We start from the raw sequence: 56139 nt of genomic DNA, 5'->3' as shown, positions 1-56139 counted from the left end.
CCGGGGCGCGCGCAGCGGCGCTCGCGTCACGGCGACAGCGAGCGCACCGAGTCCGCTGACCGCACGACGGGCGGGCGCCACGGCAGCCCTGGTGCGGCCGCCGAGACTCCCGGCGACGGCGGCTCGCGGGCTACCCGCGCCGGGCGACGGCGCGCGGAGGAGCCGAGCGCCGAGCCGTGGTCGTCGCGGGCGGAGGTGCGCGGCGAGGCCGAGCCGGCCCTCGAGCCCCCGGCCTCCTCCGACGACTCCGACGACTCCGACGGCTGGCTGCAGTCCGCACTCGCCGAACTCGACCGGGCCCTCAGCGGGATCGGGGTCGGGAAGCCCGTGTCGCTCGAGTCGATCGCGGAGCCGCCGTCCGACGACGGGTGCGCCGTGGTCGTCGACATCGCTCGGGACGGGCGGCGCTTCGCCGGGCCGAGGGCGGCGGCGGTGGTGCGGGCCGTCGCCGAGATGCTCGCCGACCGGCTGCCGCCCGGTGGGAGCACCCGGTTCGGCGACTCCGATGCGCTCGTCGTCACAGGTGCGGGCTGGAGCCGTTCCGATGCCACCGACTGGATGCATCGCACGCTGCCCGGCCTGCTGGACGGCTTCGTCACCGAGGAGGAGCTCCCCGGTGCGCAGCTGCGTGTGGCGGTGCACGACGCCGACGGCCCGGTGGGAGCGCAGATCCTCCAGCCGCTGATCCCCAGCGGGCGCGTGCGCGACCCGGCCGGGCGGCGCCGCCGCGGCGAGCCCGCCGACCCGTGGAGCGAGCTCACCGCCGACCCCTCGGAGGCCAGGGGGCAGAAGTACCGGGCCGCGGCGCGCCGCCGGCAGGAACGCGGGGCCCACGGCCGCACGGAGAACGACACGGGGCACGGGACGGAGGCCGTCGAGCCCGCCGCCGTCGGATCCCCGCGGTGGCCCTTCTCCGGCGACACCGCGCCGCCCGAACCCGAGCCGTCGGACGCCAAGGCGAGCCCGGGACGCCACGGCGCCGACCGCTCCGGTCCGGTGCGCGACGAGGGGGTCGAGCGGGGCCGCCGGCACCGGGTGGATGCCCAGGACCGACCGTCCGGCGAGCGGAGCCCTGCGAACACCGGCGGATCCGGCCGCGCAGCCCGTCGCCGCAGCGGCGACGGACGGGCGAGCACGGGGTCGAACGGCACCGGTTCCAACGGCACCGGTTCCAACGGCAACGGCTCCAACGGCAACGGCTCCAACGGCAACGGGATCGCGAACGGTGCACGCCCCGCGGCCGGTGGATCGGGGCGGCGCGCGAAGCGCGAGGCCGGTGTCGCCACGGCCACCGAGCCGGGCGCCGATCCCGCCACGGCGTCCGGCGGCGATCGGGCAGTGGCGGCGGGCGAGCCCGCCCGGGCGGAGGCGACCGAGAACCTCGGGATCGCCGACCTGCTCGCCGGCGCGCTGGCGGCGTACCGGGGGATCTAGCCCCGCCGGGCCGCAACCGCCCGTGTGCAGGGCCGTTCCGCGCCGGGTTGCGACCCGGGGCGGCGCGATCGACGACCGCGAATCGGTCGCGCGGAGCAGGGCTAGGGTGGCTGGCGAGCCCGCTGCCCCGCGGGCACCCCACGGCGGCGGAGTGAGTACGCCGTCGGCGAGACCCGGAGCTGCATTGTGACGAGCCGGACCCGGGAGCGGGCGCAGTCGCCCGCGACCGATCCCGAGCCGACCGACCCTGCCCTTGCCGACCTGGGGGCGCTGTACGCCCGGCACGCGCCCGACCTGCAGCGCGGGGATCACCTTCCGCTGTTGCTGGGCGCGGCCCGCGGCCACCTGCAGCTCGCCCAGGTGCGGGCCGCCGGTGAGCCGTTGATCCGCGTGCGGGACCCGCAGGAGGGACCGGAGGCGGGTTCGGTCGTCGAGGTCGTCACGGACGACATGCCGTTCCTCGTCGAGTCGCTGCTCGCGGCCGTGGCCCGGGCGGGCGCCGAGACGCAGCGCGTGATCCACCCGATCGTCGTGGTGCGCCGGGGTCCCACGGGCGAGCTCGAGGAGGTGCTCACCGACGCGGATCCGGCGGCCCCGCCCGTCGGTGCGATCGCCGAGTCGTGGATCCACCTCGACCTGCTGCCCACCGATGTCGACCGGGCCGACCTCGAGCAGGCGCTGGCACGCGTGCTGAGCGACGTCCGGGAGATCGTCGAGGACGCCGAGCCGATGGTGCGGCGGGCACAGCAGGTGGCGGACGAGCTGCCGCGCCGTTCCACCGCGGCCGACGGCACCCACCCGGCGGACGTCGCGGAGCTGCTGCGGTGGCTCGCCGACGACCACTTCACCTTCCTCGGCTACGAGCACTACACGGCGAGCGGCGACGACCTGCACGCCGAAGCGGATTCGGGGCTCGGTGTGCTCCGGAAGGGCTCGACGATCGCGGAGAAGTTCGCGCCCAAGGTCGAGAAGGCGCAGGACCAGGACGAGCTGCTGCTGATGACGCGGGCCAGCGCGCCCAGCCCGCTGCGTCCGGTCCACCCGTACTACCTCGCGATCCGGACGTTCGACGCCGGCGGCGGGCTCGTTGGCGAGCACCGGTTCCTCGGGCTGCTCACCGTGCCCGCGCTGTACGAGAGCGTGCTGGACATCCCGGTCGTCGAGCGGCGCGTGCGCGACGCGATCCACCGGGCAGGCTTCCCGCTGGACTCGTACTCGGGGCAGCGGATGCTGGAGGTGATCTCCGGCCTGCCCCGCGAGGAACTGTTCGCGGTGGGCGAGCAGCGGCTGCACGACACCGCGGTCGGCGTGCTCGCGGTGGCCGGTCGCCGCGCGGTGCGGCTGTTCCTGCGGCCCGACCCGTACCGCCGGTTCATCTCGTGCCTCGTCTACGTGCCGCGGGATCGCTACACCACCGACGCCCGCATCCGGATGGCCGACGTGCTGCAGCGCCGGCTGGGCGGCCGGCACGTCGAGTTCACGGTGCGGTTGTCGGAGTCGAGCCTCGCGATGGTGCACTTCACGGTGCTGGCCGAGCCCGACGCCGTCGGGTTCGGCGGGGTCGACACGGAGGAGCTGCAGGACGAGCTCACCGAGGCCGTCCGCACATGGGACGACCGGCTGCTCTCGCAGCCCGACACCGCGAACATGGCCGCGCTGCTGCCCGGGGTGCCCGAGCCGTACAAGGCCGCCGTCGCCCCGCAGCACGCCGTCGAGGACCTCCGTCGGATCGCGGCCCTGTCCGAGGCGGGCGCGTTCGACACCCGCATGTACGTGGCCGACGTCGAGGACGGGGAGCCGCGGTTCACGCTGTACCTCGCCGGTGCGCCGGTCTCGCTGACCGCCGTGATGCCGCTGCTGCAGCAGCTCGGCGTGGAGGTGCTCGACGAGCGCCCGTCGGAGTTCGTGCGCCCGGACGGGCTGCGCTGCTGGCTCTACGACTTCGGCCTGAAGGTCGACGACACCACCCGCGCGGCGTTGGAGGACCCGGAGGCGGTGCAGGCGTTCTGCACGGCGTTCCGCGCGGCGTGGCGCGGCGACGCCGAGTCCGACCGGTTCTCCGAGCTGGTGCTGCGGGCCGGACTGGCGTGGCGGGAGGCCGCCGTGCTGCGGGCGTACGCGCGTTACGCGCGTCAGCTGGGCAGCCCCTACGGCCCGCAGTACATGGCGAACACGCTGCTCGCCTACCCGGAGGCCGCCAGGGCGCTGATGGCGCTGTTCCACGCTCGGTTCGCGCCCGAGCTCGGCGAGCGGGAGCGGGAGGTGCTCGCGGCGCTCTCCGAGGTGCGCGGGCTGATCGACGCCGTCACCGGTCTGGACGCCGACCGGATCCTCCGCAGCTACCTCGCCATGATCACGGCGACGCTGCGCACCAACTACTTCCGGGACCGCGCGTTCCTCTCGTTCAAGCTGAACCCGGCCGAGGTGCCCGGCATGCCGGCGCCGCGGCCGAAGTTCGAGATCTTCGTGTACTCGCCGCGGGTGGAGGGCGTGCACCTGCGGTTCGGGCCGGTGGCGCGCGGCGGGCTGCGGTACTCCGACCGTCCGCAGGACTACCGCACGGAGATCCTCGGCCTGGTCAAGGCGCAGGCGGTGAAGAACGCGGTGATCGTGCCGGTGGGCGCGAAGGGCGGGTTCATCGTCCGGCGCCCCGATGCGGGGCCCGAGGAGGTCGAGTACTGCTACCGGACGTTCGTCTCCGGGCTGCTGGACATCACCGACAACCTCGTGGGCGCGGAGAACGTGCCGCCGCCGAACGTGGTGCGCCACGACGCCGACGACTCCTACCTCGTCGTCGCCGCGGACAAGGGCACCGCGAAGTTCTCCGACGTCGCCAACGACGTCGCCGCGCGGTACGGCTTCTGGCTCGGTGACGCGTTCGCCTCCGGCGGCTCGGTCGGCTACGACCACAAGGCCATGGGCATCACCGCCAAGGGTGCGTGGGAGAGCGTGAAGCGGCACTTCCGCGAGCTGGGGATCGACACCCAGACGCAGGAGTTCACGGTGGTCGGCGTCGGTGACATGTCCGGCGACGTGTTCGGCAACGGGATGCTGCTCTCACCGCACATCCGGCTGCTCGCCGCGTTCGACCACCGGCACGTCTTCGTCGACCCGGACCCCGACGCCGCCGCGAGCTTCGCCGAGCGGGAGCGGCTGTTCGCGCTGCCGCGCTCGTCGTGGGACGACTACGACCGGTCGGTGATCAGCACGGGCGGTGGGGTGTGGCCGCGCACGGCGAAGTCGGTGCCGATCGGACCGGAGATCCGCGCCGCGCTCGGCATCGCCGAGAGCGTCGACCGGTTGAGCCCGCCGGAGCTGATCGCGGCGATCCTGCGCGCACCGGCCGACCTGCTCTGGAACGGCGGCATCGGCACGTACGTCAAGGCGTCGGACGAGACGCACGCCGACGCGGGCGACAAGGCCAACGACCCCGTGCGGGCCGATGCGTCCGAGCTGCGGGTGAAGGTCGTCGGCGAGGGCGGCAACCTCGGTCTGACGCAGCGCGGCCGCATCGAGTTCGCGCGGCGTGGCGGCAAGATCAACACGGACGCGATCGACAACTCCGCGGGCGTGGACTGCTCCGACCACGAGGTCAACATCAAGATCCTGCTGGACCGCCTCGTGGCGGCGGGCGAGCTGGAACGGGATGCGCGCAACGAGGTCCTCCTGGAGATGACCGACGAGGTGGGGCGGCTCGTCCTCGCCGACAACCGCGACCAGAACGAGGTGCTGGGCATCGCGCGGGCCCATGCCCCCGCGATGGTCAGCGTGCACGCGCGGCTCACCGCCGACCTCGAGGCCCGCCACGGGCTCGACCGCGAGATCGAGGTGCTGCCCGACGACGCCGGCTACGAGGCGCTGGAGGCGGCCGGTGCCGGGCTGAGCAGCCCGGAGCTCGCCACGCTGCTCGCCCACACCAAGCTCGACCTCACCGCGCAGGTGCTCAGCACCGACCTGCCCGACGTCGCCGCGTTCGCGGCGAGGTTGCCGGAGTACTTCCCGCACGCGGTACGCGAGCGGTTCGCCGCGGCCGTCCGGGAGCACCCGCTGCGGCGCGAGATCGTCACCACGATGCTGGTCAACGAGATGGTCGACGGTGCCGGGATGACGTACGCGTTCCGGCTGGGCGAGGAGCTCTCGGCAGGCCCCACCGACGCGGTGCGCGCCTACGCCGTCACCACGGCCGTGTACGAGCTCCCGGCGCTGTGGGAGGAGCTGCGGTCGCCGCAGATCCCCACGGCCGTGTCCGACGCGCTCGTCCTGGAGACGCGGCGGCTGCTCGACCGGGCCTCGCGCTGGTTCCTCACCAACCGCCCGCAGCCGCTCGCGGTCGGGGCGGAGGTGAGCAGGTTCGCGACCATGGTGCGCGAGCTGCGAGCGGCCCTGCCGCAGTTCCTGCGCGGGCGCGAGCTGGCGACCGTCGAGATGAAGGCCGCCGAGCTGCGGTCGGCCGGCATGGCGCCGGAGGCGGCGATGCGCAACGCCGTGCTGATCTACGGCTACGGGCTGCTCGACGTCGTCGAGCTCACCGAGCTGTCGGAGCGCGACCGGGAGGCGCGGGAGCCGCAGGAGGTGGCGGCGCTCTACTACGGGCTGTCCGAGCACCTGGGCGTCGACTCGGCGCTCACGTCGGTCACCGCGCTGGAGCGGGGCGACCGGTGGCACGCGCTCGCCCGGCTCGCCCTGCGCGACGACCTGTACGCGTCGCTGCGGGCCATCACCCTCGACGCGCTGCGCGAGGCGGGCCCGGGCACGTCCGTGGACAAGGCCATCGCGCTGTGGGAGAAGGCGAACGCGTCGCGCCTCCTGCGCGCGAGGGCGGCCCTGCAGGAGGTCGACAAGGCGGGGCAGCTGGACCTGGCCACGCTGTCGGTGGTCTCGCGCCAGCTGCGCGGCCTGGCCCGCTGACGCGGCGCCGGGCGCCGGTTGAGAAGGTGGACGGGTGGCTCCCTTCATCGCTCAGGTCTCCGTGCGCTGGACCGACCAGGACGTCTTCCAGCACGTCAACCACGCTGTCACGGTGACGTTGCTCGAGGAGGCCCGCATCCAGCTCGTCTTCGACGCGGCCGGGGCGGAGGGCGTGGCCGGGTTCGCCGCGGGCCTGCTCGTCACGGGCCTGTCGGTGGACTACAAGCGCCAGATCTCCTACCGGTCCCGGCGGCTGCGGGTGGCGATGATGGTGGACGAGATGCGGGCGGCGGCGTTCCGCATCCGCTACGCCATGCACGACGGGCCGGACGAGGCCGACGCCGTGGCGGTCACGGCGGAGACGCGGCTCGCCACGTTCGACCTGGCGGCCCAGCGGCCCCGGCGGCTGACCGCGCAGGAGCGGGAGTTCCTGGGGAGGTGGGCGGCGTGACCCGGCTGACGGTGCCGGATCCGGACGAGCGCGGCGACCTCGGCGCGTTCGTCGCGCGGGTGGTGCGGCTCGACCAGGCCGCGCTCGTGCGGTTGCAGAGCGGCGCAGGCACCGTCACGGCGTGGGCGGCCACGCCGTTCGACGCGCTCGCCACCCGCACCGTGCACGGCGAGGTCGAGCCCGGCGACGTCACGATGCCCGCCGCGGGCCTGCTCACGGCGCTCACGGTGGAGCGGGCCGCCACCGTGGACCCCGGCACCGGCGGGCTCTGGCACGGCGAGCTGCCGCCGTCCGAGGGCTGGCAGCAGGTCGACGACGTGCCGGCCGCGGAGCTGGAGCGGCTCACCGAGCGCGGGCTCGCCCTCGCCAGGGAGAACGCGGGCCCGATGGGACCGCCCGCGTCGCTGCTGGACCAGACCGTGCTCACGGTCTCGGCGGGCGCCCGGCCGGCCGTCAAGGTGCCCCAGGTGAAGGTGCCACTGCGCTGCCTGTTCGCGCTCTCGGGGATGGGTTTCCTCGGCGACACGGGCCCGGACGCGGGCGTCGTGCGCGTCTCGGCCACCGGCAGCTGGATGCGGCTCGACGCCCGCTACGGCGCGATCGTGCGCCGGCGCGTCACGGCGCTCCCACTGCTCGTCGGCTGAGGGGTCACGGTCGTCCGGGCTCAGGCGAGCCAGACCGCGGTGTCCGGGGGGAGCATGCCGTCGGCGAGGGGGCCGCTGGCCAGGATGGCCTCGCCCGGAGGGAGCGGGACCAGCTCGGTGGAGGTGTTCAGCGCGCAGACCAGGGTGGTGCCGGCCCGGCGGAACGCGAAGCAACCGTCCGGCGCGCCGAACCACTCCAGCTCCCGGCCGCCGGCGAAGCCGGGGTGCGTCTTGCGCAGCTCGATGGCCCGCCGCACCAGCGACAGCATGGAGCCGGTGTCCTCGAGCTGCTCCGCTGCGACGAGCTTCCCGTAGTCGGGGGGCATCGGGAGCCAGGGGTCGCCCGAGGTGAACCCGTAGCCCGGCGCGCTGCCCTCCCACGGGATCGGCACCCGGCAGCGGTCTCGGCCCCTGCGGGTCCGGCCGGAGAGCTCCCAGATCGGATCCTGCAGTACCTCGTCGGGCAGCTCGACGTCGGGGAGGCCGAGCTCCTCGCCGTTGTAGAGGTAGACGACCCCGGGCAGCGCCAGCTCGACGAGCGCCATCGCCCTGGCCCGCGCGAGGCCCTCGGCGCCACCGCCGTAGCGGGTGACCGGCCGGGAGACGTCGTGGTTGGACAGCGTCCACGCCGCTGGGGTGCCGACGTCGGCGATGGCGGCGAGCGACTGCTCGATCGCGGTGCGGATGGCGGCGGCCTCGAACGGCGCGCGCACGAGCCGGAAGTTGAAGCCGAGGTGCAGCTCGTCGGGGCGCAGGTAGCGCGAGAACCGGGCGCTGTCGCCCACCCACACCTCTCCCACGACGAGCCGGCCGGGGTAGTGGTCGAGCACGGCGCGGATCATGCGGTGCACGTTGTGCACGTCGTCGTGGTCGAACCGCGGGTCCGGTTCGACCACGGAGGCGGACCACCGCTCGCCGTCGCCGTGGGGTGCCCGGTGCTCCCGGGCATCCGGGAGGTCGGGTGGCTTGCTCATGCCGTGGGCGACGTCGATGCGGAAGCCGTCGACGCCGCGGTCGAGCCAGAACCGCAGGGTCTTCTCCAGGTCGGCCCAGACCTCGGCGTTCGTCCAGTTCAGGTCCGGCTGCTCGGGCGAGAACAGGTGCAGGTACCACTCGCCGCGGCTGCCGTCCGGGTCGTGGGCCCTGGTCCAGGCCGGCCCCCCGAAGACGCTCTGCCAGTTGTTCGGGGGTTCGTCGCCGTTCGGGCCGCGCCCCCGGCGGAAGTGGTAGCGGGCCCGCTCGGGGCTGCCGGGCGTCGCGTCGAGGGCCGCGCGGAACCACTCGTGCTCGCTGGAGGTGTGGTTCGGCACGAGGTCGATCGTGACGCGCAGGCCGTGCTCGTGGGCGTCGGCGACGAGGCGGTCGAACGCGGCGAGGTCGCCGAACACCGGGTCGACGTCGCGCGGGTCCGCCACGTCGTAGCCGTGGTCGGCCATCGGTGACGCGTAGAACGGGGTGAGCCACAGCGCGTCGACGCCGAGCAGCTCGAGGTACCCCAGCCGGGCCCGGATGCCCTCGAGGTCGCCGATGCCGTCGCCGTCCGCGTCGGAGAACGATCGGACGTAGATCTGGTACACCACGGCGTCGCGCCACCACACGGGCCAAATACTGCCAAGCGGATGGGGACGGAGCGAGGGCTGTTCGTCACACCGGGTAGTACTTCGAGCCGTCGGGTGAACCTCAGAAGGGGCTGTTGACCATGCTTGCGGCCGCGTACGTGAGGTATTGCCACAGCTGGTCACGATGGGCGGGGTCCAGCCCGGCGTCGTCGACCGCCACCCGCATGCAGCGCAGCCACGCGTCCCGCTCGATGGGACCGACCTTGAACGGCGCGTGCCGCATCCGCAGGCGCGGGTGGCCGCGCTGGTCCGAATAGGTGCGGGGGCCGCCCCAGTACTGCTCGAGGAACATCCGCAGCCGCTCCTCGGCCGGGCCGAGGTCCTCCTCCGGGTAGAGCGGGCGCAGCACCTCGTCCTCGGCGACCTGCTCGTAGAACCGCCGGACGAGCTTCTCGAAGACCGGGGCTCCGCCGACCTCGGCGTAGAAGTTCTGAGGATCGGTCACGGCTCCATCATCCCTCCCCGCCCCGACTAGGGCATCGACGGGCGTGACTCCGCGCTCGGGTAGACCGATGGGCGGGGGACGCCCGCGTCCTCGTACGCGTCGGCGATGGCGGCGTTGAGCGCGCGCTGCACGGCGAACTGCTGGCCCGGCTTGACCTTGACGGTCAGGCGCAGCGTGACGCCTTCGGCGGCGACGCGTTCGACGCCGAGCATCTCGGGCGGCTCCAGCACGAAGTCGGCCACGTCCTCCTCGGCGACCCGTTCGGTGGCGGCGCGCTCGGCGATGGCGCGGGCGCTGGGGATGTCGGCGGCGTGGGAGAGCGGCAGGTCGATGACGGCGACGGCGTAGCCCTGGCTCTTGTTCCCGACGCGCAGGATCTCGCCGTTGCGGACGTACCAGACGGTGCCCTGGTGGTCCCGCAGCGTGGTGATCCGCAGCCCGACGGCCTCGACGACGCCGCTGGCCTCGCCCGCGTCGATGATGTCGCCGACGCCGTACTGGTCCTCCAGGAGCATGAACATGCCGGAGAGGAAGTCGCGCACGAGGTTCTGGGCGCCGAACCCGACCGCGACGCCGACGATCCCGGCCGAGGCGAGGATCGGTGCGAGCGCGACGCCGAACTCGGCGAGCACCATGATCGCGCCGACCGTGAGGATGACGGTGGAGCTGATGGAGCGCAGCACCGAGCCGATGGTGCGGGCCCGCTGCGCGCGGCGGGGGGTGGTCGGGCCGTTGCCGTTGGTGCTCCCGCGCAGCCGGGGTGCGCGGCCGACGAGACGGGTGATCCGGGAGTTGGTGGCGCCCTCGACGATGCGGTTGATCGAACGATGGATCACGTACCGGGCCGCGATGCACAGCACGACGATGAGCGCCGTGTTGAACGTCGTGGACATGATCGTGTCGGCGGAGCGGGCCAGGAAGTCGCTGTTGGTCCACTTGTAGAACTCGGCGCACCAGCTGCCTGCGTCGGCGGCGCAGGTGGGTTGGCCGGGGACGGCGGCGGTGGGCAGGACGGTGGTCACGACAGCTCCAGACCGGTGTGTGCGGCGAGGAAGGACAGCTGGTCGACCGCCAGCGCGACGCTGCGGGAGACCGCGCGGGCACCGTGGCCCACGTCGGTCTCGCGGCGGATCAGGACGGGACGGGTGTGCGGGTCGCCCGTGGTGGCGTGCTGCAGGGCGGCGCACATCTTGCGGGCGTGCAGCGGGTCGACCCGGGTGTCGGAGTCGAACACGGTGAAGAGCACGGCCGGATACGCCACACCCTCGTGGACGTGGTGGTAGGGCGAATAGTTCAGCAGCCAGCCGAGCTCTTCGGGATCGGCGGCGGTGCCGTACTCGTCGTTCCAGGTGCGGCCGAGGGAGAACTCCTCGTAGCGCACCATGTCGAGCAGCGGCGCCGAGCAGACGACGGCCCGGTACAGCTCGGGGCGCTGCGTGAGGGCCGCGCCGACGAGCAGACCGCCGTTGGAGCCGCCCATGATCGCGAGCCGGTCGGCCGCGGTGTCGCCCGCGTCGACCAGGGCGGTGGCGGCGGCGTGCAGGTCGTCGAAGACGTTCTGCTTGTGGGCGCGGTTCCCGGCGAGGTGCCACTCCTCGCCCTCCTCGCCACCGCCGCGCAGGGACACCAGCGCGAACGTGCCGCCGTTCTCGACCCAGGTGAGCGCCGACGCGGTGTAGGCGGGCTCGCGGCTGATGCCGAAGCCGCCGTAGCCGGTGACGAGCGCGGGCCGCGGGCCGGACGCGCCGGGCGGCGAGATGACGAACATCCGCACGGTCGTCCCGTCGGCCGAGGTGAACTCGCGGTGCTCAGTGCGCACCGCGGGCACGTCGACGGAGCCGGGTGCGGCGACCTCCCGGACCGTGCGGTCGGTGGCCAGGTCGTAGCGGTGCACCTCGGGCGGCGTGACCAGGTCGGTCCAGCCCAGCCACAGCCGGCCCGCCTCGGCGGGGGTGTCCCGGTCGGCCACCGAGAAGCCGGTGAGCGAGCCGGTACCGGGGAGCGGGACGGTGCCGCGCAGGCTGCCGTCCTCGGCGTCGTGCAGCGCCACCTCGGCCACGGCGTGCCGGGCGCGGGCGAGCGCGAGCAGGGGCGGCCCGTCCGGCCGTTCGAGCCGGCGCACCGCCTGCAGCACCGAACCCGGGTCCTCGGGCACCAGCTCGCGCCAGTGCTCCCTGGCCGGCGTGCGCGGGTCGGTGACGGCCAGCCGCCAGCGGGGCGCGCCGTCGGTGGTGTGCAGGTACAGCAGCCCGTCCCGGTCGACCCATGCGTGGCACTGCACGTCGTCGGCCTGGGTGAGCACCGGCGTCAGTTTCGGCGTCCGCTCGCCGAGCTCGCCGATCCACACGCTGTCGCGCCGCGCTGTGCCGACGTTGCCGGTGACGACCAGCCAGCCCCCGTCCCGCGAGATGTGCACGCCGTAGTAGGTGTGCTCGTCGTAGAGCCCGGGTCCGTCGATCAGCTCGTCGTCCGCGGTGGCCGTGCCCACCCGGTGCCGCCACACCCGGCGGTGGAACGCCTGTTCCCCGGCGGGCACCTCGTCCTCGGCCACCATCCGGACGAACACGAACTCCTCGCCCCCGGGCAGCCACGAGACGTCGGAGTACCGGCAGCGGTCGATCGGCTCCTCGACGTCCTCCCCCGTGGTGACGTCCAGGACGTGCAGCACCGAGTGCTCGTCGCCGCCGCTGGAGAGCTGGTAGGCGAGCAGGCGGCCCTCCAGGTCGGGCACCCAGCCGTCGAGCGTGGTGCGGCCGGTGGGGTCGAGGGCCACCGGGTCGAGCAGCACCCGCTCGGCGCCGCCGGGCTCCCGGACGTGCAGCACCGCGTGTTCCTGCCCCGGCTCCCGGCGGGTGGAGAAGCGGCGGCCCGCGCGCCACAGCGGAGCCGACACCGATCCCGCGGACATGAGAGCGCTCAGCCGGGTGGCGAGCCCGTCGCGGCCGGGGAGCCCGTCGAGGTGCTCGCGCGTCAGCAGGTCCTGCGCGGCCGCCCACTCCCGCGTGCGCGGGTCGTCCGGGTCCTCGAGCCACCGGTAGGGGTCGGCCACGCGGTGCCCGTGCAGCACCTCGACCAGATCGAGGCGCTCGGCGGCCGGGTAGGGAGCGTTCACGCGGGCCGAGGTTACGTCACCCGGTCCAGTGGCCTCCCTCAGGCGGGCGCCTACGGAGCGCAGCCGCGTCCGAACCGGTGAGGGTGAGCGCGGGGACGGCGTCGGAGTTGCCGATCACGCCCACGAAACGGCTGTCGTCCCCCACGACCGCGACGACGCGGCCGGGGCCGGCCTCCTGGATCGCGGCGGGCAGCCACTCCCCGCCGCGGAGGTACCACCAGCGCTCGGCGAGCACCCCCAGCCCGGCCGAGCGGACCTCGGCGATCGCGGTGTCGCGGTCGGGTGCGGTGGTGAGCTCGGCGCCGAACACCACGAGCGCGCGCCAGCCACCGTCCGAGCCGGGCTCCACGAACCCGATCAGTTCCCCGTCGTCGCGACGCACCTCGGTCCTGGACATGCGGACCACGATCCGTGCCCGGGCCCGTCAGCGGCAAACCGTTAGGCCGGCCGGCGGTCGCCCACGTGGGCCGGCACGGGGGCATCGGAGGGCAGCGTGGGGCACGTCTCGGGGATTCCGAAGACCGTGCGCACCGGCAGCACCCCGGCCCAGCGGCCACCGGTGGCGATGTCGGGCTCGTCGTCGCCCGGCGGGCCGGTGCGCACCTTGACGCTCGCCTCGCCGAGGTCGACCGCGAACACCGCGGTGGCGGCGAGCTCGCGGCGGTCCGGCTCGCGGGCGTGCTCCCAGGAGCCCGGCGAGAGCTGCTCCGTGATGGCGCGCAAGGCGGCGAGCTTCTCGGCGGGGTCGGTGACGAGCCGGGCGGAACCGTGCACCACGGCGCTGCGGTAGTTCATCGAGTGGTTGAACACCGAGCGGGCGTAGACGATCCCGTCGACGTGGGTGACGGTCAGGCAGACCGGTGCGCCGTCGGCGATCCGGAGCCACCCCGCACCGGTGGAGCCGTGCACGTAGACGGTGTCGTCGACGCGCCCGTAGCCGGTGGGCAGCACGACGGGGGCGCCGTCGCGGATGAGCCCGATGTGGCCGACGAGCCCCGCGTCGAGCACGGCGTGCAGGTCGGCGCGGTCGGTGCGGGCGCGTTCGCGGTGGCGGGTCAGGGCGGTGCGGGTGGTCGCCGCTTTTGTGTCCGAGAGGCTCACGGTCCCATGGTCGGTGCGGAGGTGGCATCGTGGCAGGGCCACTTCCGCCCGACTTCGGAAGGCCACTCGTGGACCTGCCGCCGCTGCCGCTGGACCGCACCGCCGGGCGCCCGCTCGCCGTCCAGCTCGCCGACGCGCTGCGCGCCGCCACCGCCGACGGGACGCTCTGCGCGGGCGACCGCCTCCCCTCGACGCGCGCGCTCGCGGCGACCCTCGGCGTGAGCCGCACCGTGACGGCCGCGGCGTACGACCAGCTGCTCGCCGAGGGCTGGGCGCAGGGGCGGCGCGGGTCGGGCACGTACGTGGTGGGGGCACCGGCCGGACCGCCGGCCCGCGTGCGTACCCCGGCCACAGCCACGGCGCCTCCCGAGCGCGCACTCGTCGACCTGACGCCCGGGACGCCGTGCGTGTCCGCGCTGGACCGGGCCGCGTGGCGGCGCGCATGGCGGGCCGCCGCCGACCCCGCCCCCGACATCGGCCCGGACGCCGTGGGGCTGGAGGCGTTCCGGGTCGTCGTGGTCGAGCACCTCCTGCGGCACCGCGGCCTGCCGGCCGACCCCGCCGACCTGCTCGCGACCGCCGGCAGCACGGCGGCGATCGGCGAGCTCGCCCGCACCTTGCCCGCGGGCGCCCGGGTTGCCGTCGAGGAGCCCGGCTACCAGCGGGCGACCGCCGCGCTGCGCGACGCCGGGCTCGTCGTCGCGAGCGTGCCGGTGGACGCGGCGGGCCTCGTGGTGGAGGCGCTCCCGCGCGGGCTCGCGGCCGTCTACTGCACGCCTGCGCACCAGTACCCGACGGGATCGCGGCTCTCGGCCGCCCGCCGGGTGGCGCTGGTGGAACGGGCCCGTGCCGAGGGGTTCCTCGTGCTGGAGGACGACTACGACGGCGAGCTGCGCTACGACGTCGCGCCGCTGCCGCTGCTCGCCGCGCTCGGACCCGACGTCGTGGTCCACCTCGGTACGGCGAGCAAGCTGCTCACCCCGACGCTCGGGGCCGGGTGGCTGGTCGCCCCGCCCGCGGTGCGGGACGCGCTGCTGGAGGCGCGCGAGCGCTCCGGTGGCCGACCCGGGCGGGCCGGGCAGCGGGTGTTCGCCGCGTTCGGCGCCCACGGTGACCTGGCGCGGCACCTGCGGCGGCTGCGGCGCGAGCTCGCCGGGCGGCGGGCCGCGGTCGGCGCCACCGTGCTCGCCGCCGGGCTCTCGGTGGCGGGCGACGCCGCGGGCGCGCACGTCGTGGTGCCGCTGCCCGACGCCACCACCGAGCGGGCCGCCGTGGCCGCGGCGGCCGCGCGGGGCGTCCGGCTGGACGGGCTCGCCCGCCACCACGCCGGGATCCCGGCAGGTGCGGGGATCGTGCTCGGCTACGCGGGCCCGGCCCGCGACGAGCTGGAGCGCGCATTGCCGGTGGTGGCCGACGTGCTCGCCGGGCCATGATCGGATGATGCTGCGCGCACGCATTCTCGCCGAGAGCCTCCGGCCCGGCGCCGTCCTGGAAGTGCCCGACCTGCGCGTCGCCCGGATGTGGCGGGAGGACGTGTCGGCGTCGGCGGGGCCGGGCCAACCGCCGGTGTGGACGCTGCTCGACGTCGAGGCGCCCGACGAGCGGGCGGGCGAGCTCGCCGACGCGCTGGCCGCGGCCATCTCCGCCGAGGGCGGCTGGTACGCGGACTTCCGGGTCGGCGGCGACCACGTCGTGGTCTTCGCCGGACGGTCGTTCCGGTACCGGCGTGGGGACGAGCCGGCCCGGGCCCACGTCGTCGGGTACGGCAGGAGCGTCGGCGTGCCGGAGCACCAGCTCGACTGGAATGGTTGAAACCCCGTCCCTAGGAGGATCTCCATGTCGACCGTCACCTTCGTCGGGGTCGGGGCCATCGGCCTGCCGATGGCCCGCAGGCTGGTGGACGCCGGCCACGACACCACCGGCGTCGACACGCTCCCCGCCGCGCGCGAGCGGGCGGCCGCCGCAGGCGTACCGGCCGTCGGCAGCTTCGGCGAGGCGCCGCCGGCCGAGTTCGTGATCGCGATGGTGGCGACGCCCGACCAGCTCGACGCCCTCGTCACCGAGGCACTGGCCGGGGACGTCGCCGGGCGGCGCTGGGTCGTGATGAGCACGGTGGGGCCGGAGTCGGTACGCGCGCAGGCCGCGCGGCTGACGGAGGCGGGCGCCGCCGTCGTCGACGTCCCGGTGACCGGCGGGATCGCGCGCGCCGCGAAGGGGGAGCTGACGCTCTTCGCCGCGGGCGCCCCCGCGGACGTCACCGCGGCGCGTCCGGTGCTCGAGGCACTGGGCGTCGTGCGCGAGGTCGGCGGGGAGGTCGGCGAGGGACAGGCGATCAAGGTCGTCAACCAGCACCTGTGCGCGATCCACATCGTGGCGGCGGCCGAGGCGCTCGCGCTGGCCGGCGCGCTCGGCCTGGACCGGGCCCAGGTCCTCTCGCTCGTCGAGCAGGGCGCCGCCGGGTCGTTCATGCTGTCCGACCGCGGCCCGCGCATGCTGCAGGGCACCGATGTCGACGTCGCCAGCGCGATCTCGATCTTCGTGAAGGACAGCGGGCTCGTGGCGGACGCCGCAGGCGCGGTGGGCGCCCGCACCCCGCTGCTCGACGTGGCCCGCGACCGCTACCTGCGGGCCGCCGACGCCGGCCTCACCGCCCGCGACGACTCGCGCGTGATCGAGACCTACGAGGAGGGAACGGCATGACCGACGACCGACGCACCGCCGTGCTGACCGGCGCGGCCTCCCGGCGTGGCATCGGCCGCGCACTCGCCGGCCGGCTGGCCGGCGAGGGCTGGGCGGTCGCGGTGCTGGACATCGACGCGGACGAGGCGCGGGCGGCGGCCGCCGAGATCGGCGAGGCCCGTGGCGTGCCCACGCTCGGCCTCGGCGTGGACGTCTCCGACCAGGGCTCGGTCGATGCGGCGATCGGCGAGGTGGAGGCCGGGCTGCCGCCGATCGTCGGGCTGGCCAACCTTGCAGGGATCGCCTCGCCCGTCCCGTTCCAGAACGAGACGGTGGAGGGCTGGGACCGGATCTTCGCAGTGAACGCGCGTGGCACGTTCATCGTGACCCAGCGGGTGGTGCGCGGCATGATCGAGCGGAAGCGGGGCCGGATCGTCAGCGTGTCGTCGGTCTCGGCGCAGCGCGGCGGCGGCACCTACTCGAAGGTCGCCTACAGCGCGTCGAAGGCCGCGATCATCGGCTTCACGCGCGCGCTCGCCCGCGAGGTGGGGGAGCACGGCATCACCGTCAACGCCGTGGCGCCCGGGCCGATCGACACCGACATCATGGGCGGCCTGCTCACCGACGACCGGAAGGCCGCCATGTCGGCCGACACCCTGCTCGGGCGGGTGGGCACCCGCGACGAGGTCGCGGCGCTCATGGCCTTCCTGCTGAGCGACGACGCCGGCTGGATCACCGCCGCGACGTACGACATCAACGGCGGGCTCCAGGTCTCATGACCGTGATCGAGTCCGAGCTCCTCGCCGGCTACCCGGCCGAGGTCGAGGTCCCCGCGAGCGAGGTGGCGGCGTCCGTCGCGGCGTCGGGACGCACCCTCGTGGTGCTCGACGACGACCCGACCGGCACCCAGTCCGTCGCCGACCTGCCGGTGCTCACCCGCTGGGAGAGCTCGGACCTCGCGTGGGCCTTCGCGCAGCACGCCCCCGCGGTGTACGTCCTCACCAACACCCGGAGCCTCGATCCGGCCGAGGCGGAGGTGCGCAACCGGGAGGTCGTCCGCAACGCCCTCGCGGCCGCAGACGGGCGCGCGCTCGGCTTCGTCAGCCGCAGCGACTCCACACTGCGCGGGCACTTCCCCCTCGAACCCGAGGTGATCGCCGACGAGCTGGCACGGGCCTCGGGCGCACGCACCGACGCCGTGGTGATCGTGCCCGCGTTCCCGGACGCGGGCCGCGTCACGATCGGGGGCACGCACTACATGCGCGACGGTGCGGGCGGGCTCATCCCGGTGGCCGAGACCGAGTTCGCGCGGGACGCCACGTTCGGCTTCACGCGGTCGCGCCTCGCCGAGTACGTGGAGGAGAAGTCCGGCGGCCGGTACCCGGCCCGGGACGTGCTCGTCCTCGACCTGGACGTGATCCGCGGCGGGCGCGTCGCGGACGCACTGGATGCAGCCACCGGCGGCGTGCCCGCCGTCGCCGACGTCGTCACCGAGAACGACCTGAGGGCGCTCGCGCTCGGGCTGGCGGAGGCGGAACGGCGGGGCAAGAGCCTGCTGTACCGGGTGGGGCCGCCGTTCGTCCGGGGCCGGATCGGGCAGGAGGTCCGCGCGCCGCTCACCGCCGAGGAGGCGTTCGCGGGACGCGCGCCCGGCCCGGGCGGCGGGCTCGTGGTGATCGGCTCACACGTCGGCCTCACCACCCGGCAGCTCGACGTGCTGCGCGCCGAGCACCAGAGCGCCCGCGTCGTCGAGCTGGAGGTGGAGAAGCTGCTCGAGGGCGCGGCCGGGGAGGTCGACGCCGTGGCCGACGAGGTCGTGGCAGGCCTCGCCGACGGGGACGTCGTGCTCCACACCAGCCGCGCGTTGGTGCGGGCCGACACCCCCGACGGGAGTCTGCGGATCGCCCGCACCGTATCGACCGCCCTCGTCGACGTCGTCCGGCGGACCCTCGCCGCGCACCCGCCGCGCTTCGTGGTCGCCAAGGGCGGGATCACGTCGTCCGACGTCGCCAGCGAGGGCCTGCAGATCCGCCACGCGATCGTCCGCGGGCCGATGCTGCCCGGCATCGTCTCGCTGTGGGAGCCGGTCGGCGGTCCGGCCGCCGGCATCCCCTACGTCGTGTTCCCCGGCAACGTCGGGGACGACCGGTCCCTGCTCGACGTCGTGCGCGTGCTGGCTAGCGTCGGGGGGTGATCTCCCGTCTCGCGTTGAGCGGCGTGCTGCTCCTGCTGATCGCCGCCTGCGGGCCGGTGGAGCGGACCGGGCCGGGCCGGGCGGAGCCGGCACCCGCGCCGAGTCGGTCGCAGACCACGGTGTCGGTGCAGGGCAGCCAGATCCTGGTGAACGGCACACCGTCCACCCTGTTCGGGTTCCGGGTGGCCAGCGCGGCGATGCGCGACGACTGGACCGACGAGCTGATCTCCCAGCTGGACACGTGGCGCGACCACGGCGTGAACAGCTTCGTCGTGTGGCTGCAGGGCTCCAGCGGTGGGTACTCGCCGGTGTTCACGCGCGACGGCGAGATCGACCGGGGCACCAGCGAGATCACCTCGATCGTCGGGTTCGGGCACGACGAGCGGCACACCGCGAACGGCTCCACCAGCGGTACGCAGGTCGTCGAGCGGACCAGGCGCATCGTCGCGGCGGCGGACGCCCGCGGGATGGTGGCGATCGTCGGGCTGTTCTACCGGTCCGCGGCCGAGGACGACTCCACCGAGACGCTGACCGCCGCCGCGCGCACGGCCGCGGCCGCGCTCGCGGGCTACTCGAACGTCATCTTCGACGTCTACAACGAGCCCGACGACTCGAACTCGATCGAGTCGGGGCACAGCCTGCGGGAGTACCTGCGCGCGGTGAAGGACGCGGCGCCGGGCCGCCCGGTCGGCACCGGCACGGTGGAGACCGACGAGAGCGCGGACATCGCGGACATGGACGACGTCGACGTGGTGATGCAGGACGCCGGGAGCAACGCCGACGAGGCGATCGACGCGTTCGACACGCTCCAGGACCACACCGACAAGCCGATCATCAACGTCGAGTCCTTCGGCGGCAGCGGCCAGGGCTTCCTGGACGACGACACGAGGTCGGTGCCCGCCCCGCCGGGCTACTCGGTCGACTTCCCCGGGTGGCGGCGCGTCTTCGGCGCGTGGCGCGACGAGGACTACGCGAGCGCGACCGACGGCGCCATCGCCGGGAAGGACTCCTACCGGCGCCTCATCGACCACGTCGCCCGTGACCCGGGGAAGCAGATCCACCTCATGGTCCACGCCGCCGGCTGGTTCCAGGGCGCGTCCCGGGTGGGAACGGCCGACCACCTCGGCGCCCCGGGTACGCCGGACCGGTGGAACAACACGTTCCAGGTCGGGCCCGGAACCGCCGACGGGACGCCCGGGAACCCCGGGATCGGCTGGATCCTGGAGCGCATCGGGGCGAACCGCGGCTGACCAGTGCGGTGGCCATGAACGTTCACCGGGTCCGTCCCGGCAACGTCCGTGGCCACCGCACTAGCCCTGGTGCGGGTAGCGGCTCACCCTCGGCGGGACGAAGCTCTCCTTGATCGTGCGGGGGCTCACCCAGCGGAGCAGGTTGTAGATCGAGCCGGCCTTGTCGTTGGTCCCCGACGCGCGCCCGCCGCCGAAGGGCTGCTGGCTGACGACGGCGCCGGTCGGCTTGTCGTTGACGTAGAAGTTCCCCGCGGCGAATCGCAGGGCCTTCGACGCCGTCTCGATGGCAGCCCGGTCCTGCGCGATCACCGCGCCGGTGAGCCCGTACGGCGCGCCGCGGTCGACGTGCTCCAGCACCTGCTCGAACTGCGCGTCCTCGTACACGTTGACGGCGAGCAGCGGCCCGAAGTACTCGGTCGAGAACATCTCGTGGCCCGGGTCGCCGCCGAGGACGATCGTGGGGCGCACGAAGAAGCCGGTTGCGTCGTCGGCGGTGCCGCCCGCGACCACCTCGAGCCCCGGGTCGGAGTGGGCGCGCTCGATCGCCGTGGTCACCTTGTCGTAGGCCCTGCGGTCGATCACGGCGCCGAGGAAGTTGCCGAAGTCCTCGACGTCGCCCATCGACAGCGCCTCGACCTCGTCGACGAGGTCGTCGCGCAGCCGCGTCCAGACCGAGCGCGGCACGAACGCCCGCGAGGCCGCCGAGCACTTCTGGCCCTGGTACTCGAAGGCGCCGCGGACGAGCGCGGTGCGCAGCACGTCGACGTCCGCGGACGCGTGCGCCACGACGAAGTCCTTGCCGCCGGTCTCGCCGACCAGCCGCGGGTAGGTGGCGTAGTGCGGGATGTTCGCGCCGACCTGCTGCCACAGGTGCTGGAACGTGGCGGACGAGCCGGTGAAGTGGATCCCGGCGAGCGCCCGGTCGGCGAGCAGCACCTCGGAGATCTCACGGCCGTCACCGGTGAGCATGTTGATCACACCAGGCGGGAGGCCCGCCTCCTCCAGCAGGCGCATCATGTGCCACGCGGCGAGCGTCTGCGTCGGCGACGGCTTCCAGATCACCGTGTTGCCCATCAGCGCCGGGGCGGTGGGGAGGTTCCCGGCGATCGCCGTGAAGTTGAACGGCGTGATCGCGTAGACGAAGCCCTCGAGCGGCCGGTAGTCCATCCGGTTCCACGCGCCCGGGCCGCTGTTCGGCTGGTTCTCCAGGATCTGGCGGGCGTAGGCCACGTTGAAGCGCCAGAAGTCGGCGAGCTCGCACGCGGAGTCGATCTCGGCCTGGTAGCAGGTCTTGCTCTGACCGAGCATCGTGGCGGCGTTGAGCCGGCCCCGCCACGGCCCGGAGAGCAGGTCGGCGGCGCGCAGCAGCACCGATGCCCGCGCCTCGAACGGCAGCGCACGCCACGTGGGCGCGGCCCGCAGCGCCGCCTCGACGGCGGCCTTCGCCTCGCCGTGCCCGGCGTTCGCGGACGTGCCCAGCACGTGCGCGTGGTCGTGCGGCGCGACGACGTCGAACGGCGTGCCGCCCGCCATCTGCTGCCGGCCGTCGATGGTGACGGTCAGGTCGTGGTGCGTCCCGCCCATCTCGGCGAGGGCGGCCTGCAGGCTCGTGCGTTCCGGTGAGCCCGGCGCGTAGTCGCGCACCGGCTCGTTCCGCGGGACCGGAGTGGAGGTGATCGCGTCCATAGCAGGGGACTCCCCAGGGTCGGAGGTGCCTTGAACCCTAGGAAGCCCCGCCTGCCGCAGGCTCGTCCGCGGGGACAACGATTCGGTGCTCGCGTTGTCCGGGCGGACGAGCCTGCGGCGGCTGCTCAGGGCAGCCTGGCGAGGAGCTCGTCGAGCGCGGCGTAGCTCTCGTTGAGCCCGATCTCCATGCCCGAGTTCAGCATCCCGTCGCGCTCCTCGGCGGTGTGGAACAGCGACGTGCTGGTGACCTTCGTGCGCCCGTCGCCGAGGTCGGTGAACTCGGCGGTCTCGACCGCCACGTGGCCCGGCATGCCGTCCCACTCGAAGGTCTGCACCACCCGCTCCATCGGGGTGACCTCGCGGTAGCGGCCCTCGAACCCGTGGTCGCCCTCCGGCCCGTGCTCGACGAACCGCCAGTGCCCGCCGCGCTCGACCTCCATGCGCACGATCTCGAGCTTGTTGCCCCGGCCCCACCACTGGGCCACCAGCTCCGGGTCGGTGAAGGCCCGCCACACCCGCGCGATCGGGGCGTCGAATACGCGCTCGATGCGGATCTCCCGCTCGGCCGGGGTGGTGATCGTTGCGTTCGTCATGGCTCTGGCTCTCCCTTCGTGCGCTCGAGGAACGCGCCCAACCGGTCGAGCCGGGCCTCGAGCATCTCCTGGTACCGCGCGATCCACGCGGTCTCGTCCTCCAGTCGGCGCGGGCCGATCCGGCAGATCCGGACCCGACCGACCTTCTCCGTGCGGACCAGCCCCGCCTCCTCGAGCACGGCGATGTGCTTCTTCATCCCCGTGAGCGTCATCCCGAACTGCCCGGCGAGCTCACTGACGGACGCCTCGCGCGCACCCAGGCGCTCGAGGATCCCGCGGCGGGTCCGGTCGGACAGCGCCCGGAAGGAGTCGTCGAGCCCGTCCGAACACTGAACCATATAGTTCAGTGTTGCGGGGCCCGGTGGTCCTGTCAAGCGGTGCCTTCGCGGGTCAGGGGCGCCCGCGGCCCGCGGCCAGCAGCTGGAGGTGGTGCACCAGCCGGGCCCGCGGCTCGTCCAGCCGCAGACCGGCGATCGCCGTGGCTCGCCGCACCCGGTAGCGCAGGGTGTTGGGGTGCACGGTGAGCCGCTCCGCGGCCGCGCGGACGTCGCCCATCGCGTCGAGCCACGCCACCACCGAGGCGACGAGGTCGGTGCGGTGCTCCCGGTCGTACTCGACCAGCCGGGCCACGCCCGGGTCGCGCAGGTCCGGGTTCGCCGCCAGCAGCCCGAGGGTCTGGGTGAGCAGCACCTCGGCGCGGATCTCGCCGAACACCGCCACGTCCTGCCCCTCGGCCATCGCGTCGAGCACCCGGTCGGCCTCGCGGCGGGAGTCCGGCACGCCGGCGAGCCGCGCCGCGGGCGACCCGATCCCCGCCTGGATCCGGATGCCGCTGCGGCGCCGGGCGGCGCTGACGACCTCGGCGCACAGCGTCCGGACCACATCCGTGCCGTGGACGTCCGGCAGCACCGCGTACACCCGCGCCCCGACCGCGGCGGAGAGCGCCGCCCGCCGGTGGGCCACCGCGTGCACCGAGACGACCTCGACGAGCTCGGCGACGACCAGCTCCTGGGAGGCGGCGTCGGCGTCGCGGACGGCGAACGCGACGACGAGCGCACCCGCGTCCTCGTTCAGCCCGAACGTCCCGGCCACCAGATCCGGGCTCGCCCGCCCGTCGAGCAGGCCGGCCACCAGGTCCCGCTCCCACCGGCCGCCGGGCGCCTGCTGGCTGCGGCGGCGAACGAGGTGGCCCGCCGCCACCCGCGCCGCGCCGACCAGCACCTCCGCGGCGCGCTCGGCGAACGGCTCCGCGCCCTCCTGCACCCAGATCGTGCCGAGCTGGCGGTGGCCGGCGTGGATCCCGATCGCGAGCCTGCGCCGGATGCCCAGCTCGGCGTGCTCGTCGACGTGCACGACGTCCTCGCTGTCGCGCAACCGGTCGAACACGCCCCACTCGCGCAGCATCCGCAGGTAGTCGGCGGGCCCCTGACGGCCGAGGATCGAGAGCCTGCGCAGCTCGTCGACCTGCGCCGCGTCGGCGTCCGAGCGGGAGTACGCGAGCACCTGGCTCGCGGTGTCCTCGATGCTGACGACGCCGCGCGTGAGCAGCGCGACCGTCTGGGCGAGCGAGTTCAGATCGCCCGACCCGTCGTCGCCTGCCGGCCCGCCCTCGTGCAGGACGTCGCGCGCGAGCGACTCCAGCCGCTCCCAGCGCACGTCCGGCCGCACCAGCAGGAGCGCGGCACCTGCGTCCATGGCGGCCGCGCGCAGCACGTCCGCCGGGCCGCCCGCCTTCACCGCCACCGCGGCCGCGCCCCGCCGCGCCGCTGCCCGCAGCGCGGCGGTCGCGGCCCGCCCCCGCACCCCGATCACCAGCACGAGCTGGCCCGGGTACCGGTCGGGCTCGTCGTCGGGGTCGACGATCGCGAGCCCGGTGAGCGGGACGTCGAGCCCGGCCGGGGCAGCGGCCACCTCCACCAGCGGCTCGCCGATCGCGGCGAGCAGGCGGCGGAGCGTGGTGTCCATGGACCGGAGGGTAGCTGTCGAGCTGCACCAGGACGGTGCGGAAACGTTGTCCGCTCGGACGAGCCTGCGGGAACCGTCACGATCTACGGTCCACCGCATGCTTCGCAGCACCCTGCTGGCAGCGTCCCGGTCGGGCGCCGTCCGCGCGGCCGTGGAGGCCGGGCCGTTCGACGCGCTGGTCGACCGATTCGTCGCCGGAACCACGGTGGCCGCGGCGATCGTTGCCGCGCGCCGGATCACGGCCGACCGGCTCGTCACGATCGACCACCTCGGCGAGGACACCACCGAGCGCGCGCAGGCCGAGGCGAACGTCGCCGCGTACCTGACGCTCCTGCGGCGGCTGGGGCACGAGGGGCTGGCGGACAGGGTCGAGGTGTCGGTGAAGCTGTCGGCGTTCGGGCAGCGGCTGCCGCGGGACGGCGAGAAGATCGCGCTGGAGTCGGCGCGGCAGGTGTGCGAGGCGGCGGCCGCGGTGGGCACCACCGTCACCGTCGACATGGAGGACCACACGACCACCGACGCCACCCTGGCCACCGTGCGGGACCTGCGGGTGGACTTCCCCTGGGTGGGCGCGGTGCTGCAGTCCCAGCTGCATCGCACCGAGGCGGACTGCCGGGAGCTCGCCGGGCCCGGCTCCCGGGTGCGGCTGTGCAAGGGTGCCTACGACGAGCCGGAGTCGGTGGCATACCGGAGCGCCGCCGAGGTCGACCTGTCCTACGTCCGGTGCCTCAAGATCCTCATGGCCGGGCGGGGCCTGCCGATGGTGGCGACGCACGACCCGCGGCTCGTCGCGATCGCCCGCCACCTCGCCCAGCGGGCCGGGCGCTCCGTCGACGGCTACGAGCTGCAGATGCTCTACGGCGTGCGCCCGCACGCCCAGACCGACCTCGCGGCGCGCGGGCTGCGGGTGCGCGTCTACCTGCCCTACGGCACGGAGTGGTTCGGCTATTTCATGCGCAGGCTGGCGGAACGGCCGGCGAACCTGGTGTTCTTCGCGCGTTCGCTGCTGACGCGCGGCTGAGGGCTCGATTCGAGGAGGACGCGGTGACCGCACCGGGCAACGCATTGTTGCGTCGCAAGCCCATCGACGACGTGGAGGAGGTGCGGGGCGGCGGCCTCGAGCGCACGCTCGGGCTCTGGCAGCTCACCGCGATCGGTGTCGGGGGGATCATCGGGGCGGGGATCTTCTCCCTCGCCGGGGTGGTCGCGAACGAGACCGCCGGGCCCGCGGTGGTGATCTCGTTCCTGGTGGCGGGCATCGCGAGCGCGGCGGCGGCGTTCTCCTACGCCGAGTTCGCCGGCCTGATCCCGAAGGCGGGTTCGGCCTACACGTACGGCTACGTGGTGCTCGGGGAGTTCGCCGCGTGGTTCATCGGGTGGGACCTGCTGCTGGAGTACACGGCGATCGTGTCGGTCGTCGCGATCGGAATCTCGGGCTATCTGGGGGACCTGCTCGGGTTCCTCGGCGTCTCGCTGCCGACCTGGATGCTCGGCGCACCGGGCACCGAGTCCGGGGGGGTCGCGCCGGGCAGCTACGTCCTCGACCTGTTCGCCGCGCTGCTGTGCCTGCTGATCGCGTTCGTGCTCAACCTGGGCATGCGCAGCGCCGCGCGGTTCGAGACGTTCCTGGTGTACCTCAAGGTCGCCGTCGTGGCCCTGGTGATCGTGGTCGGCGTCTTCCACATCGACCCGGCCAACTACAACCCGTTCACCCCGTTCGGGCTGTCCGGCGCGTTCGTCGGTGCCGCCACGGTGTTCTTCGCCGTGTTCGGGTACGACGCGATGAGCACGGCGGCCGAGGAGTCGAAGGACTCGCAGCGCCATATGCCGAAGGCGATCGTCTATTCGCTGGCGATCTCGATGGTGCTCTACGTGCTCGCCTGCCTGGTGCTCACCGGCATGGTCAACTACCGCGACATCAACACCGACGCGCCGTTCTCCGCGGCGTTCGCGTCCGTCGGGCTCCCGGTGCTCGGCGCGATCATCGCGGCGGGGGCGATCTTCGGCATCCTCACCGTGCTGTTCACGTTCCTCATGGGCGCCTCCCGCGTCGGCTACGCGATGAGCCGCGACGGGCTGCTGCCCGCCTGGTTCTCGAAGACCGACCCCGAACGCAAGGCGCCGACGCGGATCACCTGGGTCCTCGGCGTCGTATCCGCGGCGATCGCCGGGTTCCTGCCGATCAGCGAGGCCGCCGAGCTGACGAACATCGGCATCCTGCTCGCCTTCGTCGTCGTATGCGTCGCGGTGATCGTCCTGCGCTACCGGCGGCCCGACCTCCCCCGCTCGTTCCGCTGCCCGGGGATGCCGGTAGTGCCCGCCGTCGGCGTGCTGTTCTCGCTCTGGCTGATCAGCTTCCTCAATCCGGTGACGTGGCTGCGGTTCGTCGTCTGGTTCCTGATCGGGCTGGTGGTCTACTTCGGCTACGGCATGCGCCGCTCGCGGCTCGCGGCCCGCTGACGCGGTCGGGCCCCGCGCGGCTCGGGGGACACGGGGAGCCCGGGCGGGTACGGCTCAGGAGTAGGTGCCGTACACCCGCTCGGGCTCGATCAGAACCGCGACCCGCCGCTCCTCGCGCATGACGCGGTCATAGGCGTCCCAGTCGTCGTGGGTGCCGCCCGCGCCGGTGAACACCGCCCGGAGCAGCAGGCGAAGGCCCTCGGCGTCGATGCCGTCGGCCGGGTCGTCGGGGCCGATCAGCCCGCTTCGGCCGTCGACGCCGATCCACTCCCAGCCGGCCCGCCACAGGATGGACGTCGCGGGGCGTTCGCGCAGGGACCGCAGCTTCACCGGGCCGTACGTGACGTACCCGACGACGGGTCGTCCGGTGAGCGGGTGCTCGAGCACGCCCGCGTTCACCAGCGAGGCGTGTGGCGTGCCGTCGGCCCGCACGATGCTGACGCTCGCGAGTCCGTGGTCGCGGCCGACGAATCGGCGGACCGGGGTCAGATCGGGAACGGTCACGGACACAGTCTGCACCCGTTCGGACCGGGTGCACCCCGCCGCTCGGTGCTGAGGTGGGCCGCCCATCCCGTGGCCGTTCGGTGGAAGTTGTGGATGACTCGGGCCGATCCGCGCCATCCTGGGGTGTCCCGGACCGAGGAGGCACCGATGCTCAGCACGCGGTTCACCGAGCTCGTGGGCTGCGACGTCCCGATCCAGCAGGCACCGATGGGGCAGCTCGCCCCGCCGGGTCTCGCGCTCGCGGTGGCGCGGGCAGGCGGCGTCGGGACGGTCAGCGCGCCGATCGGAGCCGAGCCGGAGGCGCTCGCCGCCCAGCTGGACCCCTGGATGGACGCGGGCGCGGGGACGCTCGCCGTCAACTTCGTCACCGAGCAGGTCGACCCGGCCGCGGTCGCGGTCGCGGGGGCCAGGGCGCGGATGGTCGACTTCTTCTGGAACGCCCCGCACGCCAAGCTCGTCGAGGCGGCGCACGAGGGCGGTGCGCTGGTGAACTGGCAGGTCGGGTCGTTGCCCGACGCCGTGCTCGCGGTCGAGGCGGGAGCGGACGTCGTCACGGTGCAGGGCCGGGAGGCGGGTGGGCACGTCCGCGGCGACACGGCGCTGCTGCCGCTGCTCACCGCCGTGCTGCGTGCGGTGGACGTGCCGGTGCTCGCCGCGGGCGGGATCGCCGAGCCGCGTGCGCTGGCCGCTGTGCTCGCGGCGGGCGCGTCCGGGGCCCGGGTCGGTACCCGGTTCCTCGCGACGCCGGAGTCGGGGGCACACCCCGAGTACGTCCTGGCGCTGCTCGCCGCGGGCCCGGAGAGCACCGAGATCACCGACGGGTTCGCGGAGTGCCCGATGTGTGCCACGCTGCCGCGCGCACGCGTGCTCCGTTCCGCGATCGCGGCGGTGGAGGCGGTCGACGGGGAGACCGTGGGCGGCGTCGGTGACCAGCAGCTCCCGCCGCGCGCGGGGATGCCGCCGCACAAGGAGGTGCAGGGCATGATCCACGCCATGGCGCTGTACGCGGGCGGCGGCGTCGAGCACGTCACCGCCGTCCGGCCGGCCGAGGATGTCGTGCGGGAGCTGGCCGAAGGGGCCGAGGCGCTCCTGCGCGTCTGGTGAGATGGCTGGGTGACGGCAGGCAGCACTGAAGGGGTCGACATGACGACCCGACGTCCGGCTCGCCGGCAGACCGAGATCGCGGAGTACGTCGTCCAGCACGGCACCGCCACCGCGCACGAGCTGGTGGAGGCGTTCGGCGTCAGCCTGATGACGGTGCACCGGGACCTGGACGCACTCGAGCGCCAGGGCGTGGTGCGCAAGTACCGGGGTGGGGTCACCGCGCAGCCAACCAGCGTGTTCGAGAGCAATGTGGCGTACCGCCTCAACACGGCGCAGGTGCAGAAGCAGGCGCTCGCCCGGCGGGCCCGCACCATGGTGGAGCCGGGGATGTCGGTGATGCTGGACGACTCCACCAGCGCGCTCGCCGTGGTCCGCCTGCTGGAGGACGTCACGCCGCTCACCGTCGCGACCAACTTCCTGCCGGCCGTCTCGCTGCTCACCGCGATGCCCGGCGTCCAGCTGGTCGTCCTCGGCGGCATCTACTCGCCCACGCACGACTCGTTCGGCGGAGTGCCCTGTGCCGAGGCCGTCGAGGCGCTGCAGACCGACCTGCTGCTCTGCAGCGTCTCCGCCGTCTCATCGACGCACGCCTACCACCAGGAGCAGGAGATCGTGCTGGTCAAGCGGGCGATGCTGCGCGCGGCGCGCACGCGGGTGCTCCTGATCGACAACGCCAAGCTGCGGCGCACCGCGCTGCACCGCCTCGCCCCGCTCACCGACTTCGACCTCGTACTGGTCGACGACCAGGCGCCCGCGGAGCAGGTCGCCGCCCTCCGCGATCAGGGGGCGGCGGTGGAGGTCGTGCCGGTCTGAGCGCCGCCGCGCCGTGCCCGTTCCCGCAGCCGGACCAGCACGACGTGCGCCGCGCACGCGACCTGGACGACGACGTACCCGAGGGCGACGGGGAGGAGGTCGGCGCCGACACCGTTCGGATCCGGGTCGGGTGAGGCCGGGACGACGAGCGCGACGACCAGCACGAGCAGGGTGCTGGCGATGTGGAGGCGGGCGTAGGCCATGCCGTGGCCCGCAGCGGTCCGGACGCCGAGCTCGTGCACGACGAGCAGCCGGAAGGCGAGCCCGAGCAGCAGCAACCGGAGGATGTCGGCGGCCGCGGCGTAGCCGGGTCCGAAGATGGACAGGCCGGGCCCGGCGAGGACCGCGCCGAGCGTGAGGAGCGGCAGGAAGATCTTCAGGATGCTGCGCCGGGACGAGCTGGTGAGCTCGGCGCCGCGTCCGGGTTCACGGGCCCACCTCGCCGACAGCGGGTGCATGTAGTAGTTGGCCGCGGTCTCGAGGACGATGGTGGCCTGCCAGGCGATGAAGAACGCCGCTCCGGCCTCGGGACCGAACCGCAGGATGACGACGAGCGGCACCTGGTTGAGCAGCAGGGTGTAGCCGACCTGGGCGGTTGCGGTCGGGCCGAGGAAGCCCACGACCTCGGAGCGGCTGGGCATCACGCCCGAGCCGGGCGACCGGCGGGCGAACCGGCGCACCACGACGAGAAGGACGAGGGACCCGACGGCGATCCAGACCACGATCGGGCCGACCCAGGACAGGACGACCCCCTGGGCTCCGAACGCGGTGCCGAGCACCAGCAGCAGCGTGATCCGGACGACGGCGAACAGGCCGTTGCGCCACACCGTCCACCAGGGCTTCCCGATCGCCACGAGGATGTAGTCGTGGACGATGAACACCCCCCACCCCGCGCTGGCCAGCGCGAACAGGCACATGCCGAGGGGGAGCGGCCCGTCCGCGCCGGCGGCGGTCCGGGCGAGGTCCGGGACGAACACCACGTATCCGAGGCCGACGACCGCGGACAGCGGCATGATCAGGAGGAGGCTGCGCCAGACCAGGGGTGAGGCGTGGCAGCCCGCCACCGGGAGCCAGCGGATCAACCCGAGGCCGAGGTTGAGCTGGGTGATCCCGGCGATCAGGATGAACGCGGACACGACGGCGGCGGCGAGTCCGACGTCGGCTTGGGGGAGCAGGCGTGCGGCGATGAGCCAGCTGGCGAGCCCGGCGAGTGCGCCGAGCGCGGAGCTGATGGACAGCGCGAGGCCCTCGCCCGCACCGGACTTCTCGCCGGAGCACGCGGCCGGGGGCACGATCGTCATCGGCTGCGTCCGCAGGTCGGCGAGCGCGAGGTTGCCCCAGCGCGGCGGGTGTGCCGGCAGGCCGAACGGCACCGTGGGACACGCGTCCGGCTCCCCCGCCGGCGTTCCGGGACGAGTCATCGGCCCGAATCCGCTCGCGAGGGCATGATCGTGGGAGATCGGACAGAAAGGTCGGTGAGGATGACCGGGGACACCGATGAAGCGGTCCAGGCGTTGGTCGAGCTCAGAGCGGGCTTGGAGCGCACGATCACGGCCCTCGGCGCGGCATCCGTCCGCGCGGAGGAGCTGATCGAGCGCCGCCGGAACGGCGCGTCCTGGTACGAGATCGTCTCGACGGAGGAGCCGCCCCTCGTCATCGAGACGATCACGCAGGTGCTGGACGACCTCGGCGAGCTCGGCAGCAGGTTCCGCCGGGAGGAGGCGCTCGCGCTGCAGCGCGAGGACGTCAGCATCACGAAGATCGGCGAGCTGTTCCGCGTGAGCCGCCAGCGCGTGTCCACGCTCCTGCAGGGCACGCGCGGACGGGCCGAGGCCGGGGCCTGACAGCGAGCCTGCCTCACGGGCACCACCCGTACCCACCGCAGAGCAGCACGACCTTCACGCGGCGGATCTCCTGACGCTCATGCGCATCCTCCATCACCGGCCGTGAGCGCAATACCCGTTGCGCCCACGTCAGGATGACGTACGGCCGGGGCCGGAGGTTGCCCGCCCCCGCGATGTTGATCGATCGAGTGGCCGGAACGGCCCGCAGCCGCAGTGGATTTGTGAACTACCGGCGAAGTTCACACCCTCGGACTGTTCGAAACCACGATCGAGTGATAACTTCCCCGCCCGTGACGCCCACCACGACGAGGAGGCGGGCATGACCGCTGTCGGCGAGTCCGTCCGGGCCCTTCCGGACGCGTCCGCGCGGCCGACCCCGAGCGCACCTCCGCGCCCGCTGCGGGAGTACGGGCTGTTCGCGCTGATGGTGGCGCCGAACCTGATCGTGATCGCGGTCTTCGCGTACTGGCCGATCCTCTACAACGCCTACCTCAGCCTCACCGAGTGGAACATGATCGCCGTGCGGCCGACGTTCGTCGGGCTGGCCAACTACGCGCGCACGCTCACCGACCCGGCCTTCCACCAGACGCTGTGGACCACCGCGGTGTTCACGGGGCTGATCGTGGCCGGCAGCGTGGTGATCGGGCTGGCGCTCGCGGTGCTGCTGAACCTGCCGCTGGCCGGCCGCGGGTTCGTGCGCACGCTCTCGTTCGCACCGCACGTGCTCTCCGGGGCGGCCGTGGCCACGCTGTGGCTGTTCATCTTCGACCCGGGCTACGGGCTGGTGCGGGTGCTGCTCGACCCGCTCGGAATCACCGCGCCGAACCTGGTCAACGACTCGGACGGCGCGCTCCTCGCCCTGGTCATCGTCTACCTCTGGAAGAACATCGGCTTCGCCGGGCTGATCTACCTCACCGGGATGCAGGGCCTGCCGCGCGAGCTCGACGAGGCCGCCCTGATCGACGGCGCGGGCGCGTGGACCCGCTTCCGCCGGGTGACGCTGCCGCAGCTGCGGCCGATCACGTTCTTCCTCCTGATCACCACGGTGATCGGGACGTTCCAGGCGTTCGACGTGATCGCGGTGATGACGAGCGGCGGCCCGGGCGACGCGACCACCACGCTCAGCTGGGCGATCTACAGCGAGGGCTTCGAGGCGTTCGACGCCGGGAGGGCGGCCACGATCTCGATCATCATGTTCGTCATCCTGCTGATCGTCACCGCGGTGCAGGTCCGGATCATGGAGAGGCGGGTGCACGTCGGATGACGGCGACCCTGGAACGGACCGCCCCGGCCCGCCCGCAGCAGACGCCGCGATCCGTGCGCGCGGTGCAGTACGTCGTGCTGGTGGGCGTGGCCGCGGTGTTCCTCGGGCCCCTGTACTGGCTCCTCACCACGTCGCTGAAGGCGGCCGACGAGATCTACCAGGCCCCGCCGGAGTGGTGGCCGAGCGCGCTCACCTGGGAGAACTTCGGGCTGGCCTGGCACGCCGCCCCCTTCGACATGTTCTTCCTCAACTCGACGGTCACGACCGTGGCCGGTACCGCGCTCAAGGTCGCGAACGCCGTGCTCACCGCGTACGCGTTCGTGTACCTGCGGTTCCCGTTCAAGAACGTGCTGTTCATGGGCGTGCTGGGCGCGATGATGGTGCCGGGCCACGTCACGTTGCTGCCCAACTACCTCACGGTGGCGAGCCTCGGCTGGATCAACACCTACGCCGGGCTGATCATCCCGGGCATCGGCTCCGCGTTCGCCACGTTCCTGATGCGCCAGCACTTCCTCACCTTGCCCCGCGAGGTGACGGACGCGGCGTCCGCGGACGGCGCGGGGCACCTGCGCACCCTCTGGCAGGTGGTGCTGCCGATGTCCCGCCCGATGCTGATCACGGTGCTCGTGATCACCGCGGTGGAGGAGTGGAACCAGTTCGTCTGGCCGCTGATCGTCACCAACACCGTGGAGATGCGGACGCTGCCCGTCGGCCTGCTGCTCCTGAAGGACCAGGAGGGCCCGACGAACTGGGGCACGATCATGGCCGGCACGGCACTCGTGCTGGCCCCGATGCTGCTGATCTTCTTCGTGGCGCAGCGCTGGATCGTCGGCGGCATCACGGCCGGGGCGGTGAAGGGATGAGAACCCGCCGTTCCTTCCTGGCACTGCTCGGCGTCGCGGGTGCCGCCGGGATCGCCGGGTGCGGCTTCCGCTCCCCGGACGCCGAGTACGCCCAGCCCGCTGGTGCCGTCCCCGCGCAGTACGCCGGGCGCGTGCGCGTCGTGTTCTGGCACTCCTACAGCGGCCGCAACGGCAAGGTGCTCGGCGAGATCGTCACGCTGTTCAACGACGCGCAGGACGACGTCTACGTCGAGCCCCAGTTCCAGGGCACCTACGACGACACCGCGCAGAAGGTGGCCGCATCGCTGATCGCCGGGCAGGTGCCGGACATCGCGATCTTCTCCGACGTCACGTGGGAGCGGTTCTACCTGAACGACGCGCTGGAGCCGTTCGACGGGTACTTCCGGCCCGGCTTCGCCGCCGGCGTGTACGAGCCGAAGCTGTTCGCCGAGGGGGTGTTGCAGGGCCACAGCTGGTGGATCCCGTTCGCCCGCAGCACGCCGTTGCTCTACTTCAACCGCGACGCGTTCGCGCAGGCCGGGCTCCCGGACCGGGCGCCCGCGACGTGGAGCGAGCTGCGGGAGTGGGCGCCCGCGCTGGCCGGCGTGCAGTACGCCGGGAGGTCGCTGCGCAGCCTCGCGTTCATCAAGGTGGACGGCGACTGGCAGTTCCAGGGCAACGTCTGGCAGTTCGGTGGCGCCTACTCCAACGGGCTCGACGTCACGATCGACGAGGACGGCGCCGTCGCGGCGGGGGAGTGGCAGCGGCGGATGGTCCAGGACGGCCACGGCTACATGGCCACCAGCGTCACCACCGACTTCGCCAACGGGCTCGTGGCCATGGCGCAGGACAGCACAGGCGCGCTGCGCACCGTGACGGAGAAGGCGTCGTTCCAGGTGGGTGCCGGGTTCGTGCCGGCGGAGGTGGCGTCCGGCGTGGCGACGGGCGGCGGCGGGATCGGCATGATGCGCAACGCCACCGCCGAGCGCAAGCAGGCCGCCGCGGCGTTCATCGCCTTCCTCGCCCGGCCCGAGATCTCGGCCCGCTGGACCACCGAGACCGGCTACCTCCCCGTCGTGCAGGCGGCGCGGCGCGAGCAGGCCCTCGTCGACCTCATCGCACAGCAACCCAACTACGGGGTGGCGATCGCGCAGCTGGCGCAGGCCCGCCAGCAGGACGCGATCCGCCTCTACGGGCGCAACGCCAACGTCGCGATCTACACGGGCCTGCAGCAGATCTACGCCGACAACGCCGACCCGCGCACCGTCTTCGGGTCCGCGGCCCGCAGGCTCGAGTCGATCGCCGACGAGGTGCGGCGCCAGTACGAGGAGAAGGTCCGGGCATGATCATCACGGGGCACCGCGGCGCCATGGGCAGCGAGCCCGAGAACACGCTGCGCTCGTTCCGCCGTGCGGTGCGGGAGGGGTGCGACGAGATCGAGCTCGACCTGCGCGTCACCTCCGACGGCCGCATGGTCGTGCTGCACGACGCCACGGTCGACCGCACCACGGACGGCTCCGGTGCCGTGGCGGAGATGACCTTCGACGAGGTCCGCGCGCTCGACGCGGGCCTGGGCGAGCAGGTTCCGACGTGGGCCGAGGCGGTGGCCGCCGTGGACGTCCGGTTCCAGGCCGAGGTGAAGGCCGAGGCGGCGGTGCCGGTGCTCGCCGAGTCGCTGCGCGCCGACCCGGACCTGGCGCGGCGCACCCTCGTCACGTCGTCCCACGCGGAGATCCTGCTCGCCGTCCGCGAGGAGCTGCCGGAGATCGGGACGGGCCTCATCCTCGGCCGCACGCCGGCGTTCGCCGAGATCGTCGCCCGGACCACGGCCGCGGGTGCCGGCACCGCGTTGTGCGGCATCGCGGGGCTCACGGTCGACGGCGTGGCCGACCTGCACGAGCGCGGCTTCGACGTCACGGCCTGGCCGGTGCCCGACGAGCAGGCCCTGGCCACGGCGGTGGAGCTCGCGGTGGACGGCGTGACGACGGATCACCCGGACCGGCTCCGCGGCCTCGTGCACGCGAGCTGAGGGCCTCCCCCGAGTGCCAGCATGGTGGCTTTACTGGCACAAGACGGCAGTATGGCCACCATGCTGGCGTCAGGTGGGCGCCAGGTGGGGGAGTGCCTCTTCCAGGTCGACCACATCGGCGTACTTCGCGTCCAGGTCCGCGAGGTTGTTGTCGTGCAGCTCCGGCGACCGGTCGGCGCAGGCCTGGCGCACGACCTGCGGGCGGAAGCCGTGGTTCAGCGCGTCCGTCGCGGTCGCGCGCACGCAGCCGGACGTCGAGACGCCGGTGACGACCACCGTGTCGACCCCGCCCGCGTGCAGCGTGGCCGCGAGCGACGTGCCGAAGAACGCCGACGCGTACTGCTTGACCACCACCGGCTCGCCGGGGCCGGGCTTCAGCGCGAGCTCGCCCCAGCCGCCGTCGGCGTCCTCCGCGAACGCGGTGAGCGCGGGCACCTTCCGCACGAAGAGGCCCCCGTCGGCGAGGCCGGGGGAGTAGCGCACCACGGTCCAGACGACCGGGTGGCCGCCCGCCCGCGCCGCGTCCACCAGCCGCGCGGTGGCGGCGACCGCGGGGCCGGGCTCGGGGAGGGCGAACGGCCCGTCCGGCTCGGTGTAGGCGCGCACGAGGTCGACCACGATGACGGCAGGCCGGCGGCCCCACCCGACGCGCCCGGAGAACGCGCTGCCGTGCGGCCCGCTCATGCGTCCGTCCAGACCGGGCGCTTCGGGGCGGGCAGCCCCGTCTCCTCCTCGCACCGTTCCAGGAGCTGCTCGATCGGCGGGCCCATGTCGAACACCGGGAGTTCCGCCGGGCGCGCGGCGCGCATCTCGGCACGCAGCGCCTCCGTGGCCGCCGGATCGCCGACGACCACCCCGTAGCGCCGGGCGCCTTCGGCGGTGACGAGCCCCCGGCGCACCTCCAGCTCCACCAGCGCGGGGTCGCGTTCGAGCGGGTCGCCCCACCCGCCGCCGCCCCAGGTGACGAAGTGCAGCACGTCGCCCGGCGAGACGGGCACGTCGTGGCACTTCGACGGGAGCACCTGGCGCGTGCTGTCCGCCCGCTCGATCCACTTCGTGCCGCGCGCGCCCGGGTGCCCGCCGTTCACGCCCCACGGGTAGGTGAGCCAGCGGTCGTCGTGGATCGCGATCGTTCCCGGCTCCTCGAAGACGTACGCGACGTCGACGCCGTTGCCCCCGCGGTGCAGGCCCGGCCCGCCGGTGTCGGCGACCGTCTCCCACTTCTCGATCCGCAGCGGGTAGTACGACTCGAGGTACTCGCACGGGATGTTGACGAAGCTCGGCCACAGCGAGTGGCCGTCCGGGCCGTCCCCGAGGGGACGGCCGGGGATGCCGCCGAAGCCGATCGAGTACAGCTGGAACCACTCGCCCTTCCGCTCGCCGGACGAGTAGTGCCCCGAGTACATGAAGTGCGGCGACGAGGAGAAGCCCGCCGCGTTGAGCAGGGCCGGGTTGGTCTGCCCGAGCAGGCCGCCGAACAGGTCGAACACGCGCCCGACGCCGTGGTTGCGCCCGTTGAGCGACGCGGGGTGCTTCGGCTTCCAGTACGAGCCGTCCGGGATCGTGACGTCGATCAGGGGGTAGAACCCGTCGTTCCACAGGATCTGCGGGTCGGCGACGGTGATCATGTAGATCCCGAAGAACATCCGGGTGAGGTTCTCGTTGATGTAGTAGTTGATCGGGCCCGCGGCCTGCGGGCTCGACCCGGTGAAGTCGATGTGCACCTTGTCCCCGGTGCGGGTGAGCGACATCTTCAGCTCGTAGGGCCCGTTGCCGACGCCGTCGTCGCAGATGTAGTCGGTGAAGCTGAGCGTGCGGCCCTCCTCGAAGACCGCGTGCAGCAGCACCTTCATCGCGTCGTGGTTGCGCTGCAGGAGGGCGTCGAGCGCCGAGAGGTAGGTGGCGGTGCCGAACCGCTCGCACATCTCCACCACCCGGCGTCCGGCGGTGCGGCAGGCGGCGACCAGGCCGTTCAGGTCGGCGCGGTTCCAGTCCGGCATCCGCACCTGGTTGAGGATGATCTTGAGGGCATCCTCGTTGAGCACGCCCCTCGCGTAGAGCTTGAAGGGCGGGATCACCACGCCCTCCTCGTAGATCGTGCGCGCGTCGGTGGGCATCGAGCACGGCGTCTTGCCGCCGACGTCGGACATGTGCCCGAACATCGACGCCCAGCCGACCACCCGGCCCCCGTGGTAGATCGGCATCACGAGCAGCCAGTCGTTGGCGTGGCTGATCGCCGCACCGCACGCGTACGGGTCCGACGTCAGCAGGACGTCGCCCTCCTCGATCGAGCCCTCGAACCCATCGAGGAAGTCGGGCACCGACAGCCCGAACTGGCCGACGACCATCTTCCCGCTCGGGTCGCCGATCAGCGGGAACTCGTCGTGCTGCTCCCGGATGCCGGGCGAGAGCGCGGTGCGGAACAGCACCTCGTCCATCTCGTAGCGGGCGTTGCGCAGCCCGTTCTCGATGAGGTCGAGCGTGACGGGGTCGACCTCGACGCGCTCCACCTCGCCGGTGGCGGTCTCGACGATGCGGGCCATCAGGGGGCCTCCTCCGGCCGGATCAGCAGGCTGCCGGACGGGTGCACCGTGGCCGCGTGGCCGGGCAGCACGAGGGTGGTCGAGTCCATCTCGGTGACGATCGCCGGACCGGCGACGACGTCGCCCGCCCGCAGCTTCGTGCGGTCGTGGACGCGGGCGTCGACCCACTCGCCCGACACGTGGATCGGGTGGGTGTCGACGAGCGCCGCGCCCGGGTCGCCGTCGCCGTCCGGGAGGTGGGTGGCGGCCACCTGCGGGCGTGGACCGGTGACCGTGGCGCGGGCGTTGACCAGCTCGTGGTCGGTGGTCAGCAGGAAGGAGAACAGCCGTTCGTGCTCGGCGTCGAACGCGGCGGCCAGCGCGCCGAGCGCGTCCTCGCCGAGGTCGGCGACGTCGACCGGGATCTCGAAGCCCTGGCCGTGGTAGCGCACGTCCACCTGGAACGCGGTGGTCTGCTCGGCCTCGGGGACGCCCTGCTCGGCCAGCCGGGCGCCCGCCTCGGCGGCGAGCTCGCGCAGGATCGCCGCGAGGTCCTCGGAGGTCAGGTCCGCGAACCTGCGCAGCACCGTGCGGGCCGACTCGCTGCGCGCCGACGTGGTGGCGTCCCCGAGCGCGCAGAGCACGCCGGGCGACGGCGGGACGATCACCGGCCAGGCCCCCGTCAGCCTCCCGAGCGCGTTGGCGTGCAATGGCCCGGCCCCGCCGAACGCGACGAGCGCGAAGTCGCGCGGGTCGAACCCCTGCTGCACCGACACCAGCCGCAGCCCGCCGAGCATGTTCTCGTTGACGATGTCGACGATCCCGGCCGCGGCGGCCTCCGGGCTCGGGAGCCCCATCGCCTCCGCGACCGTGCCGACCGCCGTCCGCGCCGCGTCGACGTCGAGCGTGATCTCGCCGCCGGCCAGCGTCGGGGGCAGGTAGCCGAGCACGACGTTCGCGTCCGTGACCGTCGGCTCGGTGCCGCCCTTGCCGTACGCGGCCGGGCCGGGGTCGGCCCCCGCGGACTGCGGGCCCACCCGCAACGCCTTCGTCAGCTCGGGGACGTGGGCGATCGAGCCGCCGCCCGCGCCGACCGTGCGCACGTCGACGCTGGAGGCGCGCACGGTCAGGTCGCCGACCTTCGTCTCGCGTCCGATCCGCGGCGTGAGGCCCTGCACGAGGGCGACGTCGGTGGAGGTGCCGCCCATGTCGAACGTGATGAGGTCGGTGACACCGCACTGCTCGGCGGTCCACACCGCGCCGGTGACGCCGCCGGCCGGCCCGGAGAGCAGCATCGTGACGGGCGCGCCGATCGCCGCGGCCGCCGACGACAGGCCGCCGTCGCTGCGCAGGATCGCGAGCTCGCCCGCCACCCCGCCGTCGGCGAGCGTGCCGGCGAGCGTCTCGGCGTAGCGCTTCACCTGCGGCTGGACGTAGCCGTTGGCCACCGTGGTGACCGTGCGCTCGTACTCCCGCAGCTCGGGCAGCACGTCGGAGGAGAGCGACACCGGCACGCCCGGCAGCACCTCCGCCGCGATCTCGGCGATCCGCCGCTCGTGGGCCGGGTCGGCGAAGGAGTTGATCAGCGAGACGGCGAGCGCGTCGATCCCGGCGAGCCGTCCGAGCTGTTCGCGGACGTCCGCATCGGAGAGCTTCCGGATCACGCTGCCGTCGGAGGCGATGCGCTCGTCGACCTCGACGGTGTTCTCCAGCGCCGCGAGCGGCTCCGGCTTCGGCCAGATGATCCAGCCGGCCAGGCCGCCCGGCACGAACGAGCGGGCGATCTGCAGGACCTGCCGGAATCCCTTCGTGGTGACCAGGCCCACGGTGGCGCCCTTGCCCTCGAGGATCGCGTTGGTCGCGACCGTGGTGCCGTGCAGCACCTGGGCGACGTCGGACAGCGCGATGCCGGCCTCTGCGCACACCTTGCCGATGCCGGTGAGCACGCCCACGGACTGGTCGGCCGGGGTGGAGGAGGTCTTCGCGCGCCACGTGGTGCCGGTCGCCTCCTCGACGAGGAGGACGTCGGTGAAGGTGCCGCCGACGTCGACACCGAGCCGGTAACTGGGCGCCGATGATTCGCTCGCACGCTCGCTCATGAAGCCTCCTGCTCGCGGGCCGCCCGCAGCATCACCGCGCGGGCGTTGTGGATGTGGGCGGTCATGACGGCCCGCGCCCACGTCGGGTCGCCCGCCCGGATCGCGGCGACGATCTCGACGTGGTGGGCGAGGCTGCGGCGCAGCGAGGCCTCGTCGTAGGCGCGGAAGTTGCGCAGCTGGATCGGGGCGTGGATGGCCCCGGCCAGCGCGGTGGCGAGCGCGGACTGGTCGGCGATCACGACCAGGCGGCCGTGGAAGCGGCGGTTGAGCGGGACGAGCGCATCGAGGTCCTGGTGCGGGCCGGGAAGGCCGACCGTGAGCATCTCCGCGGCGAGCTCCTCCAGGGCGGCGACGTCGGCGGGTTGTGCACGGGGGACGGCGAGCCCGGTCAGCCGCGGCTCCAGGGCGGAGCGCAGGTCGAACACGCCCTCCAGCTCGGCGACGCTCCAGCTCGCGACGCGGGCCCCGCGGTTGGGCACGAGCTCGACGAGCCCCTCGGCGGCGAGCCGGGTGAGCGCCTCGCGCACCGGCGTGCGGCTCACCCCGAGCCGCTCGGCCAGCTCGACCTCGCCCAGCCGCGCGCCCGCGGTGAACTGCCCGCGCAGGATCAGCTCCCGCAGCGCGGCCAGCGCGCGCTCGGTGGAGGTCACCGTCCGTGTCACACGTCACCCCGTCCCGTGGATTGTGTGCAATCTAGGGCTGGCGGTTCCCTCCGGCAATGGTCTCGGCGTAACTTCGCGGGGAATGCATGCAAAGGGGGATCACGTGGGCGATCTGCTGCGGTCCGGTCCGGCGCCGCGCGCGCGGTTGCGGGAGCTGCTCGCCGGCCCCGGCCCGGTCGTGGCACCGGGCGCGTACGACGCGCTCTCGGCGCGCCTCGTGGAGCAGGCCGGGTTCGACGTCGTGTACATGACGGGCTTCGGCACCACGGCCTCGCTGATCGGCAGGCCGGACGTCGGGCTGCTCGGCGGCGCGGAGATGGTCGACAACGCGCGGCGCATCGTCGCCGCGGTCGACGTGCCGGTGATCGCCGACGCCGACACCGGCTACGGCAATGCGATCAACGTCGTGCGCACCGTGCGGTCCTACGAGCAGGCAGGCGTCGCGGGGGTGCACCTGGAGGACCAGGTGATGCCGAAGAAGTGCGGGCACATGAGCGGCAAGGCGGTGATCGGCACCGACGAGATGGTGGGCAAGATCCGCGCCGCCGTCGCGGCCCGCCACGACCCCGATTTCCTGGTGATCGCCCGCACCGACGCCGCCGCCGTCGAGGGGCTGGACGCCGCGCTGGACCGCGCCCGCGCGTACGCCGACGCGGGCGCCGACCTGCTCTTCGTCGAGGCGCCGACCAGCGAGGACGACATCGCGCGCGTGGCGCGGGCGCTCGCGGGCGTTGCGCCGCTCGTGTTCAACTGGGCCGAGGGCGGCCGCACCCCGCCCCTGCCGCTGGACCGGATCGCCGAGCTGGGGTTCGCGCTCGTGCTGTTCCCGATCGGCACCCTCCTCGCCGCCACCGCGGGCATCCGCTCCCTGCTCACGGCCCTGAAGGCCGACGGCACGCCCACCGCCGCGCTGCCGGGCCTGCCGTCGTTCGACGAGTTCACCGACCTCATCGGGCTGCCCGAGATCCGATCGCTGGAGGAGCGCTTCGGCCCCTGACCCGCGAGTGGATACGAGTGTTCCCTGACCCGCGAGTGGATACGAGTGTTCCGGCACTCGTATCCACCCACGACCCTCGACACGCCGTGCCCGGGTCGGTCAGCGGGGCCTGCGGGGCCTACTCTCGACCGCCATGAGCGGGGACAAGGTGCGGGTGGCCGTGGTGTTCGGGGGTCGCAGCAGCGAGCACGCGATCTCCTGCGTCTCCGCCGGGGCCATTCTGTCTCACCTCGACAGGGGAAAGTTCGATGTCGTCCCCGTCGGCATCACCCGGGACGGCGCGTGGGTGCTGGGCACCTCCGACCCGCGCGAGCTGGTGATCTCGGACCGCGAGCTGCCGTCGGTCGAGGCGGGTGGCACCGCGCTCGCCCTGCCCGGCGACCCGACGCGCGGCGGCCTCGTCGTCCTCGACCCCGACCGGGCCGGCGAGGTGTTCTCCGGCGTCGACGTCGTGTTCCCCGTGCTGCACGGGCCCTTCGGCGAGGACGGCACGATCCAGGGGCTGCTGGAGATGGCCGGCGTGCCCTACGTCGGGGCGGGTGTGCTGGCGAGCGCCGCGTCCATGGACAAGGAGTACGCGAAGAAGCTGCTGGCCGCCGAGGGCATCCCGGTGGGCGACCTCGTCGTGCTGCGGCGGGGCGTCGCCGCGCTCACCGTCGACGAGCGCGAGCGGCTCGGGCTGCCGGTGTTCGTCAAGCCGGCGCGGGCGGGCTCGTCGGTCGGAATCACCCGGGTCACGGACTGGGCCGACCTCGACGCCGCCATCGCCACCGCCCGCGAGCACGACCCGAAGGTGCTGGTGGAGGCCGCGATCGTCGGGCGCGAGGTCGAGTGCGCCGTGCTGGAGTTCCCCGACGGCACGGTGCGCGCCAGCGTCCCGGCGGAGATCCGCATCGTCGGCAGCGCGCCGGACGGCCACACGCCCGAGTTCTACGACTTCGAGGCCAAGTACCTCGACGACGTCTGCGAGTTCGACATCCCCGCGAAGCTCGACGACGCGGTGGCCGAGCGGCTGCGCGCGATGGCGGTGGCCGCGTTCCACGCCGTCGACGGGCAGGGTCTCGCGCGGGTCGACTTCTTCGTCGGGCCGGACGGCGAGCTCACGCTCAACGAGGTCAACACGATGCCCGGCTTCACACCGATCTCGATGTACCCGAGGGCGTGGGCCGTCACGGGAATCGACTTCGAGACGCTCCTGACCACGCTGGTGGAGACGGCGCTGGCCCGGGGCACCGGCCTGCGCTAGCCGCGCTCCGCGTGCCCGTGCACGAGGCGCGTGAGGGCAGGACCGAGGGGGTGGCGTTCCTCGCCGACCCGCACCCAGCGCGGCCCGCCGAACGGGGCCTGCTCCTCGACGGTGAGAACCACGCCGGGGTAGATGCCCAGCTCGCCGAGGTAGCGCAGGGCGGCGCTGTCGCGGTCGGACACCCGGTCCACGCGGAACAGGCAGCCGGCGGGCACGGCGTCGAGGGCCTCGCCCCAGCCCTCCTCGTGCGGGCCGTCGCGGGGCGGGATGGGGTCGCCGTGCGGGTCGTGGGTGGGGTGGCCCAGCGCGGCGTCGATGCGATCCTCGAGTCGCTCGGAGAGTGCGTGCTCGAGCAGCTCGGCCTCGGCGTGCACCTCGTCCCACGGCACGTCGAGCATGCGGGCGAGGAACGTCTCCAGCAGCCGGTGGCGGCGCACGACGCGCAGCGCGGCGCGCTCGCCCGAGTCGGTGAGCTGCAACGTGCGGCTGTCGGGCCGGCTGAGCAGGCTCCCGTCCTCCAGCCGCTTCACCATGGCCGAGACCGACGGTGCGGACACCCCGAGCTCGTGGGCGAGCTGACCTGTGGTGACCGACTCGCCCCGGTGGGCGAGGTGGTAGATCGCCTTCAGGTAGTCCTCGGTCGCCCGGGACATCGTCACCATGCCCGGAATCGTATGTGGTTCCCGCTCAGCGCACCGCCACGGCGGTGGCGGGCAGGGTCTCGCGGATCACGTCGGACAGCTGCTGCAGAGGCGCGCTACCGGCGTCGACCGGCACGGTGAGCGCGGCGTAGACCGGCCGGTCCACGGCGATGTAGCTCACCTGGACGGGCTGTGGGAGACCGTCGTCGATCTGCAGCCAGCGCACGCCGTTCACCTCGAGGAGCGCCGAGGTCGGCGTCAGCTCGGCCGGCCGGGGCAGACCGCAGCGGAGCACGACGGGGCGGGGAGCCGCCGCCCACGCGCGCACGCCGGGCAGGCGGTCGGCGTCGATGACGGGACGGGGCGGCATCGGGCCGTCCGGGCCGTCCAGCTCGGTGGGGAGCGCGGCGAGCAGGGCGGAGCACTCCGGCCCGGACGCGCCGGGCGAGTCGACCGGGGCCACGGCGAGCGGACCGGTGTCGGGCGGGGGCGGCTCCCCGATCCCGCGCACGCGGGCGGTGATCGCGATCGCGGCAACCGCCACGGCGAGCAGCACTGGGAGCGCGATCGCGATCGCGAGGGGTGGGGAGAGCCTGGTCACGTGCTCAGGAGAGGTGCACCACCGGGCAGGTCAGCGTGCGCGTGATCCCGCTGACCCCCTGCACCTGCGCGACGACGAGCTGACCGAGCAGGTCGACGTCGTCGGCCTCGGCGCGCACGATCACGTCGTAGGGTCCGGTGACGTCCTCCGCCGACACCACGCCGGCGATCGTGGAGATCTCCGCGGCCACGGCGGCGGCCTTGCCGACCTCCGTCTGTACCAGGATGTAAGCCTGCACCACGGCGAGCCCCTTCCACTTCGATCGTCGGACGTAGGAGAGTCGGATGCCGAACGTACCGGAGGTGACGAGCGTGCCCACATCACAACCGTCCCCGACGGGCGAAGCCGAGGCGGAGAACACACTCGCCGGGATCGGGGAGTTCGGGCTGATCGCGCGGCTGACGGAAGGCCGCCCCTCGGCGCAGGCCACGCTGCTCGGTCCGGGTGACGACGCGGCCGTCCTCGCTGCGCCGGACGGTCGCGTCGTGGCGTGCACGGACGTGCTCGTGGCGGGCGTGCACTTCCGGCTCGACTGGTCCGGCCCGGTGCAGATCGGCCGCAAGGCGGCGGCGGCCAACCTCGCCGACGTCGCGGCGATGGGCGCGGTGCCCACCGGGCTGCTCGTGGGCCTCGCGTGCCCGGCCGACCTCCCGGTCGAGACGGTCAGCGGGCTGACCGACGGCCTGTGGGAGGAGGCGCGGTCGGTCGGGGTGGGCGTGGTGGGCGGGGACGTGGCGTCCTCGCCGACGCTCGTCCTCGCGGTCACCGCGCTGGGGTCGCTCGAAGGGCGGGAGCCGGTGACGCGGGCCGGTGCGCGTCCCGGCGACACGGTCGCGCTGGCCGGGCGCGTCGGCTGGGCCGCCGCCGGGTGGGCGGTGCTGGCGCGCGGCTTCCGCTCCCCGATCGCTGTGGTCTCCGCGCACCGCACGCCGGAACCCCCCTATGCGGCGGGCCCGCAGGCCGCCGAGGCCGGTGCCACCGCGATGATCGACGTCTCGGACGGGCTGCTCGCCGACCTCGGGCACGTCGCGAAGGCGTCCGGCGTGCGCATCGACGTGCGCACCGCCGCGCTGGCGGTGCCGGACCGCCTGGTCGACGTCGGCGCCGCGCTCGGCGTCGACCCGATGCACTGGCTGCTCACCGGCGGCGAGGACCACGCACTCGCCGCGACCTTCCCCGGCGACGTCCCCGACGGCTGGACCACCATCGGCACGGTCGCCGATGGCGAGCCCGATGTCCTCGTCGACGGCCGCCGCTACGACGGCGGCCCGGGCGGCTGGGACCACTTCGTGCGTTGACCCGCCGTGCCCCCCGGGCCACGGTGGGGCCATGGCCGTGCAGATGTTCTCCCAGCTCGTGCGCCTGTTCGACGAGCTGCGCTACGAACCGACCGGGAAGCGGATCCGGGCGCTGGCCGACGGCCACACGGTGGCCGACACGACGGCTGCCGTGGTCGTCTGGGAGCCGCGGCGCGTGGTTCCGGTCTACGCCGTGCCGGCGGCCGATCTCCGCGGCGAGCTCCTACCCGCTCCCGCCGTCGACGTGCCGCACCGCCCCGCCCGGTTGCGCGAGGGCCTCCCGGAGGTGCTCACCCCGTCGACGGGCTTCGGCGCCCACACGACCGCGGGCGAGGCGCTGACGCTGCGCACGACCGGCGGCGACCGCGTCGGCGCGGCCTTCCGGCCTGCCGACCCGGATCTCGCCGGGTTCGTCCTGCTCGACTTCGACGCTTTCGACTGGCTCGAGGAGGACGACGCGATCGTCGCCCACCCGCGGGACCCGTTCCACCGCGTCGACATCCGGCACGGTTCCCGGCACGTGCGCGTGGAGCGGGACGGGACGGTGCTCGCCGAGTCCGGCCGGCCGGTGCTGGTGTTCGAGACGTCGCTGCCGATGCGCACCTACCTGCCTCGCGACGACGTGCGGATCGACCTGATGGAGCCGAGTCCGACGCGGACGGCGTGCGCCTACAAGGGGGTGGCGTCCTACCTCGCGCGCAGCGGCACGGACCTCGCGTGGACCTACGAGTCCCCGCTGCCGGACGCCCACGAGCTCGCCGGCCTGCTGTGCTTCTTCGACGAGCGGGTGGACGTGACGGTGGACGGGGAGGAGCGCCCGCGGCCCGTCACGCCGTGGTCGGACTGAGGTCGCTCAAGGTTGATCACCGCGCCCGGTGGACGCGCTGACGCTCGCGCCAGCCGCACGGATCCTCGGCATGCCATCGGCGTGTGCGGGATCGTGTGGTGTCGTAGAAGAGCAGTTCGCACTCTGGGCGAGCACATCGCCGCAGCCGGCCGGGTTCGAGCGCGTCGAGCTCCTCGACGAGGCGTCGGGCCAGCGCCGCGGCCAACGACGTGTCGCTCCAGACCAGCCGTCGCCGGAGTTCCCCACCGGCTACGACGAGTTCGATACGCGCGCTACTACGGGCGGCGAGGTCATTGATCTCAGGACAGTCTGGAAGATCGCCGGCCAGAATCGCGTCGGCCACCCGGACCGCGGCCCGTTGGAGCCGACGCAGGTCGACCAGGTCCGCCGCGGCGACCGGCTCGTCGGCCACCTCCGCCAACTGGGCGGTCGCAACAGTGGGGTCAGGGAGCACGGGCTCGGAGTACGGGGCGGCCGCCCCGACCCGCCTTCGTGGCCGGCCCAGGTTGGCCAGCAGAAGCAGCGCCTGCGGCGTCGTCGCCGGCTCAGCCATCCGCACGGCTGGCCAGAATGCGCCGTCGGGGCTCACTGACCAGGCTGTTTGCGTCGTGGGCGTTCGGGTGCCCGGCGTAGAGCCGAAGTGCCTCGTCGGCGTGCTTCCGGCTCGCCCACTGGCTGACCACCAGCAGGTGCCCCGGGTCATCGGCGTCGATCAACACCTCGTGGCTCAGGTAGCCCTCGAAGCACGGCATGTCCCGCCAGATGGCTTCGGTCACGGCGCGTCCCTTCGCGGCCTGCGCGCCGGGGAACCGAGACTCCCATATCGAGTAGATCGGCATGTCTCCTCCTCTGTCACGGTCTAACGTACCAAAGACCGTGACACCGCGGCGCGGCGCGCCTTCGTCGGCATCGCCGGGCTCGCCGCCATGGCGGTCCTGGCCGCCGGATGCGCAGCAGCGCCACCGGGACGAGCGCGAGCGGCGGCCGGACGCCGTCGAGCAGCTGCTCCAGCACCGTGCGCCGCCCCCGGCGGCGGGCGCCGGCGATGCGCCGCGTCAGCGCGTTGAAGTCCGGCCGCGCGCCGGGGCCACGCGTCCCGGAGGCGCGGGTGCGTGGGACCCGAGCGGCCTGGACGCAACCTCGGGGTAACGATCTCGTCCCTTCCGGGCGCTTTCGCCCCCGGCTGGTCATACGCTCGTCCGACGAGTCGACGAAGCCTCGGGAGCCACGTCATGGGCATCAGCACGGAGTTCGACCGTCGGCGCTTCCTCCAGGTCTCCGGCCTGGCCGCGCTCGGAGCCACGCTCGTCGCGTGCGCGGAGGACGAGGGGATCGGGGCAGGCGGACCCGGGCCGGCGCAGCCTGCGCCGACGGGCACGTTCACCCAGCCCGCCTCGCCCCTGTCCGGATCGCTGTCGATCCTCATGTGGAGCCACTTCGTCCCGGCCCACGACGCGTGGTTCGACCCGTGGGTGAAGGACTGGGGGCAGCGGGTCGGCGTCCAGGTCACCGTCGACCACATCAACTACGCCGAGCTGCCGGCGCGCACCCAGGCGGAGATCCAGGCCAACCAGGGCCACGACCTCATCCTGCACGTCGCCCCGGTGCCGCAGTACGAGCCGAGCGTGCTCGACATGACCGACGTCGTCACCGAGTCGACCAACCGGCACGGCCAGATGGTCGAACTCTGCCAGAAGTCCTCGTTCAACCCCACCACCCGCAAGTACTTCGCGTTCGCGCCGGCATGGGTGCCCGACCCCGGCGACTACCGCAAGAGCCTGTGGGCGCCGGCCGGCCTGCCCGACGGCCCCACCACCTGGGACGAGCTGCTGCGCGGCGGCGCCGAGATCAAGAAGAGCCAGGGCGTGCAGCTGGGCGTCGGGATGTCGCAGGAGATCGACTCGAACATGGCGGGCCGCGCGCTGCTGTGGTCGTTCGGGGCGTCGATCCAGGACGAGTCCGAGCAGGTCGTGATCAACTCGCCGGAGGCGGTCGCGGCCGTCGAGTTCATGGCGAAGCTCTACAGCCAGGCGATGACCCCAGAGGTGTTCTCCTGGAACGCGGCCTCGAACAACCAGGGCCTCGCCGCCGGCCAGCTGTCGTACATCCTCAACTCGCTGTCGGCGTGGCGGACCTCGCAGGAGACCGACCCGGAGGTGGCGGCCGACATCTTCTTCTCGCCCGCGCTGCGGGGGCCCGCGGACGCCCGGGCCGCGAGCCACGTCATGTACAACTGGATCGTCCCGAACTTCGCCGCGAACCCGGACGCGGCCAAGGAGTTCCTGCTCCACTACACGGACAACCTCGACGTCGTGGCCTGGCAGTCGAAGCTCTACGACTTCCCCGCCTACCCCGCCGTGGCACCCGACCTCGGCAAGTGGGTCGGCACCGACCCGTTCGGCGCGCAACCCCCGGACAAGCTCTCCCTCCTGGAGAAGGCCATCGACTGGAGCACCAACATCGGCTACCCGGGCACGGCCAACACGGCCGAGGGCGAGGTCTTCGCCACGTTCGTCATCCCCAACATGTTCGCAAGGGCCGCGCGGGGCGAGGTGAGCCCACAGCAGGCGGTCGCCGACGCCGAGGCGCAGATCAAGCCGATCTTCGACAACTGGCGCTCGCGCGGTCTGATCGGCACGGGTGGGAGCTGAGCCGGCTTCATGAGCACCGTTGAGGTCAAGGAGCTGCACAAGTCCTTCGACTCGGGCCGGGTGCACGCGATCGACGGCGTCGACCTGGCCACGGGCGAGGGGGAGTACCTCGTCCTGCTGGGCCCGTCGGGGTGCGGCAAGACCACGTTGCTGCGCACGATCGCCGGGCTCGAGGAGCCCACGAGCGGCGACGTCCTCATCGGCGGGCAGGTGGTCACCGGGCTGCCGCCGCGGGCCCGGCGGATCGCGATGGTCTTCCAGAGCTACGCCCTGTACCCGCACAAGACGGTCCAGGCGAACATCGTGTTCCCGCTGCGCGCGGAGGGGATGCCGCCCCGCGAGCGGGACGAGAAGGCCCGCACGGCGGCCGAGATGCTGGGCATCGGGCACCTGCTGGGGCGCAAGCCCCGCCAGCTGTCCGGCGGCGAGCGCCAGCGGGTGGCGCTGGCCAGGGCGCTGGTGCGCGACCCCACGGTGTTCCTGCTCGACGAGCCGCTGTCCAACCTGGACGCCAAGCTGCGCACGAGCGCCCGCGACGAGCTGAAGCGGTTCCAGCAGGAGATCGGCGCCACCACGATCTACGTCACGCACGACCAGAGCGAGGCGATGGGCCTCGGTGACCGGATCGCGGTGCTGTCCGAGGGCCGGGTGCGCCAGATCGGGGCGCCCGTCGAGATCTACGACGACCCGGCCGACACGTTCGTCGCCACGTTCATCGGGTCGCCGCCGATGAACCTGGTGCCGCACGGCGACGTGCTGGTCGGCTTCCGGCCCGAGCACCTGCTGCCCGTCGAGAACGTGGCCGGCGAGCGGATCACCGCCACGCTCGAGGTGCAGCGGATGGAGTACCTGTCCGGCGACCGGCACGTGTACGGCGAGGTCGATCTCGGCGACGGGCCGTGCCGGGTGATCGCCCGGCTGCCGGCCACCGTGGAGACGCCGATCGAGGTCGGGGAGCGGCACGACTTCGCGGTGCCGGGTGGCAGGCTCCGCTTCTTCGACGCCGGGAGCGGCCTGCGCACCGCGCCGGTCCGGCTGGGGGCCAGGTGATGGGGTCGTCGGCTCCTCCCGCCGAGGCCACCGCGCAGGCCCGCGAGCCGCGGGTCGCCGACCTGCGGCGCGGCATCGGCGACCGCGACGGCGTGCTGTCCTGGCTGCTCCTCGCCCCCGCGGTGGTCTACATCCTCGCGCTGGTGGCGGTGCCGTTCGTGCTGGCCGTCGCGTTCAGCTTCTCGGACGTCACCGGGGGCGACCCGAGCTTCGACTGGGTCGGCCTGCTCAACTTCGAGCGGATCTTCGCCGACCCGGTGTTCTGGCGGGCGCTGCGCAACACGTTCGTGTTCACCGCCGTGTCGATGGTGTTCATCGTGCTCTTCGGCAAGGTGCTGGCGAACGTGCTCGTCGCAGACTTCCGCGGGCGCTGGATCGTCCGCTTCTGCGTCCTGCTGCCCTGGACCACGCCGGTGGCGCTCTCGACGATCACCTGGCTCTGGCTGCTCGACTCGGTGTTCTCGCCGATCGACTGGGTGCTGCGCCAGGTCGGGGTGATCAGGACGAACATGTTCTGGCTCGGGCAGCCCGGCCTGGCCATGATCTCGGTGATCGCCGTGCACGTCTGGCGGCTCGTCCCGCTGGCGGCGGTGATCATGATGGCCGGGCTGCTGTCCATCCCTAAGGACGTGCAGGAGCAGGCCGCGGTGGACGGCGCGGGCTACTGGCGGCGGATGTTCGAGATCACGATCCCGCTCACCGCGCCCGTCATCGCGATCTCGGCGCTGTTCGGCGCGATCTTCACGTTCACCGACATGACCGTCGTGTACGTCCTCACCCGCGGCGGGCCGACCAACGAGACCCAGGTGCTCGCCAGCTGGGCGTTCTTCCGCGGCATCGAGGGCGGCGACGTGGCGCAGGGCGCGGCGGTCGCGCTGTTCCTGTTCCCCCTGCTGCTCGCGGCCGCGATCGCGATCCTGCGTGCCGTGCGCGGGATGGAGATCAGCTAGCCGGGAAGGGATGGAATGGACGCCCTCGTGGTCACCGACGCCGACCGCAGGCGCTACGCGCGCCGGCACCGGGCGGCCAGGGTCGGGCTGTACCTGCTCGCCGTGGTGTCCGCCCTCGCCGCGGCCGGCCCGTTCGTGTGGGCGGCCATCACCTCCTTCAAGCAGGACAGCGACCTCTACCGGCGCAGCAACAACCCGTTCGTCTTCAACGAGCCGCCCACCCGCGACCACCTCGACCTGCTGCTCACCGGCACCGGGTTCGGCACGTTCGCGTGGAACACGCTGTGGGTCGGCGTGCTGGTCGTGCTGATCACGCTGGCGCTGTCGCTCCCGGCCGCCTACAGCCTGGCCCGCCTGGACCGCCCGTGGGCGGGCCGGATGGGCATCGCGATCTTCTTCGTCTACCTCGTGCCGCCCACCCTGCTGTTCCTGTCGCTGTCGCGGCTGGTGGTGGCGCTCGGGCTCCAGGACTCCACCTGGTCCCTCGTGGTGATCTACCCGACGATCACGGTGCCGGTCTCGGTGTGGCTGCTCATCGGGTTCCTCAAGACCATCCCGAAGGACATCGAGGAGCAGGCGATGGTCGACGGCTACAGCCGCGTGGGGGCGATGGTGCGCGTGGTCGCGCCACTGCTCTTCCCCGGGCTCGTCGCCGTCGTGGTGTTCGCGTTCACCCTGACCGCGAGCGAGTTCATCTACGCACTCGCGTTCATCTCGCCGAGCGCGCAGAAGGTGATCAGCACCGGGGTGCCCACCGAGCTCGTCCGGGGCGACGTGTTCTTCTGGCAGTCGCTCTCGGCGGCCGCCGTGCTCGTCGCCGTGCCCATCGCGCTGGTGTTCAACCTGTTCCTCGACCGCTTCATCGCCGGGTTCAGCCAGGGGGCGGTGAAGGGCTGAGGGTCAGCCGATCTCGAGCACCGCCTTGCCGTGCAACCGCCGCTCCAGCAGCGCGCCGGTGGCGTCGGCGGCGTCCTTCCAGCTGCCCCGCCACGAGACCTGCGGGTCGAGCCTGCCCGCGGCGACGGCGCCCGCCAGCCAGGCGAGGTCGCGGCCGACGTCGGGGCAGTCGAGCAGGTAGAACGTGACGATGGAGCGGTCGTGGCGGCCGTCCCCGCCGAAGAGCGTGCCGAACGGGAAGTGCTCGCCCTCGTCGGTGGCGTGCCCGACGGCGACGAGGGTGCCGCCCGCGACGAGCCGGTCGTAGGCGGCCACCAGCTGCGGGCCGCCGACCATGTCGACGACGCCGTCCACCCGGCCGTCGAACTCGCCGGGAGCGGCCACCACCTCGTCCGCGCCCAGCGCCCGCAGGCCCTCGCCGTGCCGCGCCGGGTCGCCCGTGCTCGCGACGACGTACGCGCCGCCGAGGTGGGCGAGCTGGACCGCGTACCGGCCGACGCCGCCGGTGGCGCCCGTGACGAGCACGCGCCTGCCCAGCAGCGGGCCGGTGCGGTGCAGGGCCCGCAGGGCGCTGGCGCCCGCGACCGGGACGGTGCTGATCGCGCCGAGGTCGGCGCCCGCGGGGACCGCGCCGACGAGATCGGTGTCGACGGCGCGCAGCTCGGCCCACGCCCCGTCCGGGGCGAGCGTGACCACCGGGGTGCCGGCTGCGGGGCCCGATCCGTCGGCGGCCGCCCGCTCGACGACACCGGCCGCGTCCCAGCCGAGCACGCTGCCCTCGGTGGCGTTCTCGACGCCGAACTTGACCTCGCCGTAGTTGAGCGAGGTCGCCGTCACCCGCACCAGGGCCTGGCTCGGCGCCGGGACGGGATCCGCCGCTTCGCCGAGGCGCAGGCCGCCGGGGGCGGATCGGTCGACGAGGAGTGCGCGCATGACCACTCACCTTCACTGGGACGCAACTGCCACTGAGAGGCCTAATCATACGAGTGGCGTTCGCGCACGCGATACAGTGCGTGGTGATGGACACCCCCTCCCCGCCCGAGTTGTCACTGCGGGAGCGCAAGAAGCTCCGCACGCGCCAGGCGCTCGTGGACACCGCGCTGCGCCGGTTCGCCGAGCAGGGCTTCGACGCCACGACGCTCGACGACCTGTGCGGCGAGGTCGAGGTCTCCAAGCGCACGTTCTTCCGCTACTTCACCAGCAAGGAAGACGTCGCGATGGCGCCCACGCAGGACCTGTGGGATGCGTTCGTCGCCGAGCTCGAGGCGAGCGGGACGGCGCACGGCACGCTCCTCGAGCTGCTCCAGGGGGCGCTGCTCGCCGCCCTCGCCGCGATGCCGGCGGACGGGTGGACCGAACGGGTGGAGCAGAGTCGCCGCCTGGCCGCGACCACGCCCGCGATGAACGCCCACGGCTTGCAGTTCTGCGACCGCACCACCCGGGCCGCGCTCGCGCTCCTGCGGGAGCGCTTCGGCTTCGCGGAGCACGACCTGCGCGTCCGGCTGGCCGTCGACGTCGTGGTGGCGGCCTTCCACTGCGCGCTCGACGAGTGGACGTTCCGGTCGGGGCCGGGGAACCGCGACGAGCTGGCCTCCTGCCTGCACGAGGCGTTCGCCGCCGTCCCGGGCAGCATGACGCTCGAGGTCAGCGCGGCGTCCGATTAGCGCAGTGTCGGATTAGCGCAGTACCCGGTCCGGCCCCGCGCTGACGCCCATGTCGTCGAGCACCTCGGCGGCGAGGGTGACCTGGGCGAGGTCGTCGGTGCACGGCATCAGCACCACGTCGTCGGCGCCCGCGTCGCGCAGCCGGGCCAGCTCCGCGCCGAGGTGCTCGGGCGTGGTGGGGGTGTCGGCCTTCACCATCGGGGCGTAGCCGAGGTAGTAGTGCCGCAGGTAGTGCTCGGCGTGCCCGTCGGCGCCGGGGCCGAAGCAGAAGTAGCGCACGGTCACGACGCGCGGCTCGCCGGCGCGCCCGACGCGGTCCCACGCCTTCCGGACCGCGGCGACGCCGTCCACCACCTGCTGGAGCCCGAACGACGGCGCGATCCAGCCCTGCCCGACGGTGGCGGCCCGGGCGAACGCCGCCGGGACCAGCCCGCCGACGAGCAGGCCCGGGCGCTCGGGCGGGAGCGCAGGCATCGGCCCGCTCGCACCGGTGAGCTTGCCGTCCCACGCCTGCTGCATCGTCGCGATCATGGCGTCCATCGCCGCCCCGAGCCCGCGATGGGGCACCCCGCTCGCCTCGTAGTCCTCGGGCCAGCCGCCGAGGGCGAGCCCGGCGGTCAGGCGCCCGCCGGACAGCCGGTCGACGGAGGCGAGCTGCTTGGCGAGCAGCACGGCGTTCTGCCGGTACGGGACGTTCAGGACGGTGGTGAGCAGCTCCACGCGCTCGGTGCGGGCCGCGGCGGCCGCGAGCGCGACGAGCGGGTCCAGGTTGTCGTAGACGAGCCGGTCGATCACGCCGAGCGAGCAGAAGCCGAGCTGCTCCGCGGTCGCGGCCCACTCGCCGAGCACGGTGACGTCCGCTTCGGGCACGGCAGCCGGCAACCCCATTCCGATCTTCATTGGACACCTCCGGGTGGATGCGTTCGATCCTGCGTGGCGCCCGCCTGCCTGGTCGTGAACGGATCGGACACCGTGCACCTGGCGGGGTGCGCGCCGTTGCCGCGCAGGCAGCGGGACGGGCCGCCGACCGGCAAGAATCCGCCCGGTGGGTGCGGTGGCCGGTCGACCTCGAGGCTGTGGACAGCCCCGAGTGCGTTCAGCGGAACGCATCAGACGATCGCCGACGGCCCTGGTGGGGTCGGAGACGGGGTCGCCACCGAGTCCGGAACTCCTAGCTCCGCGGCACCGGCACCCCGCGGATCGAGGCGTCGAGCAGCTGCACCGGATGCAGGAGGGGCAGGTCGCGCCCGAGGTGCTTGCCGATCTGCAGCAGGCAGCCCGGATTGGCGGTGACCACCACGTCCGGCTCCACCGACCGGACGTTCGCGGCCTTGCGGGCGCCGAGCTCGGACGCGGCGTCCGGCATGATCATGTTGTAGATGCCGGCCGAGCCGCAGCACAGCGCGGCCTCGGGCAGGTCGACCAGCTCCAGGTCCGGGATCGAGCGCAGCACCTCGCGCGGCTGGGTGCGCACCTGCTGGGCATGCCCGAGGTGGCAGGCGTCGTGGTAGGCCACCCGGCCGCGGAACGGGTGTCTCGGCGCGCGCGGGCCGAGGTCGGCGAGCACCTCGTGCACGTCACGCACCCGGGCGCTGAACGCCTTCGCGCGCTCGGCCCACTCGGGGTCGTCGGCGAGCAGGTGGCCGTACTCCTTCATGGACGAGCCGCAGCCTGCGACGTTGGTGACGACGTGGTCCACGTCCAGCTTCTCGTAGACCGCGATCTCGCGCTTCGCCCTGGCCAGCGCGCTGTCCTCGCGGCCGGCGTGCAGCTCGAGCGCGCCGCAGCACTGCTGCTCGCGCGGCACCAGGACGTCGCAGCCCTCGGCGGCCAGCACGCGCACGGTGGCGGTGTTGACCCGGTGGAAGAACACGTCCTGCACGCAGCCCGACAGCAGCGCCACCCGCGCCCGGCGCTCGCCGACGGCGGGGGTGTGGACGGGGAGCCGGGCGAACGCCTCGCGCACCGACACCGGCGGCAGCAGCGACTCCATCGCACCGAGCCGCCCGGGGAGCTTCCCCACGAGCTTCGCGACGGCCGGGATCTCGCGCAGCCACTGGTAGAGCGCCCCCGGCACGGCGGCGGCCCGCAGCCGCCGCTTGTAGGGGAAGAGCGCGAAGATCGCGTTGCGGAACCACGCGTCGGAGCGCTCCCGGGGCACGTTGCGCTCGATCTGCGGGCGCACCGACTCCAGCAGCCGGTCGTACTGCACGCCCGACGGGCACGCCGTGACGCACGCCATGCAGCCCAGGCAGCGGTCGATGTGCTCGGTGAACGGGCCCTGCAGGCCGATCTCGCCCTTCTCGGCGAGGTCCATGAGGTAGATGCGCCCGCGCGGGGAGTCCATCTCCTCGCCCCACAGCTGGTAGGTGGGGCAGGTCGGCAGGCAGAAGCCGCAGTGCACGCAGTCGTCGAGCAGGTCGCGCTCCGGCGGGCGGCGGTCGTCGAACGCGCTCGGACCGGTCTGGGGGAGGTTGGTGTCGGCGGAACCGGCTGGTGTGGTCATGTCACATCCAAGGGTCGAAACGGCCCGGGCCGAGGCGACCCTGCGGGTCGAGCTCGGCCTTGACGGCGCGCAGCACGGTGATCGCGGACGGGGTCGGCCCCCACGCCGGGACGTCGGCCGCGGCGGGGCGGGAACGGAGGACGGAGGTGCCACCCACGGCGTGCACGCGCGCGTGCGCCTCCGCGACGGCCTCCGGGGGCAGCGTGACGGTCGCGACGCCCGTGCCCAGCCCGGCCGTGACGGCCGAGGTGGGCAGGTCCGCGAGGACGCCCGGCAATCGCGATGGCCGCACGCCGATGCGCAGCGAGGCGTGCGAGGAGGTGCCCCGCACGAGGGAGGCGTGCCGCTCCCAGGGATCGGGATCCGCCTGGCGAACGGCACCTTCGTCGGAAGGGGACGGGAGGTCCAGGAGCTCGCCGGTGCCCAGGGCGGTGCGGAGGCGTTGCAGCCTCGCGTCCAGGGCCTCCTCGGTGCCTTCCAGGCGGATCAGCAGCACGCCGTCGGAGGTCCACTCCATGGCCGCGGGCTCGTAGGGACTGCCGAGGACGGTGGCGGCGTGCTCGGCGG

General features: G+C 73.4%; 53 protein-coding genes (2 of these 53 running past the window's edge). 28 read left to right on the top strand and 25 right to left on the bottom strand.

What is annotated here, in order from left to right; translation table 11 throughout:
* The 4 genes from ABEA81_RS32150 to ABEA81_RS32135 all read left to right on the top strand — a co-directional run.
* Window positions 1-1434, top strand: the 3' portion of a protein-coding gene (locus tag ABEA81_RS32150) for a hypothetical protein (RefSeq protein ID WP_345610356.1). 1659 nt of this gene lie to the left of the window's left edge; 1434 of the gene's 3093 nt are visible here — the last part of the coding sequence; the start codon falls outside the window, past its left edge; its stop codon occupies window positions 1432-1434.
* Between the two features lie 186 nt (window positions 1435-1620).
* Window positions 1621-6342 carry an NAD-glutamate dehydrogenase gene (locus ABEA81_RS32145; protein ID WP_345610355.1) on the top strand — a complete coding sequence of 1574 codons (4722 nt, stop codon included), beginning with the start codon at window positions 1621-1623 and terminating at the stop codon, window positions 6340-6342.
* Window positions 6343-6376: 34 nt separating this feature from the next.
* Entirely contained in the window at window positions 6377-6793 is a 417-nt protein-coding gene (locus tag ABEA81_RS32140) for an acyl-CoA thioesterase (RefSeq protein WP_345610354.1), read from the top strand.
* Window positions 6790-7437, top strand: a complete 648-nt coding sequence (locus ABEA81_RS32135) for a hypothetical protein (RefSeq protein ID WP_345610353.1) — start codon at window positions 6790-6792, stop codon at window positions 7435-7437. Before ABEA81_RS32140 ends, ABEA81_RS32135 begins: the two co-directional genes overlap by 4 nt.
* 20 nt (window positions 7438-7457) lie before the next feature.
* Here ABEA81_RS32135 and ABEA81_RS32130 read toward each other — a convergent pair whose 3' ends face one another.
* The 6 genes from ABEA81_RS32130 to ABEA81_RS32105 all read right to left on the bottom strand — a co-directional run bounded on the left by ABEA81_RS32130 (window position 7458) and on the right by ABEA81_RS32105 (window position 13714).
* On the bottom strand, window positions 7458-9035 hold the full coding sequence (locus ABEA81_RS32130) for a glycoside hydrolase family 13 protein (RefSeq protein ID WP_345610352.1): 1578 nt from the start codon (window positions 9033-9035) through the stop codon (window positions 7458-7460).
* Window positions 9036-9117: 82 nt separating this feature from the next.
* Window positions 9118-9501: a globin gene (locus tag ABEA81_RS32125; protein WP_147258178.1), complete on the bottom strand. Its 384-nt coding sequence runs from the start codon at window positions 9499-9501 to the stop codon at window positions 9118-9120.
* 26 nt (window positions 9502-9527) lie between these two features.
* Complete coding sequence (locus ABEA81_RS32120; protein WP_345610351.1) at window positions 9528-10523, bottom strand: mechanosensitive ion channel family protein; 996 nt, start codon at window positions 10521-10523, stop codon at window positions 9528-9530.
* A complete protein-coding gene (locus ABEA81_RS32115) occupies window positions 10520-12613 on the bottom strand; it encodes a prolyl oligopeptidase family serine peptidase (RefSeq protein ID WP_345610349.1) in 2094 nt (697 codons plus the stop codon). Before ABEA81_RS32115 ends, ABEA81_RS32120 begins: the two co-directional genes overlap by 4 nt.
* Before the next feature lie 16 nt (window positions 12614-12629).
* On the bottom strand, window positions 12630-13010 hold the full coding sequence (locus ABEA81_RS32110) for a hypothetical protein (protein ID WP_345610347.1): 381 nt from the start codon (window positions 13008-13010) through the stop codon (window positions 12630-12632).
* A gap of 41 nt (window positions 13011-13051) precedes the next feature.
* Window positions 13052-13714, bottom strand: a complete 663-nt coding sequence (locus ABEA81_RS32105) for a pyridoxamine 5'-phosphate oxidase family protein (RefSeq protein ID WP_345610345.1) — start codon at window positions 13712-13714, stop codon at window positions 13052-13054.
* A gap of 29 nt (window positions 13715-13743) precedes the next feature.
* On the opposite strand from ABEA81_RS32105, the gene pdxR reads away from it, so the two are divergent.
* Genes pdxR through ABEA81_RS32075 form a run of 6 tightly spaced genes read left to right on the top strand, consistent with a single transcriptional unit; the run spans window position 13744 to window position 19837 of the window.
* Complete coding sequence (pdxR, locus tag ABEA81_RS32100) at window positions 13744-15147, top strand: MocR-like pyridoxine biosynthesis transcription factor PdxR (RefSeq protein ID WP_345610343.1); 1404 nt, start codon at window positions 13744-13746, stop codon at window positions 15145-15147.
* A 4-nt stretch (window positions 15148-15151) separates the two neighbouring features.
* Window positions 15152-15526 (top strand): hypothetical protein, encoded by a 375-nt coding sequence (locus ABEA81_RS32095; protein ID WP_345610341.1) that lies wholly within the window; start codon window positions 15152-15154, stop codon window positions 15524-15526.
* Window positions 15527-15550: 24 nt separating this feature from the next.
* Window positions 15551-16414 (top strand): NAD(P)-dependent oxidoreductase, encoded by an 864-nt coding sequence (locus ABEA81_RS32090; RefSeq protein WP_345610339.1) that lies wholly within the window; start codon window positions 15551-15553, stop codon window positions 16412-16414.
* A complete protein-coding gene (locus tag ABEA81_RS32085; protein ID WP_345610337.1) occupies window positions 16411-17172 on the top strand; it encodes an SDR family NAD(P)-dependent oxidoreductase in 762 nt (253 codons plus the stop codon). Before ABEA81_RS32090 ends, ABEA81_RS32085 begins: the two co-directional genes overlap by 4 nt.
* Entirely contained in the window at window positions 17169-18587 is a 1419-nt protein-coding gene (locus tag ABEA81_RS32080) for a four-carbon acid sugar kinase family protein (RefSeq protein WP_345610335.1), read from the top strand. Before ABEA81_RS32085 ends, ABEA81_RS32080 begins: the two co-directional genes overlap by 4 nt.
* Window positions 18584-19837 (top strand): cellulase family glycosylhydrolase, encoded by a 1254-nt coding sequence (locus ABEA81_RS32075; RefSeq protein WP_345610333.1) that lies wholly within the window; start codon window positions 18584-18586, stop codon window positions 19835-19837. Before ABEA81_RS32080 ends, ABEA81_RS32075 begins: the two co-directional genes overlap by 4 nt.
* Window positions 19838-19897: 60 nt before the next feature.
* Here the strand turns inward: ABEA81_RS32075 and pruA are convergent, their stop codons facing one another.
* The 4 genes from pruA to ABEA81_RS32055 all read right to left on the bottom strand — a co-directional run bounded on the left by pruA (window position 19898) and on the right by ABEA81_RS32055 (window position 24081).
* Window positions 19898-21523 carry an L-glutamate gamma-semialdehyde dehydrogenase gene (pruA, locus tag ABEA81_RS32070; protein ID WP_345610331.1) on the bottom strand — a complete coding sequence of 542 codons (1626 nt, stop codon included), beginning with the start codon at window positions 21521-21523 and terminating at the stop codon, window positions 19898-19900.
* Between the two features lie 125 nt (window positions 21524-21648).
* Window positions 21649-22116: an SRPBCC family protein gene (locus ABEA81_RS32065; protein ID WP_345610329.1), complete on the bottom strand. Its 468-nt coding sequence runs from the start codon at window positions 22114-22116 to the stop codon at window positions 21649-21651.
* A complete protein-coding gene (locus ABEA81_RS32060; RefSeq protein WP_345610327.1) occupies window positions 22113-22454 on the bottom strand; it encodes an ArsR/SmtB family transcription factor in 342 nt (113 codons plus the stop codon). The genes ABEA81_RS32065 and ABEA81_RS32060 overlap by 4 nt, the downstream gene beginning before the upstream one ends.
* A gap of 52 nt (window positions 22455-22506) precedes the next feature.
* Window positions 22507-24081 (bottom strand): PucR family transcriptional regulator, encoded by a 1575-nt coding sequence (locus tag ABEA81_RS32055; RefSeq protein ID WP_345610325.1) that lies wholly within the window; start codon window positions 24079-24081, stop codon window positions 22507-22509.
* Between the two features lie 97 nt (window positions 24082-24178).
* Here ABEA81_RS32055 and ABEA81_RS32050 point away from each other — a divergent pair, with 97 nt between their 5' ends.
* Together ABEA81_RS32050 and ABEA81_RS32045 are read left to right on the top strand one after the other, a co-directional pair.
* Window positions 24179-25102, top strand: a complete 924-nt coding sequence (locus tag ABEA81_RS32050; protein WP_345610323.1) for a proline dehydrogenase family protein — start codon at window positions 24179-24181, stop codon at window positions 25100-25102.
* A gap of 23 nt (window positions 25103-25125) precedes the next feature.
* Window positions 25126-26541 (top strand): amino acid permease, encoded by a 1416-nt coding sequence (locus ABEA81_RS32045; RefSeq protein ID WP_345610321.1) that lies wholly within the window; start codon window positions 25126-25128, stop codon window positions 26539-26541.
* Between the two features lie 54 nt (window positions 26542-26595).
* On the opposite strand, the gene ABEA81_RS32040 is transcribed toward ABEA81_RS32045, so the two are convergent.
* A complete protein-coding gene (locus ABEA81_RS32040; RefSeq protein ID WP_345610320.1) occupies window positions 26596-27045 on the bottom strand; it encodes a pyridoxamine 5'-phosphate oxidase family protein in 450 nt (149 codons plus the stop codon).
* A gap of 147 nt (window positions 27046-27192) precedes the next feature.
* Here ABEA81_RS32040 and ABEA81_RS32035 point away from each other — a divergent pair, with 147 nt between their 5' ends.
* Together ABEA81_RS32035 and ABEA81_RS32030 are read left to right on the top strand one after the other, a co-directional pair.
* Window positions 27193-28149: an NAD(P)H-dependent flavin oxidoreductase gene (locus ABEA81_RS32035; RefSeq protein WP_345610318.1), complete on the top strand. Its 957-nt coding sequence runs from the start codon at window positions 27193-27195 to the stop codon at window positions 28147-28149.
* Between the two features lie 39 nt (window positions 28150-28188).
* Window positions 28189-28962: a DeoR/GlpR family DNA-binding transcription regulator gene (locus ABEA81_RS32030; protein WP_345610316.1), complete on the top strand. Its 774-nt coding sequence runs from the start codon at window positions 28189-28191 to the stop codon at window positions 28960-28962.
* On the opposite strand, the gene ABEA81_RS32025 is transcribed toward ABEA81_RS32030, so the two are convergent.
* A complete protein-coding gene (locus ABEA81_RS32025; protein WP_345610314.1) occupies window positions 28929-30383 on the bottom strand; it encodes a lipopolysaccharide biosynthesis protein in 1455 nt (484 codons plus the stop codon). The two genes, ABEA81_RS32030 and ABEA81_RS32025, sit on opposite strands and share 34 nt — an antisense overlap.
* Before the next feature lie 60 nt (window positions 30384-30443).
* Here ABEA81_RS32025 and ABEA81_RS32020 point away from each other — a divergent pair, with 60 nt between their 5' ends.
* The 5 genes from ABEA81_RS32020 to ABEA81_RS32000 all read left to right on the top strand — a co-directional run bounded on the left by ABEA81_RS32020 (window position 30444) and on the right by ABEA81_RS32000 (window position 34941).
* The gene (locus tag ABEA81_RS32020) at window positions 30444-30806 is read left to right on the top strand and encodes a hypothetical protein (protein ID WP_345610312.1); all 363 of its coding nucleotides are present in this window, start codon (window positions 30444-30446) and stop codon (window positions 30804-30806) included.
* A 319-nt stretch (window positions 30807-31125) separates the two neighbouring features.
* Window positions 31126-32070, top strand: a complete 945-nt coding sequence (locus ABEA81_RS32015) for a carbohydrate ABC transporter permease (RefSeq protein WP_345610310.1) — start codon at window positions 31126-31128, stop codon at window positions 32068-32070.
* On the top strand, window positions 32067-32933 hold the full coding sequence (locus tag ABEA81_RS32010; RefSeq protein WP_345610308.1) for a carbohydrate ABC transporter permease: 867 nt from the start codon (window positions 32067-32069) through the stop codon (window positions 32931-32933). The genes ABEA81_RS32015 and ABEA81_RS32010 overlap by 4 nt, the downstream gene beginning before the upstream one ends.
* Window positions 32930-34258, top strand: coding sequence for an ABC transporter substrate-binding protein (locus ABEA81_RS32005; RefSeq protein WP_345610306.1), 1329 nt, complete (start codon window positions 32930-32932; stop codon window positions 34256-34258). Before ABEA81_RS32010 ends, ABEA81_RS32005 begins: the two co-directional genes overlap by 4 nt.
* Window positions 34255-34941 (top strand): glycerophosphodiester phosphodiesterase, encoded by a 687-nt coding sequence (locus ABEA81_RS32000; RefSeq protein ID WP_345610304.1) that lies wholly within the window; start codon window positions 34255-34257, stop codon window positions 34939-34941. Before ABEA81_RS32005 ends, ABEA81_RS32000 begins: the two co-directional genes overlap by 4 nt.
* A gap of 69 nt (window positions 34942-35010) precedes the next feature.
* On the opposite strand, the gene ABEA81_RS31995 is transcribed toward ABEA81_RS32000, so the two are convergent.
* The 4 genes from ABEA81_RS31995 to ABEA81_RS31980 are packed head-to-tail and all read right to left on the bottom strand — an operon-like array spanning window position 35011 to window position 40212.
* On the bottom strand, window positions 35011-35625 hold the full coding sequence (locus ABEA81_RS31995; protein ID WP_345610302.1) for an isochorismatase family protein: 615 nt from the start codon (window positions 35623-35625) through the stop codon (window positions 35011-35013).
* Window positions 35622-37484, bottom strand: a complete 1863-nt coding sequence (locus ABEA81_RS31990) for a hydantoinase B/oxoprolinase family protein (RefSeq protein WP_345610300.1) — start codon at window positions 37482-37484, stop codon at window positions 35622-35624. The genes ABEA81_RS31995 and ABEA81_RS31990 overlap by 4 nt, the downstream gene beginning before the upstream one ends.
* On the bottom strand, window positions 37484-39562 hold the full coding sequence (locus ABEA81_RS31985; RefSeq protein WP_345610298.1) for a hydantoinase/oxoprolinase family protein: 2079 nt from the start codon (window positions 39560-39562) through the stop codon (window positions 37484-37486). Before ABEA81_RS31985 ends, ABEA81_RS31990 begins: the two co-directional genes overlap by 1 nt.
* Entirely contained in the window at window positions 39559-40212 is a 654-nt protein-coding gene (locus ABEA81_RS31980; protein WP_345610296.1) for a GntR family transcriptional regulator, read from the bottom strand. The genes ABEA81_RS31985 and ABEA81_RS31980 overlap by 4 nt, the downstream gene beginning before the upstream one ends.
* Before the next feature lie 115 nt (window positions 40213-40327).
* Between ABEA81_RS31980 and ABEA81_RS31975 the strand changes: the two genes are divergently transcribed.
* Entirely contained in the window at window positions 40328-41221 is an 894-nt protein-coding gene (locus tag ABEA81_RS31975) for an isocitrate lyase/PEP mutase family protein (protein ID WP_345610294.1), read from the top strand.
* A gap of 133 nt (window positions 41222-41354) precedes the next feature.
* Window positions 41355-42467, top strand: coding sequence for a D-alanine--D-alanine ligase family protein (locus ABEA81_RS31970; RefSeq protein ID WP_345610292.1), 1113 nt, complete (start codon window positions 41355-41357; stop codon window positions 42465-42467).
* Here ABEA81_RS31970 and ABEA81_RS31965 read toward each other — a convergent pair.
* From ABEA81_RS31965 to ABEA81_RS31955, 3 genes are read right to left on the bottom strand one after another with little or no spacing between them, the layout of a single operon-like run.
* Window positions 42464-43129, bottom strand: a complete 666-nt coding sequence (locus ABEA81_RS31965; RefSeq protein ID WP_345610291.1) for a metal-dependent transcriptional regulator — start codon at window positions 43127-43129, stop codon at window positions 42464-42466. The genes ABEA81_RS31970 and ABEA81_RS31965 overlap by 4 nt on opposite strands.
* 25 nt (window positions 43130-43154) lie before the next feature.
* On the bottom strand, window positions 43155-43709 hold the full coding sequence (locus tag ABEA81_RS31960; protein WP_345610289.1) for a DUF3515 domain-containing protein: 555 nt from the start codon (window positions 43707-43709) through the stop codon (window positions 43155-43157).
* Between the two features lie 4 nt (window positions 43710-43713).
* Window positions 43714-43950: an Lrp/AsnC ligand binding domain-containing protein gene (locus tag ABEA81_RS31955; RefSeq protein WP_345610367.1), complete on the bottom strand. Its 237-nt coding sequence runs from the start codon at window positions 43948-43950 to the stop codon at window positions 43714-43716.
* Between the two features lie 70 nt (window positions 43951-44020).
* On the opposite strand from ABEA81_RS31955, the gene ABEA81_RS31950 reads away from it, so the two are divergent.
* Together ABEA81_RS31950 and ABEA81_RS31945 are read left to right on the top strand one after the other, a co-directional pair.
* On the top strand, window positions 44021-45007 hold the full coding sequence (locus ABEA81_RS31950) for a thiamine-phosphate kinase (RefSeq protein WP_345610287.1): 987 nt from the start codon (window positions 44021-44023) through the stop codon (window positions 45005-45007).
* 31 nt (window positions 45008-45038) lie between these two features.
* Window positions 45039-45854, top strand: a complete 816-nt coding sequence (locus ABEA81_RS31945; RefSeq protein WP_345610285.1) for a DUF427 domain-containing protein — start codon at window positions 45039-45041, stop codon at window positions 45852-45854.
* A 16-nt stretch (window positions 45855-45870) separates the two neighbouring features.
* Here the strand turns inward: ABEA81_RS31945 and ABEA81_RS31940 are convergent, their stop codons facing one another.
* Window positions 45871-46407, bottom strand: a complete 537-nt coding sequence (locus ABEA81_RS31940; protein WP_345610366.1) for a CGNR zinc finger domain-containing protein — start codon at window positions 46405-46407, stop codon at window positions 45871-45873.
* Window positions 46400-46693 carry an antibiotic biosynthesis monooxygenase family protein gene (locus ABEA81_RS31935; protein ID WP_345610283.1) on the bottom strand — a complete coding sequence of 98 codons (294 nt, stop codon included), beginning with the start codon at window positions 46691-46693 and terminating at the stop codon, window positions 46400-46402. The genes ABEA81_RS31940 and ABEA81_RS31935 overlap by 8 nt, the downstream gene beginning before the upstream one ends.
* Window positions 46694-47086: 393 nt before the next feature.
* Here ABEA81_RS31935 and ABEA81_RS31930 point away from each other — a divergent pair, with 393 nt between their 5' ends.
* From ABEA81_RS31930 to ABEA81_RS31915, 4 genes are read left to right on the top strand one after another with little or no spacing between them, the layout of a single operon-like run.
* Window positions 47087-48505, top strand: coding sequence for an ABC transporter substrate-binding protein (locus ABEA81_RS31930; RefSeq protein WP_345610282.1), 1419 nt, complete (start codon window positions 47087-47089; stop codon window positions 48503-48505).
* 9 nt (window positions 48506-48514) lie between these two features.
* Window positions 48515-49555, top strand: coding sequence for an ABC transporter ATP-binding protein (locus ABEA81_RS31925; protein ID WP_345610280.1), 1041 nt, complete (start codon window positions 48515-48517; stop codon window positions 49553-49555).
* Complete coding sequence (locus ABEA81_RS31920) at window positions 49555-50505, top strand: carbohydrate ABC transporter permease (protein WP_345610278.1); 951 nt, start codon at window positions 49555-49557, stop codon at window positions 50503-50505. Before ABEA81_RS31925 ends, ABEA81_RS31920 begins: the two co-directional genes overlap by 1 nt.
* A gap of 15 nt (window positions 50506-50520) precedes the next feature.
* Window positions 50521-51402: a carbohydrate ABC transporter permease gene (locus ABEA81_RS31915; RefSeq protein WP_345610276.1), complete on the top strand. Its 882-nt coding sequence runs from the start codon at window positions 50521-50523 to the stop codon at window positions 51400-51402.
* 3 nt (window positions 51403-51405) lie between these two features.
* On the opposite strand, the gene ABEA81_RS31910 is transcribed toward ABEA81_RS31915, so the two are convergent.
* The gene (locus ABEA81_RS31910; RefSeq protein WP_345610274.1) at window positions 51406-52335 is read right to left on the bottom strand and encodes a zinc-binding dehydrogenase; all 930 of its coding nucleotides are present in this window, start codon (window positions 52333-52335) and stop codon (window positions 51406-51408) included.
* Between the two features lie 86 nt (window positions 52336-52421).
* On the opposite strand from ABEA81_RS31910, the gene ABEA81_RS31905 reads away from it, so the two are divergent.
* On the top strand, window positions 52422-53066 hold the full coding sequence (locus ABEA81_RS31905; protein ID WP_345610272.1) for a TetR/AcrR family transcriptional regulator: 645 nt from the start codon (window positions 52422-52424) through the stop codon (window positions 53064-53066).
* Window positions 53067-53078: 12 nt separating this feature from the next.
* On the opposite strand, the gene ABEA81_RS31900 is transcribed toward ABEA81_RS31905, so the two are convergent.
* The 3 genes from ABEA81_RS31900 to ABEA81_RS31890 form a co-directional block, all read right to left on the bottom strand.
* Window positions 53079-53966: an LLM class flavin-dependent oxidoreductase gene (locus tag ABEA81_RS31900; protein WP_345610270.1), complete on the bottom strand. Its 888-nt coding sequence runs from the start codon at window positions 53964-53966 to the stop codon at window positions 53079-53081.
* 271 nt (window positions 53967-54237) lie between these two features.
* On the bottom strand, window positions 54238-55572 hold the full coding sequence (locus ABEA81_RS31895) for a (Fe-S)-binding protein (RefSeq protein WP_345610268.1): 1335 nt from the start codon (window positions 55570-55572) through the stop codon (window positions 54238-54240).
* A 1-nt stretch (window position 55573) separates the two neighbouring features.
* Window positions 55574-56139 carry the 3' portion of an FAD-binding oxidoreductase gene (locus tag ABEA81_RS31890; RefSeq protein WP_345610266.1) on the bottom strand. It continues 577 nt past the right edge of the window, so the window shows 566 of its 1143 coding nt (coding positions 578-1143); its start codon lies beyond the right edge, outside the window; the stop codon is at window positions 55574-55576.

It is taken from the genome of Pseudonocardia adelaidensis, assembly GCF_039543345.1.
Classification (GTDB): domain Bacteria; phylum Actinomycetota; class Actinomycetes; order Mycobacteriales; family Pseudonocardiaceae; genus Pseudonocardia; species Pseudonocardia adelaidensis.
This window is presented reverse-complemented; position numbering and strand designations above follow the sequence as displayed.

What these genes read in the sequence shown, in the direction of transcription:
- ABEA81_RS32110 (WP_345610347.1), bottom strand. Translation starts at nt 13,010, where the DNA reads ATGTCCAGGACCGAGGTGCGTCGCGACGACGGGGAACTGATCGGGTTC.
- ABEA81_RS32095 (WP_345610341.1), top strand. Translation starts at nt 15,152, where the DNA reads ATGATGCTGCGCGCACGCATTCTCGCCGAGAGCCTCCGGCCCGGCGCC.
- ABEA81_RS32090 (WP_345610339.1), top strand. Translation starts at nt 15,551, where the DNA reads ATGTCGACCGTCACCTTCGTCGGGGTCGGGGCCATCGGCCTGCCGATG.
- ABEA81_RS32085 (WP_345610337.1), top strand. Translation starts at nt 16,411, where the DNA reads ATGACCGACGACCGACGCACCGCCGTGCTGACCGGCGCGGCCTCCCGG.
- ABEA81_RS32080 (WP_345610335.1), top strand. Translation starts at nt 17,169, where the DNA reads ATGACCGTGATCGAGTCCGAGCTCCTCGCCGGCTACCCGGCCGAGGTC.
- pruA (WP_345610331.1), bottom strand. Translation starts at nt 21,523, where the DNA reads ATGGACGCGATCACCTCCACTCCGGTCCCGCGGAACGAGCCGGTGCGC.
- ABEA81_RS32065 (WP_345610329.1), bottom strand. Translation starts at nt 22,116, where the DNA reads ATGACGAACGCAACGATCACCACCCCGGCCGAGCGGGAGATCCGCATC.
- ABEA81_RS32060 (WP_345610327.1), bottom strand. Translation starts at nt 22,454, where the DNA reads ATGGTTCAGTGTTCGGACGGGCTCGACGACTCCTTCCGGGCGCTGTCC.
- ABEA81_RS32055 (WP_345610325.1), bottom strand. Translation starts at nt 24,081, where the DNA reads ATGGACACCACGCTCCGCCGCCTGCTCGCCGCGATCGGCGAGCCGCTG.
- ABEA81_RS32050 (WP_345610323.1), top strand. Translation starts at nt 24,179, where the DNA reads ATGCTTCGCAGCACCCTGCTGGCAGCGTCCCGGTCGGGCGCCGTCCGC.
- ABEA81_RS32035 (WP_345610318.1), top strand. Translation starts at nt 27,193, where the DNA reads ATGCTCAGCACGCGGTTCACCGAGCTCGTGGGCTGCGACGTCCCGATC.
- ABEA81_RS32030 (WP_345610316.1), top strand. Translation starts at nt 28,189, where the DNA reads ATGACGACCCGACGTCCGGCTCGCCGGCAGACCGAGATCGCGGAGTAC.
- ABEA81_RS32025 (WP_345610314.1), bottom strand. Translation starts at nt 30,383, where the DNA reads ATGACTCGTCCCGGAACGCCGGCGGGGGAGCCGGACGCGTGTCCCACG.
- ABEA81_RS32020 (WP_345610312.1), top strand. Translation starts at nt 30,444, where the DNA reads ATGACCGGGGACACCGATGAAGCGGTCCAGGCGTTGGTCGAGCTCAGA.
- ABEA81_RS32015 (WP_345610310.1), top strand. Translation starts at nt 31,126, where the DNA reads ATGACCGCTGTCGGCGAGTCCGTCCGGGCCCTTCCGGACGCGTCCGCG.
- ABEA81_RS32010 (WP_345610308.1), top strand. Translation starts at nt 32,067, where the DNA reads ATGACGGCGACCCTGGAACGGACCGCCCCGGCCCGCCCGCAGCAGACG.
- ABEA81_RS32005 (WP_345610306.1), top strand. Translation starts at nt 32,930, where the DNA reads ATGAGAACCCGCCGTTCCTTCCTGGCACTGCTCGGCGTCGCGGGTGCC.
- ABEA81_RS32000 (WP_345610304.1), top strand. Translation starts at nt 34,255, where the DNA reads ATGATCATCACGGGGCACCGCGGCGCCATGGGCAGCGAGCCCGAGAAC.
- ABEA81_RS31995 (WP_345610302.1), bottom strand. Translation starts at nt 35,625, where the DNA reads ATGAGCGGGCCGCACGGCAGCGCGTTCTCCGGGCGCGTCGGGTGGGGC.
- ABEA81_RS31990 (WP_345610300.1), bottom strand. Translation starts at nt 37,484, where the DNA reads ATGGCCCGCATCGTCGAGACCGCCACCGGCGAGGTGGAGCGCGTCGAG.
- ABEA81_RS31985 (WP_345610298.1), bottom strand. Translation starts at nt 39,562, where the DNA reads ATGAGCGAGCGTGCGAGCGAATCATCGGCGCCCAGTTACCGGCTCGGT.
- ABEA81_RS31970 (WP_345610292.1), top strand. Translation starts at nt 41,355, where the DNA reads ATGAGCGGGGACAAGGTGCGGGTGGCCGTGGTGTTCGGGGGTCGCAGC.
- ABEA81_RS31965 (WP_345610291.1), bottom strand. Translation starts at nt 43,129, where the DNA reads ATGGTGACGATGTCCCGGGCGACCGAGGACTACCTGAAGGCGATCTAC.
- ABEA81_RS31945 (WP_345610285.1), top strand. Translation starts at nt 45,039, where the DNA reads ATGGCCGTGCAGATGTTCTCCCAGCTCGTGCGCCTGTTCGACGAGCTG.
- ABEA81_RS31940 (WP_345610366.1), bottom strand. Translation starts at nt 46,407, where the DNA reads ATGGCTGAGCCGGCGACGACGCCGCAGGCGCTGCTTCTGCTGGCCAAC.
- ABEA81_RS31935 (WP_345610283.1), bottom strand. Translation starts at nt 46,693, where the DNA reads ATGCCGATCTACTCGATATGGGAGTCTCGGTTCCCCGGCGCGCAGGCC.
- ABEA81_RS31930 (WP_345610282.1), top strand. Translation starts at nt 47,087, where the DNA reads ATGGGCATCAGCACGGAGTTCGACCGTCGGCGCTTCCTCCAGGTCTCC.
- ABEA81_RS31925 (WP_345610280.1), top strand. Translation starts at nt 48,515, where the DNA reads ATGAGCACCGTTGAGGTCAAGGAGCTGCACAAGTCCTTCGACTCGGGC.
- ABEA81_RS31920 (WP_345610278.1), top strand. Translation starts at nt 49,555, where the DNA reads ATGGGGTCGTCGGCTCCTCCCGCCGAGGCCACCGCGCAGGCCCGCGAG.
- ABEA81_RS31915 (WP_345610276.1), top strand. Translation starts at nt 50,521, where the DNA reads ATGGACGCCCTCGTGGTCACCGACGCCGACCGCAGGCGCTACGCGCGC.
- ABEA81_RS31910 (WP_345610274.1), bottom strand. Translation starts at nt 52,335, where the DNA reads ATGCGCGCACTCCTCGTCGACCGATCCGCCCCCGGCGGCCTGCGCCTC.
- ABEA81_RS31905 (WP_345610272.1), top strand. Translation starts at nt 52,422, where the DNA reads ATGGACACCCCCTCCCCGCCCGAGTTGTCACTGCGGGAGCGCAAGAAG.
- ABEA81_RS31900 (WP_345610270.1), bottom strand. Translation starts at nt 53,966, where the DNA reads ATGAAGATCGGAATGGGGTTGCCGGCTGCCGTGCCCGAAGCGGACGTC.
- ABEA81_RS31895 (WP_345610268.1), bottom strand. Translation starts at nt 55,572, where the DNA reads ATGACCACACCAGCCGGTTCCGCCGACACCAACCTCCCCCAGACCGGT.